Here is a 57671-nt window from a genome sequence, read left to right on the forward strand (position 1 = left end):
GCGACCGCGATGGTTCGCGGTCCAGCGCTCCGCGCGAGGGTGGCTTCCGTGGTGGTGACCGCGACGGTTCGCGCTCGGGTGGCTCCCGCGAGGGTGGTTTCCGCGGTGGTGACCGCGACGGTTCGCGTTCGGGTGCGCCTCGTGAGGGTGGCTACCGCGGCGGCGACCGCGATGGTTCGCGGTCCAGCGCTCCGCGCGAGGGTGGCTTCCGTGGTGGTGACCGCGACGGTTCGCGCTCGGGTGGCTCCCGCGAGGGTGGCTTCCGTGGTGGTGACCGCGACGGTTCGCGCTCGGGTGGCTCCCGCGAGGGTGGCTTCCGTGGTGGTGACCGGGACGGTTCGCGTTCGGGTGCGCCTCGTGAGGGTGGTTTCCGCGGTGGCGACCGCGACGGTTCGCGCTCGGGTGGCTCCCGCGAGGGCGGCTTCCGGGGTGGTGACCGTCGCGAGGGTGGTTTCCGTGGTGGTGACCGGGACGGTTCGCGTTCGGGTGCGCCCCGTGAGGGTGGCTACCGCGGCGGTGACCGCGAGGGCGGCGGCTTCCGTGGTGGCGATCGTCGTGAGGGCGGCTACCAGGGCGGCGATCGCAGCCGCTCCGGCCCGTCCCGCGAGGGTGGTTTCCGTGGCGGTGACCGCGAGGGTGGGTTCCGTGGCGGCGAGCGCCGCGAGGGCGGCGGCTTCCGTGGTGGCGACCGCGATGGTTCCCGGCCTGGTGCCCCGCGTGAGGGCGGCGGCTTCCGGGGCGGTGATCGCGACGGCGGGTTCCGTGGCGGCGAGCGCCGCGAGGGTGGCTTCCGCGGTGGTGACCGCGAGGGCGGCTTCCGCGGTGGTGACCGCGACGGTGGTTTCCGCGGTGGTGACCGTCGTGAGGGCGGTTTCCGGGGCGGTGACCGTCGCGAGGGCGGCGCGCCCCGCGAGGGCGGTTTCCGGGGCGGCGAGCGCCGTGAGGGCGGCGGCTTCCGCGGCGGTGACCGTCGCGAAGGTGGCGCGCCCCGCGAGGGCGGCTTCCGGGGCGGCGAGCGCCGTGAGGGTGGTTTCCGGGGTGGTGACCGTCGCGAGGGCGGCGCCCCGCGCGAGGGTGGTTTCCGTGGCGGCGATCGCCGTGAGGGTGGCGCGCCCCGTGAGGGCGGCTTCCGGGGCGGCGACCGTGAGGGCGGCTTCCGGGGCGGCGAGCGCCGTGAGGGTGGCTTCCGCGGTGGTGACCGTCGCGAGGGCGGCGCTCCCCGCGAGGGTGGCTTCCGCGGTGGTGACCGCCGTGAGGGCGGCGCTCCCCGCGAGGGTGGCTTCCGCGGTGGTGACCGCCGTGAAGGCGGCGGCTTCCGTGGTGGCGACCGCGATGGTTCCCGGCAGAGCGCCCCGCGTGAGGGCGGCGGCTTCCGTGGTGGCGACCGTGAGGGCGGCTTCCGCGGTGGTGACCGCCGTGAGGGTGGCTACCGTGGTGGCGACCGCGAGGGCGGCTTCCGGGCCGACGAGCGGCCGCGTCGCGAGGGTGAGTTCCGCCGCGATGACCGTGGTGCGGGCTCCGGTTCGTCCGAGGGCGGGCGCAGCCAGGCTCCGGCGTTGCCGGACGACATCCTCGCGACCGATCTTGACAAGGACGTTCGCGCCGAGCTGCTCTCGCTGAACAAGCCGGTCGCCGAGTCGGTGGCGCGGCACCTGGTCGCCACCGGCCAGTTGATCGACGAGGATCCGGCCGAGGCGCTGGCGCACGCGCTGGCCGCACGGCGGCTCGCGTCGCGCATCTCCGCCGTCCGTGAGGCGGTCGGCCTGGCCGCGTACCACGCGGGGGAGTGGCAGACGGCGATCGCCGAGCTGCGCACGTACCACCGGATGAGCGGACTGCAGAGCCACCTGGCCGTGCTCGCGGACTGTGAGCGTGCCCTGGGTCGGCCGGAGCGGGCCATCGACCTGTTCCGCGGCGCCGACCGGGACAAGCTGGACCAGGCCGTGGCGATCGAGCTGCTGATCGTCGCCGCCGGCGCCCGGGGCGACCTCGGGCAGAAGGACGCCGCCGTGGCGATGCTCCAGGTCCCGGACCTCACGAGCGAGGCCACCGTGCCGTGGACGGCGCGGCTGCGTTACGCGTACGCCGACGCGCTGCTCGCGGTGGGTCGGCGCGAGGAGGCCCGCGAGTGGTTCTCCCGCGCCGCTGACGTGGACACCGAGGGCGAGACCGACGCCGCGGAGCGGCTGCTGGAACTCGACGGCGTGCTCATCGAGGGCGACGACGAGGACGAGATGGCCGAGGAGATCGCCGCTGGTCCGGGTACTCCCGGCGCGGTGCCGGCTCGACCGGACACCGAGCTCACCGCCGGTGACGACGAAGACGACGACGAGGACGAGGACGACGACGAGGACGACGACGAGAACGACGAAGACGACCTCGACGAGGACGACGACCTCGACGACGACGACGACGACGAGGACGACGAGGACGACGAGGACGACCTCGACGACGAGGACTTCGACGACGACGAGGAGGACGGCCCTGCCGGTCGCTCCGGCGTCGACGAGGACCTTGACGGCGAGGACGAGGACCGTCACCCGGGTGAGGTCGAGGCGGACACCACCGCGGCCGATGCGGCTGGCGACGGCGACGCGGTGAACACCGACGGGAGCGCTCCGGACCGGGGTGACGAGTCGGGGTCGACGCAGCGGTGAGCGCGGATGCCGGGGAGCGGCTGATCGACGGGTACACCCTGGTCGTCTTCGACCTGGACGGGGTGATCTACCTGATCGACCGGCCGATCCCCGGTGCCGCCGAGGCGGTGGCCCGGCTGCACGCTGAGGGGCGGGCGGTGGCCTACGCCACCAACAACGCCTCCCGCCGGTCCAGCGAGGTCGCCGACCTGCTGACCGGGATGGGCGTGCCAGCCCGGCCGGAGGAGGTGCTCACCTCCGCTGCGGCCTCGGCGGAGCTGCTGCGCGACCGGCTGCCCGCCGGTGCGCCGGTACTCGTGGTCGGCGCGGAGGCGCTGCGCGCCGAGCTGCGCGCTGTCGGGCTGACCCCGGTCTCCCAGGCGGATGAGAAACCGGCAGCCGTGGTGCAGGGCTACGGTCCGCAGGTCGGCTGGGCCGAGCTGGCCGAGGCGTCGCTCGCGGTGCGGGCCGGCGCGATCTGGATCGCCACCAACACCGACCGGACGTTGCCCAGTGGCCGGGGCCCGCTGCCCGGCAACGGCTCGCTGGTCGCCGTGCTGCGTACCGCGTTGGAGCGGGACCCTGACGTGGTGGTCGGCAAGCCGGAGTCGGCGTTGTTCGAGACCGCTGCCCGGCGTAGCGACGGCGGCCGGGCGCTGGTCGTCGGCGACCGGTTGGACACCGACATCGAGGGCGCCCGGCGGGCCGGGCTGGACAGCCTGCTCGTGCTCACCGGTGTCAGCCGCGTACCCGACCTGTTGGCCGCCGAGCCAAAGCGCCGTCCCACGTACGTCGCGCAGGACCTGGCGGGGCTCTTCGACCCGGCCGCCGTGGTGCGGGTCCCGGGTCCGGCGGACGCTGGCGGCTGGTCGGTGACGGACCGCGACGGTGCGCTGGAGCTGGCCGGTTCGGGTCGGCCGTTGGACGCGTTGGCCGCGCTCTGCGCGGCGGCGTGGTCGGCCCCGGTGTTGCCGCAGATCCGCTCGGTGGGACCGGATGCGGCCCACGCGTTGGAGAGCCTCGGTCTGCCCGCGGGAGGATGACCCGGTCGCCGGCCGAACGCGCCGGCGTTCGTCAGAGCAGCTTGCGCAGCTTCATCAGGTCGAACGGGTTGGCCTTGATCGACACGCGGCGGGAGGCCACTGCCCCGGTGACGTCCAGGTCGCCGCGGACCAGGGCGAGCAGGTCGTCGCTGGACGTGCTCAGCGCGATCTTGGCCTTGGGGTCGTCGCCGTCGGTCAGCTCGACCAGCCGCCCGCCGCTGATCCGGCCGTGGAAAGCGGTCTCCAGGTCGGTGATCCGGCAGGCCAGCGTCCGGTCCAGGTCGATCCGTTCACGCACCGTCTGGGCGTTGCGATCCAGCCGGGCGGCCAGCTCCTGCAATGCCTGCCGGCACTCGTCCACGCTGGCCACATCTCCCCCTTTTTGATCGCCACGCCGTCCTCGGCACCGTACCGCACAGGACAGTCCGGGGTGCCCGGTAGCGTGGCACCTGCACACCCCGCCCCGCGGAAGGATTCAGGCATGCAGGACGCGTGGCGCGCCTACCTCGAACTGGCCATGGGCCTGGCGGAGGCGCCCCGGAAGAAGGCTCAGGACGTGGCGCGTCGCCTCGTCGGCTCCGGCGGCGCGACGGCCGCCCAACTCCAGGCACTCGGTGAGGAACTGGTCACCACCGGCGCGGCCAACCGGGAGGCGCTGACCAAGCTGGTCCGTTTCGAGGTCGATCGGGCCCTCGGCGCGGTCGGCCTGGCAACCGCGGATGAGGTGGCCGAGCTGACCCGACGGGTGCGCGACCTGGAACGGCAGTTGCGCGAGGCGCGGACCGCCGAGCCGTCCGGCGCGCCGCCGGCCGGTTCCACCGCACAGCCTGACCCGACCCGCGCCGCACAGCCCGACGCCGGTCTGGTGCCGTCGGACGGCGAGGCGGGCGCTCCGGTCTCCGCGCCGGTGGCCAAGAAGGCCGTGGCGAAGAAGGCCGTCGCCAAGAAGGCCATCGCGAAGAAGGCCGTGGCCAAGAAGGCCATCGCGAGGAAGCCACCGGCGACGATCAGCCGGACCACCGACGAGGCCCCGACTCCGGCGGACATGCCGACCAAGAAGGCGGTCGGCGAGCAGCGGCCGGACGACACCCGGTGAGCGTCGCGCCGACCGACCGGAGCCCTCGGTGACCGGTGGCGTGCGCCCGGGCCCGCCGCCCGGCGCGCGTCCAGGCCCGCAGCCGGGCATCCGGCCCGGTCCGCCCGCCAGCGGGTCGTTCGCCGCCCGACCGGGCCCGCCAGCGAGCGTCCGCCCGGGCCCGCCGCCGGAGCTGGGGGACGACGAGGCGCGGCACCCTGCCGTCGACGCCGCCGTGCAGGCCATGGCCAACGCGGCGACGCTCGCCCCGGCGGACCAGATCGCGCAGTACGAGGCGGCCTACGAGACGCTGCGGGAAACCCTCGCCACCATCGACCAGACCTGAGCGGGACGACCAGGCCTGAGCAGACCGGAGAACCACCCATGGCACGTCGTAACCGGCTGGACGCCGAACTCGTCCGCCGCGGTCTGGCCCGCTCCCGCGAGCAGGCCGCCGCGCTGGTGGAGGCCGGCCGCGTCCAGCTGCGCGGGGTGCCCGCGCGCAAGGCCGCCGCGATGGTCGACCCCGCCGACCCGCTGCTGGTCACCGGCGCCGACCCGGCCGAGGAGTACGTCTCCCGGGGCGGGCACAAGCTCGCCGGCGCGTTGGCCGTGTTCGGTCCCGCCGGGCTGACCGTCGCCGGCCGGCGCTGCCTGGACGCCGGCGCGTCGACCGGCGGCTTCACCGACGTACTGCTGCGCGCCGGTGCCGCCGAGGTGGTGGCCGTGGACGTCGGCTACGGGCAGCTCGCCTGGTCGCTGCGCACCGACGAGCGGGTCCGGGTCCTGGAGCGCACCAACGTTCGTACGCTCGACCCTGAGGTGATCGGCGGGCCGGTCGACCTCACGGTGGCGGACCTGTCGTTCATCTCGCTCCGGCTGGTGTTGCCGGCGCTGGCCGGCTGCACCCGGGAGGACGGCGACCTGGCGTTGATGGTCAAGCCGCAGTTCGAGGTGGGCAAGGACCGGGTCGGCGCCGGTGGTGTGGTCCGCGAGCCGGCGCTGCGCGCCGAGGCGGTGCTCGACGTGGCCGCCGCGGCGGCACAGCTCGGCCTCGGGCTGGCCGACGTGGCGGCCAGCCCGCTGCCGGGGCCGAGCGGCAACGTGGAGTTCTTCGTATGGTTGCGCCGGGGCGCACCGCCGGCCGACCCGCAGCGGGTGCGGGCCGTGGTGGCGGCCGGGCCGGACGGCCTGACGACGACCGGCGACGTGCCGGACGCGGCGGCGGCGGAGGAGGTCGCAGGATGAACGCGTGCAGCGAGCGTTCCGGGACGGCGCGCGGGACACGCGGTCGCACCGGGGCGGCGACGGCGACGGCTGGGCGTCGTCCCGCCGTGGACGGGCGGCCGCTGCGATGAGCCGGACCGCGCTGCTGGTGACCCACACCGGCCGTCGGCGCAGCACCGAGCACGCCCGCGCCGTCGCCGCCGATCTCATCGCCGCGGGGTTCGAGGTCCGGGTGATCGCCGAGGAGGCCGACGACCTCGACCTGCCCGGGGTGGTGCCGGTCGCCGGCCCGGAGGCCGCCGAGGGCGCCGAGATCGTCTTCGCGCTCGGCGGGGATGGCACGTTCCTGCGCGCGGCCGAGCTGGCCCGTCCGGCGAAGGCGCCTCTGCTCGGCATAAACCTTGGCAAGGTGGGCTTCCTGGCCGAGGCCGAGATCAACGACCTGGACACCGCGGTCCGTGACGTCGTCGGGCGCAACTACACGGTGGACGAGCGGCTCACCCTGGATGTCACGGCCGAGTTCGACGGTGGCCCGACCATCGAGTCCTGGGCGCTCAACGAGATCAGCGTCGAGAAGGGCGAGCGGGCGCAGATGCTCGAACTCCTCGTCGACGTGGACGGCCGGCCGCTGTCCCGTTACGGATGCGACGGCGTGGTCTGCGCCACCCCCACCGGCTCCACCGCGTACGCGTTCTCCGGCGGCGGGCCGGTGGTCTGGCCGGAGGTGGAGGCGCTGCTGCTGGTGCCGATCAGCGCGCACGCGTTGTTCAGCCGTCCGCTGGTCACCGCCCCGACGTCCACGTTCGTGATCACCGTCGACCCGTTCACCACCCTCGCCGTGCTCTGCTGCGACGGGCGACGGGTCTACGACCTGCCGCCCGGCGCCCGGGTCACGGTGCGCAGAGGCGCGCTGCCGGTGCGCATCGTCCGGTTGCGGGCCCGCCCGTTCACCGACCGGCTGGTCGCCAAGTTCGGGCTGCCCGTGCACGGCTGGCGCGGCTCTCGCCGCTGACCCGCCGCCCGGCACGGCATCGCCTCGACGGGGCGACGGGATCCCGGATGTCCGGTGGAAACCCGCCGGACATCCGACGGCCCGCCGTCCGCCGCCCGATGTCCACCTGGCGACATGTCGCTGGTGCGGCGCACCGCAGCTAGTGACCAGCCGACGCGCTGCGTCGCAGACTCCGATCGGTCGATCTCCCTGAGACCGGCCCCCCTGGAGTAGAGGAGCGCATCGCATGCAATGGCCCCCACGCTGGCTGACCGCCGGCGCGGTCGGCGCGCTGGTCGTCGGGCTCGCCGCACCGGCGTCCGCCGACCCGCCCGCCCGGCCCACCGGCCCGAACCCGGGTCCGACCGTCCCGGGTACCGCGCCCGTCCACATCACCCTCATCACCGGCGACCAGGTCGCACTGGTGCAGGCGGCGCCCGGCCGGCTGGCCGCCACCGTCCGCCCCGGCCCCGGCCGCGAGCGGATCACCTTCCACACCGTGGAGGCCGACGGCGGGCTGCGGGTGCTGCCCAGCGACGTCGTGCCGTACGTCTCCGCAGGGGTGCTCGACCCGAACCTGTTCGACGTGCAGGAGCTGGCCGCCGACGGGTACGGCGACGCCGCGCAGGGCGCGCTGCCGCTGATCGTGCGCTACCAGGAGCCGGCCGCCGGCCGGGTCCGGCCGCTCGCCGGCGCCACCGACGCCCGGCCGCTGGAGAGCATCAACGGCGCGGCGCTGCGGGTCGGCAAGGGTGACCTCGGCGGCCTGTGGACGACGCTGCGCGGCACCCCGCAGGCCCGTACCGCCGGTGCGCAGGCCCGGCTCGGCGCCGGCGTCGCCCGGATCTGGCTGGACGGGAAGGTCCGCCCGACGCTGGAGCACAGCGTGCCGCAGATCGGCGCCCCGGCGGCCTGGGCGGCCGGCCGGGACGGCAACGGCGTGAAGGTGGCGGTGCTCGACACCGGCGTCGACGCCACCCACCCCGACCTGGCCGGGCGGATCACCGAGGCGCAGGACTTCTCCGGCAGTGGCAGCGCCAACGACGGGCACGGCCACGGCACCCACGTGGCGGCCACCATCGCCGGCAGCGGCGCCGCCTCCGCCGGGCTGCGCAAGGGCGTCGCCCCCGGCGCGCGACTGCTGGTCGGCAAGGTGCTCGACGACGCCGGCTCCGGCTACGAATCGTCCATCATCGCGGGCATGGAGTGGGCCGCCCACTCCGGCGCGAAGGTCGTCAGCATGAGCCTCGGCGGCTCCGCCACCGACGGCACCGACCCGATGAGCCAGGCCGTCAACGACCTGACCGCCGAGACCGGGGCACTGTTCGTCATCGCCGCCGGCAACGAGGGCGCGGCGCGTACCGTCGGCTCGCCAGGCGCGGCCGCCGCGGCGCTCACCGTCGGCGCGGTCGACCGCGACGACAACCTCGCGGACTTCTCCAGCCGCGGCCCGCGGCTCGGCGACAACGGCCTCAAGCCGGAGATCACCGCGCCGGGCGTCGGCATCATCGCCGCCCGGGCCGCTGGCACCACCATGGGTACGCCGGTGGGGGACGCGTACACGACGGCGTCCGGCACCTCGATGGCCACCCCGCACGTCGCCGGCGCGGCCGCGATCCTCGCCCAGGAACACCCGGACTGGACGGCCGGGAAGCTCAAGGACGCGCTGGTGAGCACCACGAAGGCGAACCCGGCGCTGACCGTCTTCGAGCAGGGCGGCGGCCGGGTCGACGTGGCCCGGGCGCTCAGCCAGCGGGTGTACGGCTCGGGCACCGCCGACTTCGGTCGGGTGTCCACCGGCGGTGCGGCGGTCGAGCGGACCGTCACGTACACCAACGGCACGGCGGCCCCGCAGACCCTGCGGCTGGCCCTGGAGCTGCGCAACCTGGACAGCGGCGCGGCCGAGGCCGACGGGGTCACCGTCGGCGGCGGCGAGGTCACCGTGCCGGCGGGCGGCAGCGTGGCCGTTCCGCTGCGCGCCGACCCGGCGAAGCTGGACCGTGGCCCGCACGGCGGGTGGCTGGTGGCCACCGGCGCGGACGGCGTGGCGGTGCGTACGGCGGTCGGGCTCACCCTGAGCGGCCCGCAGCACACGGTCACCTTCCGGGTGCTGGACATGCAGGGGCAGCCGGGCATGTCGCCGGTGCTCACCCTCTTCGGCGAGCACCCCGAGTCCGACTACATCGGCTGGGCCGGCGGCGAGACGCAGGTGCAGGTCGAGGAGGGCCCCTACCTGGTCGAGGCGCTGATCGAGCACGGCGCTCCGCTGGACGAGCAGATCACCCTGGTCACCGACCCGGAGCTGATGGTCACCGGGGACGTCACCGTGGTGCTCGACCCGCGCAAGGGCACCCCGGTGCGGATCGAGACGCCGAAACCGACCGAGCAGCGGGCCGCGATCAGCTTCTACGAGCACCGGGTCTTCGGCAACGGCCGGCAGGTCGACCACGGCGTGATGACCTTCAGCACCATCCAGCAGGTCAACGTCACGCCGACCCGCGCGGTGCGCCAGGGCGAATTCGAGTTCGCCTCGCGCTGGCAGCTGGTCGCACCGATGGTGGACGCCCGGATCAGCGGATTCTCCGGTCCGCTGGACATCAACCTGATGGGTTATTCGCCGGCGCCGATCGGACGGCAGAAGCTGCCGCTGGTCTGGGCCGGCACCGGCACCCCCGCCGAGCTGGCCGGGGTGCGGGGCGCCGCGGCACTGCTCAGCGGCAGCCCGGATGTCTCCGAGGAGGAGCAGATCGCGGCGGCCGCGGCGGCCGGTGCGAAGTCGGTGCTCATCGTCCGCCCGGCGGACTTCAGCGCGTGGACCGTCTGGAACCCGGTGGGCGACCGGCTTCCCGTGCCCGCGATGGCGGTGGCGTACGACGACGGGCAGCGGTTGATCGCGACGGTCCGCAAGGGCCGCGCGACGCTGGACCTGACGCTGACCGTGGACAGCCCGTACCTGTACGACGTGTGGCAGGTCTCGAAGGGTCGGGTGCCGGAGCGGATCGTGCACACGGTCACCGCGAAGAACACCGCCGAGGTGACCGCCCGCTACGGTGACGTCGGCGGTTCGGAGTGGGCCACCGAGCAGCGGTTCGGCTGGCGTCCGTGGCAGGAGACCTCCTGGAACGACGACCAGCGGCTGGTGCGTACCGGCACCACCCGGCAGGAGTTCGTCAGCGCCGGTGACAACTGGTGGCAGCACCAGGTCCTGCACAAGCTCACCTGGTCCTGGGGTCGTCTGCTCGGCGGGCTCACCCAGCAGCCCCGGCGGTACGACGCTGACGACCGGGACACCGAGAGCTGGCACGTCCCGGTGGTCCGTCCGGCCGTCCCGGCCGGCGCTGCGGTGCCGGTGCCGTCCCGCACCGGGGACACGTTGGACCTGCGGGTGGCCGAGTATGTCGACGCCGACGGGCACTACAGTCCGGCCGGCGGCAGCGAGGAGTCGGACTCCGTCGAGGCCCGGCTCAGTCGGGACGGGAAGCAGATCGCCGACCTTTCCGGCGGGTGGGCACCGGTGCACACCACGGCGGAGTCGGCCCGCTACCGGCTCGACCTGACCACGCGGCGGTCCTCGGACGAGTGGCGCTACGCCACCCGTACCGAGACGGCCTGGCAGTTCACCTCGGCCCGCCCGGCCGAGGAGAAGGCCCGGCCGCTGCCGCTGCTTCAGGTCGACTACCAGGTCCCGGCCGACCTGCGCGGCCAGGTGGCCGGCGGTCGGACGCACCGGCTGGGGTTGAGCCTGCGCCAGCCGGCGGGCGTGCCGGCGCCGACCGGCACCAGCCTGCGGGTCGAGGTGTCCTTCGACGGCGGGAAGACCTGGCGCAAGGTGCCGGTGAAGGGCTCCGGCACCCGGTTCACCGCCACCGTCCCGGCCGGCCGGGGCACGGTGTCCCTGCGGGTGCACGGCAGCGACCGGGCCGGTAACACCGTCGACCAGACCGTGGTCGACGCGTACGGGCTGCGCTGACGCGCGCGGGGCGGGGCGGCCGTGGGCCGTCCCGCCCCTTCGCTCAGATCCAGCCCCGCCGGGCGACCTGGAAGGCCAGCCCGGGCCGGGTGTCCACGCCGGCGGCGGCCATCAGGTCGGCGAGTCGGCGCTGCACGGTCCGACGGCTCACCCCGAGTTGCGAGGCGATGGACTTGTCCGGCACCCCGGCCACGAACAGCGACAGCAGCCGCGCCTCGTCGGCGTCCGGTCGGTAGCCGTCGCCGGGGTGGTCGTCGGGGTCGTCGGGCCTGCGGCTCTCGGACGCCGGCACGGCCAGCGGGTCGTCCAGGCGCAGCCGGGTCGCCACCCGCCAGTGGCTCTCGAAGAGGGCGAGCAGCGCGTCGAGCAGTTGACTGCGGCCGATCACGGCGGCGCTCGGCTCGCCGCCGTCGCGGTCGGGCACGAGCGGGCAGATGGCGGTGCGGGCGTCCACGATGGCGAGTCGGACCGGCAGCCGGTCCAGGACGCGGGCCTGCTCGCCGGCGGCGACCCCCTTGGCCAGGTCGGCCAGCGCGCCCGGTTCCAGCAGCAGGTCCCGCTCGTAGATGGCCCGGTAGTTCACCCCGCGGGCCAGCGCGTCGAACTCCTCGACGTTCTCCGGGCCGGCCATCGCGAGGGGGTTCGTCCGGCAGAACCAGAGCACCTCGGTACGCGCCGAGTTCTGCAGATCGCGGAGCCGGTCCCGGAGCATCCGCGCCCCGGTGATCACCTCGACCAGGTGGTCACCGTGGTGACGGCGCAGCCCGGACCGGTACTCCTCGGCCAGTTGGGTGACCCGCCGCCGGGCCGCCTCCAGGTCCTCCTGTCGGCGCAGCAGCGCCGCGCCGAGGGCGACGTCCGGTGCCCTCGGGCGCAGCGGGGCGTCCGGGTCGGTGTCGGTGGGCAGCACCAGGCCCTTGATCCGTAGGGCCTCGACCTGCGCGACGACCTGCGCCCGCGGGCGTTGCAGCCGCTGGACCAGCTCGTCGATCCGGGCCGTGGTGAGCTGGAGCAGGCAGCGGTAGAGCTCCTCTTCAGCCGGGGTCAGGCCGATCACGTCCAACACGGGGCAGAACTGTACGTCGGCCCGGTGCCGGCCGTACGGCGACCTGCCCCGCGGCTCCGTCGGCTGGTCAAGTGTCGGGCCACGCGTCTACTGTCGGTTGCTGTGCTGGAAGAGCTGCGCATCACCGGACTGGGCGTCATCGAGGACACCACGCTGCCGTTGACCGGCGGGATGAACGTCATCACCGGCGAGACCGGTGCGGGCAAGACGATGGTGGTCACCGGCCTCGGCCTGCTCTTCGGGGGCCGGGCCGACGCCGGGCGGGTCCGTGCCCAGCCCGGGCGGGCCGTGGTGGAGGGGCGGCTGCGCCTGCAGGGCCGGGTCGCCGACGCGGTGTACGCCCGGATCACCGACGCCGGCGGCGACCCCGACGAGGACGGTTCGCTGCTGCTGAGCCGCACGGTGACGGTGGAGGGCCGGTCCCGTGCCCACCTCGGTGGCCGGAGCATGCCGGTGTCGATGCTCGGTGAGGTGGGTGAGCAGGCGGTGGCCGTGCACGGCCAGTCCGACCAGCTGCGGCTGCTGCGCCCGGCCGAGCAGCGGGCGGCACTGGACCGGTTCGCCGGCCCGGCGCACGAGAAGCTGCTCGACGCGCTGCGCGAGGCGTACACCGGTTGGCGGCGGATCGTCGACGACCTGGCCGACCGCCGCCGCAACGCCCGCGAGCGCAACCAGGAGGCCGACCTGCTGCGGCTCGGCCTCGACGAGATCACCCGGGTCGATCCGCAGCCCGGTGAGGATGACGAGCTGAAGGCCGAGGCGCAGCGCCTCGAGCACGCCGAGGGGCTGCGTACGGCCGCGCAGGTGGCCCAGCAGTGCCTGGCCGGCGGCGCGGAGGCGGCCGACGAGACACCGGACGCGACGGCGCTGCTGGGCACCTCCCGGCGCACCCTGGAGGCGCAGTCCGGCACCGATCCGGCGCTCGGTGAGCTGGCGGCCCGGCTGGAGGAGGCGGCCACCCTGGTCACCGACGTCTCCGCCGAGCTGTCGGCGTACCTGGCGACGCTCGACGCGGATCCGGCCCGGTTGCAGCACATCTACGAGCGGCGGGCCGCGCTGCGCGCGCTGACCCGCAAGTACGCCGACGACGTCGACGGGGTGATCGCGTGGGCCGAGCGGGCCCGCACCCGACTGTCCGACCTGGACACCTCCGACGACCTGCTCGACGAGTTGGAGCGCGAGGGGCAGCGGCTGGCGGGCGAGGTGGCCGATCTGGCCGGTCGGGTGTCGGTCTCCCGACAGGAGGCGGCCGTCCGCTTCGCCGATCAGGTCACCGTCGAGCTGGCCGGCCTGGCCATGCCGCACGCCCGGATCGAGGTCGCGGTGCTGCCCCGCCCGGCCGGACGGTCCGAGCCGTCGCTGCCGGTCAACGGCGCCGAGGTGGGCATCGCCCCGGACGGCGGCGACGAGGTGGAGCTGCGGTTGCTGGCCCACCCGGGCGCGCCGTCGCTGCCGTTGCAGCGCGGCGCCTCCGGCGGTGAGCTGTCCCGGGTGATGCTCGCCATCGAGGTGGTCTTCGCCGGTTCGGGTGGCCCGCCCACGCTGGTCTTCGACGAGGTCGACGCGGGGGTCGGCGGTCAGGCGGCGGTGGAGATCGGCCGGCGGCTGGCCCGGCTGGCCCGCAGCCACCAGGTGCTGGTCGTCACCCACCTGCCGCAGGTGGCGGCGTTCGCCGACCGGCACCTGGTGGTGGCGAAGGACACGGGCGGCGCGGTGACCACGAGCGGTGTGCGGGTGGTGGAGGACACTGAGCGGGCCCGGGAGCTGGCTCGGATGCTCGCTGGTTTGCCAGATTCAGATCTGGGTATCGCCCACGCCGAGGAGCTTCTGGCCGTGGCGGCCAAGGAACGGCGGCCGTGACGCCGCGTATTGTGGGCGCAAGCACACCGGCTTGCGCCGACGTGTGCTTCCCTGGGTAGGCGGCCCTGCTCAGGCATGTCGCGACAGAAAAGCTGCCTCACATGCCAGGATGGTCACGATGCGTCTACCCACGTTGCGCCGGAACCGGATCGCGGAGCCGGGCAGAGTCCTCGGCACCGCGCGCCTCGATCGCCGGACAAAACGCCTGGTCGGTCGGCTACGGCCCGGTGACATCGCGGTCATCGACCACGTCGACCTGGACCGGGTGGCGGCCGATTCGTTGGTCGCCGTCGGTGTCGGGGCGGTGCTCAACGCCAAGCCCTCGGTCTCCGGCCGCTACCCGAACCTCGGCCCGGAGGTGCTGATCGCCGCCGGCATCCCGCTCCTGGACGACCTGGGGGAGGGCGTCTTCGAGCGGATCCGCGAGGGCGACCAGGTGCGCATCGAGGGCAACACGGTCTTCGCCGGTGACGAGCCGGTGGCGCACGGCAGCCTGCAGGACACCGAGTCGGTCGCCAAGGCGATGGCCGACGCCCGGGAGGGGCTGTCGGTGCAGTTGGAGGCGTTCGCCGCCAACACCATGGACTACCTCCGCCAGGAGCGCGATCTGCTGCTCGACGGCGTGGGCGTGCCGGACATCGAGACCCAGATCCAGGGGCGGCACTGCCTGATCGTGGTGCGCGGCTACGACTACAAGGCCGACCTGGACGTGCTGCGCCCGTACATCCGGGAGTTCAAGCCGGTGCTGATCGGCGTCGACGGTGGCGCCGACGCGCTGGTTGAGGCCGGATACACCCCCGACATGATCATCGGGGACATGGATTCGGTGACCGACGACGTGCTGCGCTGCGGCGCCGAGGTGATCGTGCACGCCTACCCGGACGGGCGGGCGCCCGGGCTGCCCCGGGTCAGCGGCCTCGGCGTCCCGGCGGTGACCTTCCCGGCGGCGGCGACCAGCGAGGACCTGGCCATGCTGCTGGCCGACGAGAAGGGCGCCTCGCTGCTGGTCGCGGTCGGCACCCACGCCACGCTGGTCGAGTTCCTGGACAAGGGCCGCGGTGGGATGGCCTCGACGTTCCTGACCCGGCTGAAGGTCGGCGGCAAGCTGGTCGACGCCAAGGGCGTGAGTCGGCTCTACCGGCAGAGCATCTCCGGTTCGTCGCTGCTGCTGCTGGTGCTCTCGGCGGTCGCGGCGATGGCCTCCGCGGTGGCTGTTTCCACCGTCGGGAAGGCATACCTGGGCGTGGCCGCCGAGTGGTGGGACAATCTGGTGTTCCAGCTGTACCGGCTCTTCTAGTTCCCGACCGATCAAGAGGCTGCAAGCGTGATCAACTTCCGCTACCACGTGGTGTCCCTCACCGCGGTCTTCCTGGCTCTGGCGATCGGCCTGGTGGTCGGCACGGCCGCCCTCAACGGCCCGGTCGCCGACTCGCTCAAGGAGCAGGTCACCGGGCTGCGCAAGGACAACCAGCAGTGGCGTCAGCAGGTCAACAGCATGGAGAAGCAGCTCGGGCTGGAGGAGGAGTTCGCCGAGCAGGTGTCCCAGGTCGTCCTCCCGGGCACCCTCACCGGCCGTCGCGTGCTGGTGCTCAGCCTGCCCAACGGGCGCGACCACACCGAGGGCGTGCTCAAGAAGATTCAGCTCGCCGGCGCCACCATCACCGGCCGGGTCGACCTGCAGGACAAGTTCATCAACCCGGACAACAACTCCAACCTGCTGGAGTTGGCCGTCACCGCCGCCCGGCCGACCGCGCAGACCACCGGCCTGCCCGGCAACGGGCACGGCGTGGAGACCTCCAGCGCCCTGCTGGCCAGCGTCCTGCTGGACCGGGCCCAGGGCACCGCGCCGGTCAGCGACGCCGACCGGCGGGCGGTACTCGCCGCCTACAACAACGCCGGCTACCTGACCACCGACGACAACAAGGTCACCGGGTCGGCCGAGGCCGTCGTCGTGGTCAGCGGGCAACCGTACGTCGACAAGGACTCCGACAAGCGCGACGAGTCGGTCGTCAAGATCGCCGAGCAGTTCGACCGGACCGGATCGATCGTGGTGAGCGGCAACGGCTCCACGGGCGGCAACGTGGTGGCCGTGGTCCGCGGCGACCCCGTGCTCTCCCAGACCATCTCCACGGTCGACAACGCCAACACCCTGCAGGGCCAGTTCGTCAGCGGCCTCGCCCTGGCGCAGCAGCTCACCGAGAAGAAAGCCGGCCAGTACGGCGTCGGTGACAACGCCGCCTCCGGCCTGTTGCCTAGACTGCCCCAGTGAGCGAACGACGTACCCCCGTGTCCGAAACCGACGAGGCGGCGCGTGAGCGAGCGCAGCGAGCGAACCTGAGGTACAGCAAGGCGGCGTCTTCCGCCGCTGCCGAGCGAAGCGAGGTGGCGGCGTGAAGGCGCTCGGCCGGCTGCTGATCGCCGGAGCCGGCGCCGCCGCCGCCCGGTACGCGCTGCGTGAGGTGCGTACCGCCCCGATCGGGCCAGCGCTGGAGCGCACCAACTTCCGCGGCCGCCCGGTGACCCTGGCCGCCGGGCCGGCGCTTGCCGCCGGCGCGGCCGCAGCCGGCGCGTTCGGCGCCACCAGCGCCGCCTCCGGCGGAGCCGCCCTGGTCGCCGGCCTCGGCGCGGGCGGCGTCGGGCTGTACGACGACGTGGTCGGCGCCCGCCCGGAGCAGAAGGCCGCGAAGGGCTTCACCGGTCACCTCGCCGCGCTGCGCGAGGGACGGGTCACCGCCGGGCTGGTCAAGGTCGTCGGGGTGGGCGCCGCCGGGCTGGGCGCCGCCGCGCTGCTCGCCGCCGATCCCCGGGTCGCCGCGCACCCGCGCCGCCAGCGCCACGGCGCGTTCGGCCGGGGCGTCGACGTGCTGCTCGGCGCCGGGGTGATCGCCGGCACCGCCAACCTGCTCAACCTGCTCGACCTACGCCCCGGACGGGCCATCAAGTCGGGGCTGCTGCTCGGCGCGCCCCTGAGCGGTGGCCCGCACGGCGGGATCGCCGCGGGCGCGGCCGGCGCGGCCGCCGGTCTGCTCCGCGACGACCTGGCCGAGGACGTGATGCTCGGCGACAGCGGCGCGAACGCCCTCGGCGCGGTGCTCGGCGTCGCGCTCGCCGCCCGGACCGGCCCGCTCGGCCGCGCCGGGCTGCTCGCCGTTCTCGCCGGCCTCACCGCCGCCAGCGAGAAGGTCAGCTTCACCTCGGTGATCCAGGGGACCCCGGGGCTGCGGGAGCTTGACGCACTGGGCCGGCGCGCCGACTGACGTGACCAGACCGGCACCCCTCGCCGGCGCCGGCCGGCTGGCCGGGGCAGCCGCGCTCATCGCCGTCCTCACCGTGCTCAGCCGGCTCGCCGGCTTCGGCCGTACCGCCGTGTTCACCTGGAGCCTGGCGCCCACCGACCTCGGCGGCGCCTACGTGGTGGCCAACGCGGTGCCGAACTTCATCTTCGAGATTGTCGCCGGGGGAGCGCTGGCCAGCCTGGTCGTACCGCTGCTGGCCGGTGCGGTCGCCGCCGGCGACCGGACGGCGGTGGCCCGGACCACCGGGGCGTTGCTGACCTGGACGCTGGCTCTGCTGGTGCCGCTCGCGCTGCTGGTCGTGCTGTTGGCCGGGCCGGTGATCGGGGCGCTGGGCGACGGCCTGACCGCCGCCCAGCAGCAGAGCGGGACCCGGATGCTGCGGGTCTTCGCCCCGCAGTTGCCGCTGTACGGCGTCGGCATCGTGCTCACCGGGGTGCTCCAGGCGCACCGACGCTTCGCCTGGCCGGTGCTAGCCCCGCTGCTGTCCAGCCTCACCGTGATCGTCGTCTACCTGGGGTTCACCTCGACCCAGGGCCGACTGGCCACGGTCGGCGGGGTGACTCCCGGCGGCGAGCTGCTGCTCTCGGCCGGTACCACCCTCGGCGTGGTGGTGCTGTCGCTGTCGCTGCTGATTCCGATGCGGCGGCTGCGCCTGCGGTTGCGGCCCGGGTTCGGGTTCCCCTCCGACGCGCGGGCCCGGGTCGGGGGCCTGGCAGTGGCTGGCGCGGTCACCGTCACCACGCAGCAGATCGCGCTGATCGTCAGCCTTCACCAGGTCACCTACGGCGCGCAGACCAACCCTGGGGTGTACAACCTGGCGCAGACCGTCTATCTGCTGCCCTGGGCGGTGCTGACCGTGCCGCTGGCCATCGCCGCGTACCCGACCCTGGCCGCCGCCCGCGCCGCCGGGGACGAGGACACCTACCGGGCGACCCTCGCCCCGGCCGTGCGTGGGGTGCTCCTGTTCAGCTGCCTCGGCGCGGCCGCGTTGATTGGCACCGCCGGGTCGATCGGGCAGGTCTTCTTCAGCAACGCGGCCACCGCCTCGACCGCCGCCGCCGCGATCATCGGGTTCGCGCCGGGTCTGCTCGGCTACGGCCTCTTCGCGGTGCTCACCCGGGCGCTCTACGCCCGGGGGGCAACCCGGGCGGCAACCGTCGCCACGGCGGTCGGCTGGCTGGTGGTTCCCGCCGCCGTCCTGTTGCTCGGCGTGCTGCTGCCGCTGCGGGATCGGGTACTCGCGGTGACGGCAGCGAACTCGGCGGGAATGCTGGTGCTCGGGGCGCTGCTGCTCGCGGCGGTGTGGCGCGGCGCCGGCCGTACGGCGTTGGCCGGCGCGACCCGGGCCGGCGCGGCAGGCGCTCTGGCCGCAGTGCTCGCCGCGCTCGCCGGGCTCGGCCTCACCCGGTGGTTCGACACGCCGGGCGGCGGCACCCCGACGATGGTGGCGGCACTCGGTCAGGGCATGCTGTCCGGGGTTCTGGTTGGGGTCGTGTTCCTCGCCGTGGTCTGGTTCGTCGACCGGCGGGACGTACGGCCGCTGCTGGCCGGGGTGCTGCGGCGTCTGGGCCGGGCGGGACGGCGCGGGTCGCGGGACGGGGCCGGCACGCCGACGCCGGGCGCGGTCCCCCCGGAGCAGGACGACGGGAAGGAGACGGTGGTCCGGTGAGCGCGAGGAGTGAGCCGTCTCAGCCCGTCCTGCCCACCGGATGGTCGGGCAGCGTTGCGATGGTGCTCGCCTCCAGCACCGGCGGGGTCGGCCAGCACGTCCGCTCGGTGGCGCGCGGGCTCGTCGCGGCCGGTGCCACCGTGCTGGTGTGTGGGCCGGCGGCGACGCAGGAGCAGTTCGACTTCGCCGGGGTCGGCGCGCGTTTCCAGCCGGTGGAGATTCCGGCCAGCCCGACGCCGGCCGACGCTCGCGCGGTGCTCGCCCTGCGCCGGGCGCTCGCCGCCGCCCGGGTCGACGTGGTGCACGCGCACGGTCTGCGCGCCGGGCTGGTGGCCGTGCTGGCCCGTCCGGCCGCCCCGCTGGTCGTGACCTGGCACAACGCGGTGCTCGCCGGCGGGTTGCGGGGCGGGATGTCCCGGCTCGCCGAGCGGGTGGTGGCCCGGGGCGCCCGGGTGGCCCTCGGGGCCTCCGCGGACCTGGTGGAACGGGCCGCCGCGCTGGGTGCCGCTGACGCCCGGCTCGCCCCGGTCGCCGCGCCGACGCTGCCCGCGCCGCGTCGACGCCCCGCCGCCGTGCGGGCCGAGTTCGGTGTCCGCCCGGACCAGCCGCTGATCGTCTCGGTGGGCCGGCTGCACCCGCAGAAGCGGTACGACGTGCTGATCGACGCGGCGGCCCGCTGGCGTACCCGTACTCCACCGCCGGTCGTGGTGATCGCCGGCAGTGGCCCGGCCTACCTGCCGCTGGCCGCCCGGACCTCGGCGGCCCGCGCCCCGGTGACCCTGCTGGGGCACCGCACGGACGTGGCCGACCTGCTCGCCGGCGCCGACCTCGCGGTGGTGACCAGCGACTGGGAGGCCCGGCAGCTCTTCGCCCAGGAGGCGCTGCGGGCCGGCGTACCGCTGGTGGCCACCGCGGTCGGCGGGCTGCCGGAGCTGGTCGGCGATGCCGCCGCGCTGGTCCCCGCCGGCGACGTGGACGCCGTCGACGCGGCGGTGCGCGTGTTGCTCGACGACCCGGCGGCCCGGGCCGAGCTGGGCCGGCGCGGCGCCGAGCGGGCGGCGACGTGGCCCACCGAGGCGGACACCGTGGCCGCGTTGGCGGCCCTCTACGCCGAGTTGGCAGCGACGCCCACCGGCCCGGCGACCCCGGATTCCGACGCCCCGATGACGGGACACCGGTGATGCTGCGCCGACTCGCCCCCGCCCTGTTGACCGTGCTCGTGGTGGCGTTGGGCGTCACCGCGCTGTCCGCGCGTCCGCCGCAGGGCAGTCCGGAGCGCACCGCTGACTTCGTGGTGCTCGCCGGGATCGCGGGGCTGCGCTGGGAGGACGTGGATCCGCAGACCACTCCGACGCTGTGGCGGATGGCCCAGGACGGCTCGATCGGCTCGCTGTCGGTGCGCTCCGCGCACCGGCCCACCTGTCCGGTGGACGGCTGGTTGACCCTGGGCGCGGGCAGCTTCGCCGCGTGGAACGGCAGCCGGTCGGCCGGTGGCTGCCCGCCGGCCGGGGTGGTTGTGGAGCAGCCGGACGGCATCGGCGCGAACCTGCCCGATCAGGAGAGCGTGGTCCAGTACAACCAGCAGCGGCTGCCCTGGGACACCATGCCCGGGTCGCTGTCGGAGTCGGTGCGCTGCTCGGTCGCGGTCGGTCCGGGTGCGGCGGTGGCCGCCGCCCGACCGTTCGGCCGGGTCGACCGGTACGCGTCGGGGCTGCCGGCCGATCCGCGCGCGCTGCTCGGCTCGTGCGTGCTGAGCATCGTCGACCTCGGCACGGTCGACGGGACCGACCCGGCGGCGCGCGCCGCGGCGGCCCGCTCGGCGGACGCCCAGCTGGCCCGGGTGCTGGCCGCCCGGCCGCCGCGTTCACTGGTGCTGGTCGCCGGGGTCTCCGACACCGCCCAGCCGTCCCGACTGCACGTGGCGGTGGCCGACGGGCCGGGCTGGGAGCGGGGCTGGCTCACCTCGGCCAGCACCGGCCGGGACGGCTACCTGCAACTTGTCGACCTCGCGCCGACCGCGCTGGCCGCGCTGGGCCGGCCGATGCCGGAGCGGCTCTTCCTCGGCCGGCCGGCGGTCAGCACCGGCGGCCGCCCGGCCGACCTGGCCGAGGCGATCACCGTGCCGGCCGACGCGGACCAGGAGGCGGCCGCGCAGCGGACCGTCTCCGGCCGGTTCTTCACCCTGCTCGCCGGGTTGCAGGTCCTGCTGGCCCTCGCGGTGCTGCCGCTGCTGCGTCGGGCCCGCCCGCACGCCGGGCCGGCGGGGCCGACGCCGGCGCCCGCGCGGGTCGTGGCGGTGGTGGAGCTGCTGCTGGTGGCCGCGGCGTTGACCGTGCCGGCGGCGCTGCTCGCCGACGCGGTGCCGTGGTGGCGCGGCGAGCATTCAGGTTGGATCTTCGCCGGGGTCACCGCGCTGCTGGTGGCGGCCGGCACCGCGGCGGTCCGGTTCGTCCCCGGGTACGCGGGCACCCTCGGCCCGTTCGGCGCGGTGGCCGGCCTCACCACCCTCGTCGTCGGGTTGGACGTGCTCACCGGGGCCCGTCTCCAGCTCAACGGCGTGGTCGGCTACTCCGCGTTGCAGGGTGGCCGGTACTCCGGCCTGAGCACGGTCGGGTTGGGGGTGTTCCTCGCCGGCGCGCTGCTGAGCGCGGGCTGGCTCGCCCAGCGGGTGCACCGCACCTGGCGGCCGGCGGTGATGGTGGCCGTCGGTGGTCTCGCCGTCGTGGTGGTCGGCAGCCCGTACCTGGGCGCCGATCCGGTCGGCGCGATCGCGTTGACCGCCGGGCTGAGCGTGGCCGCCGCGATCAGCGCCGGCGGCTGGCTGACGATCAGCAGGCTGGCCTGGGCCACCATGGCCGCCCTGGCGGTCGGCATCGGCTTCGCCGTGGTGGACCTGCGCCGTCCGGCGGCGGAGCGGGGCAGCCTGGGTCGGTTCCTGTCCGCCGTGGGCGACGGCACCGGCGGGTTCACCGTGCACCGGTCCAGCGCCGCGAACTTCGAGACGCTGGTCAACAGCCCGCTGACCCTGCTGGCTCTGGCCGGTGGCCTGCTGGTGTGGTTCGCCCTGTTGCAGCCGTGGGGCGGGCTGACGCGACTGTTCGGCATCTACCCGGCCGTCCGGGCCGCGCTGGCCGGTACCGCGGTCGCCGCGGTGCTCGGTGGCGTGCTCGACGGCGCGGCGCTGGACATCGCGGGGGCCGCCGCCGCGGTGGTGGTGCCGGTGGCCGCGCTGGCCTCGCTGCGGGTGCTCCGGCACGCCGCGGACCGCACCCGCCCGGGCGGGGGGCGTGCCCGCGACGACGGCGCCGACGACGATTCCGGCTTCGGCGGGACCGGGCCGGCTGGTGGCGGTGACGGCCCGACCGGCGGTGGTGGGCCCCTGGGCGCGGTTCATCCCCGCCCGATCAGCGGCCCGCCCGCCGGCCCACCAGGAAAGGCCGGGCGACCCCCGGACGCGGCCACGCCGGCGGAAAGCGCGCCCGACGACCCGGACACCCCGGAGCCGGACGCCCCGGCGGCGCCGGCGCAACGACCGGCCGACCCGTCGGAGGCCGACCCCTCGGACACCGCGCCGACGGTGGCGCGGCCGCCCCGGCAGGTCACCCGATCATCGACCGAGGTTGCCGCCCCCTGAGTGCCGGGACGCCGTCGTGGTGCCCCGAGGTGTCGCACCCGGGTGCGGCCTGCGAGTACCCGTCCGGGAGGTGTTACCGTGGAATCCCGTGGATCGCGTGATCACTTTGCTGATCAAGCACGGCGGTCTGCATGACCGCGACAGACGACACGGGAGCAGGCCTTGGCCCCATCAGCACGGACGACCAGGCACATTTTCGTCACCGGGGGCGTCGCCTCCTCGCTGGGTAAGGGCCTCACCGCCTCCAGCCTCGGCAACCTGTTGACCGCGCGCGGGCTGCGCGTCGTGATGCAGAAGCTCGACCCCTACCTCAACGTCGACCCGGGAACGATGAACCCGTTCCAGCACGGCGAGGTCTTCGTCACCGAGGACGGCGCCGAGACCGACCTCGACGTCGGGCACTACGAGCGTTTCCTGGACCGGGCGCTGTCCGGCAAGGCGAACGTCACCACGGGCCAGATCTACTCCGACGTGATCGCCAAGGAGCGGCGCGGCGAGTACCTGGGCGACACCGTCCAGGTCATCCCGCACATCACCAACGAGATCAAGTCCCGGATCCTGGCGATGGGCGACCCGGACGACGACGGCCACGTCCCCGACGTGGTGATCACGGAGGTCGGCGGCACGGTCGGCGACATCGAGTCGCTGCCGTTCCTGGAGGCGATCCGCCAGGTCCGCCACGACCTTGGCCGGGACAACTGCTTCTACCTGCACGTCTCGTTGGTGCCGTATCTGGCGCCGTCGGGTGAGCTGAAGACCAAGCCGACCCAGCACTCGGTGGCTCAGCTGCGCAACATCGGCATCCAGCCGGACGCCATCGTGCTGCGCTGCGACCGGGAGATCCCGGAGAAGCTCAAGGAGAAGCTGTCGCTCTACTGCGACGTGGACGCCGAGGCGGTCGTCGCCGCGCCGGACGCGCCGAGCATCTACGACATCCCGAAGGTGCTGCACCGCGAGGGGCTGGACGCGTACGTGGTGCGCCGGCTCGGGCTCTCCTTCCGGGACGTGGACTGGACCAGCTGGGACGACCTGCTGGAGCGGGTGCACCGGCCCCGGCACACGGTCACCGTCGCGGTGGTCGGCAAGTACGTCGACCTGCCCGACGCGTACCTGTCGGTGAGCGAGGCGATCCGGGCGGCCGGGTTCGGCCACCGCGCCCGGGTGCAGCTGCGCTGGGTGCCCAGCGACGAGTGCGTCACCCCGGCCGGCGCCGCGGCGGCCCTGGCGGGCGTGGACGGCATCCTCATCCCCGGCGGTTTCGGGGTGCGCGGCATCGAGGGCAAGATCGGCACCGCCCGGTACGCCCGGGAGAACGGCATCCCGCTGCTCGGCCTCTGCCTCGGCCTGCAGTGCATGACCATCGACGTGGCCCGGCACCTGGCCGGCCTGGACGGCGCGAACTCGCTGGAGTTCGACGAGCAGGCCGCGCACCCGGTCATCGCCACGATGGCCGACCAGGAGGACATCGTCGCCGGCAAGGGCGACCTGGGCGGCACGATGAGGCTCGGCGCGTACCCGGCGACGCTGACCGAGGGCTCGATCGTCGCCGAGGCGTACGGGAGCACCGACATCAGCGAGCGGCACCGGCACCGGTACGAGGTGAACAACGCCTACCGGGACGCGCTGACCAAGGCGGGCCTGCACATCTCCGGCACCTCGCCGGACGGCCGGCTGGTCGAGTTCATCGAGCTGGACCGGGGTCTGCACCCGTTCTTCGTGGCCACCCAGGCGCACCCGGAGCTGAAGAGCCGCCCCACCCGCCCGCACCCGCTGTTCGCCTCGTTCGTCAAGGCCGCCGTGGCGTACTCGCAGGCCGACCAGCTTCCGGTCGACCTGGACGCGGCGACGGAGGCCCCGACGGCGCGTCGGGCCGCCCGCAACGGCGCCGCGACGAAGGCGTCGTCCGCGTCGTGAGCGAGGGCGGCGAGCGGGCCAACGGGCACAGCGGCGCGGCGCGAAGCGCCGTCGAGCACCGCTACCAGGTGCGCTCGCGCGAGGAGCGCTACCAGGGCCGGATCTTCGCCGTGGTCAGCGAGGAGGTGACCATGCCGGGCGGCGGGACCGCGATGCGTGACCTCGTCCGGCATGTCGGGGCGGTGGCCGTGGTGGCGCTCGACGACGCCGGCCAGGTGGTGCTGATCCGCCAGTACCGGCATCCGGTCGGCCGGCACCTGTGGGAGTTGCCGGCCGGGCTCATGGACGTGTCCGGCGAGGAGTTGCCGGCCGCCGCGCTGCGGGAGTTGGCCGAGGAGGCCGACCTCACCGCCGGGCGGATCGACGTCCTGGTCGACCTGCACAGCTCGCCCGGGTTCACCGACGAGATGGTCCGGGTCTACCTGGCCCGGGACCTGGCCGACGTGCCGGCCGGCGAGCGCCACGACCGCCGGGACGAGGAGGCCGACCTCCAGGTCGTGCGGATCGACCTGGACGAGGCCGTCGGCATGGTCCTGGCCGGCGAGATCACCAACGCCTCCGCGGTGGCCGGGCTGCTGGCCGCGGCCCGCGCCCGGGACACCGGCTGGTCGGCGCTGCGTCGCGCGGACGCACCGCTGCCGCGCTGAGAGGTCGCCGCCGGACCGCACCCGGGCGGCACCGGCGAGGGGTACGCGCGAAAGGGCCCCGCGGCACGCGTGCCGCGGGGCCCTTGTCCTGGTCCGGTCAATCAGTCGCGCAGCGGCCGGCCCTGCGCGTCCGTGCCGCCGTTGACCAGGATGAGGATGCCGTCGATGAGGCCCCAGATGCTGCCGAAGCCGAGGGTGCACACGCTCACGACGAGCTGCAGCACACCGATCTTGATGTCGCCGATGTAGAACCGACCGGCGCCGAAGAAGCCGAGCAGGATGCCGAGGACGCCCGCGACGACCTTGCTCTTGTCGGAGACGCCCTGGGGGTACCCCGGCTGGTAAGGAGGAGTGGTCATGGGCCGACACATTAGTGATCCACTCGCCCGCTGTCCGCAGCGGGACCCACCAGATGGGACGATAATGGGCGAACATTGTCCTGACGGCTGAGGTTGCCCCCCACCGCCGACCCGGTCGATGCCCTGACACTCCGTCAGGTCACCCCGGCACCGGATGCCACTGTGCTGGCCCGCGGCGGGGTCGGGCGCGCCTAGACTGCCGCCGGCGGGACCGGTGGACCGCGGTGGCAACGGGGCCGTCGCGGCACCGAGCAGTCGGGGGAGAGCAGCCCCGAAGAGAGGTGTCTGCATCGTGAAGGTCGGAATCCCGCGCGAGGTCAAGAACCACGAGTACCGCGTGGCGATCACGCCGGCGGGCGTCAACGAATTCACCCGCAGCGGTCACCAGGTCTTCGTCGAGTCCGGCGCCGGCATCGGCTCCAGCATCAGCGACGAGGAGTTCGCCACGGCGGGCGCCAAGATCCTCGCCACCGCCGACGAGGTGTGGGAGACCGCCGAGCTGGTGCTCAAGGTCAAGGAGCCGATCGCCGAGGAGTACCACCGGATGCGCGAGGGGCAGGTGCTCTTCACCTACCTGCACCTGGCCGCCTCCAAGGAGTGCACCGACGCGCTGATCGACCGGAAGGTCACCGGCATCGCGTACGAGACCGTCGAGCTGCCCGACCGGTCGTTGCCGCTGCTCGCCCCGATGTCCGAGGTGGCCGGCCGGCTCGCCCCGCAGGTGGGCGCCTTCTACATGATGCGCACCGGCGGTGGGCGCGGCGTGCTGCCCGGCGGCGTCTCCGGGGTGTACGCGGCCAAGACCGTGGTCATCGGCGCCGGCGTGTCCGGCATGAACGCCGCCGTGATCGCGCTGGGCCTGCAGTCCGAGGTGCTGCTGCTGGACAAGAACGTCGCCCGGCTGCGCCAGGCCGACGCCATCTACCGGGGCCACCTGCAGACCGTCGCCTCCAACGCGTACGAGATCGAGCGGGCCGTGCTCGACGCGGACCTGGTCATCGGCGCGGTGCTGGTGCCCGGCGCCAAGGCGCCGACCCTGATCTCCAACGAGCTGGTCTCCCGGATGAAGCCGGGCAGCGTGCTGGTCGACATCGCCATCGACCAGGGTGGCTGCTTCGAGGACTCGCGCCCCACCACGCACGCCGACCCGGTCTACAAGGTGCACGAGTCGATCTTCTACTGCGTGGCGAACATGCCCGGCGCGGTGCCGAACACCAGCACCTACGCGCTGACCAACGTCACCCTGCCGTACGCGCTGGAGCTGGCCAACCAGGGCTGGCGCGAGGCGCTGCGTCGCGACCCGGCGCTGGCGCTGGGCCTGAACACCCACGACGGCCGGGTGACCTACGGCCCGGTCGCCGAGTCGCACGGCATGGACGTGCTCCCGCTGGCCGACGTGCTGGCCTGAGCGGCGGCGGGCTGACCGGCATCGCGGACGGGGCCGGCGCGGGCGAGCAGCCCGCGCCGGCCCTGCGCCGTGCCGTCCGCGGCTACCTCGACCACCTCACCGTCGAGCGGGGCCTGTCCGCCAACACCCTCGCCTCGTACCGCCGGGACCTGGACCGCTACCTCACCACCCTGGTGGACGCCGACATCACCGACCTCGCGTCGGTCGGCGCCGGCGTCGTCGAATCGCACCTGGCCCGGCTGCGCGCCGGCGACGACGCGCACCCGCCGCTGGCGGTCTCCTCCGCCGCCCGCGCGGCCAGCGCGGTACGCGGCCTGCACCGCTTCGCGCTGCGCGAGGGGCTGGCCGGGGCCGACCCCAGCCGCGACGTCCGCCCACCCACCCCGCCGCGCCGGCTGCCCCGGGCGCTGCCGGTCGACGACGTGGTCCGGCTGCTGGAGACCGCCGGCCCGGTCACCGCGAGCGGCGAGGGCGCGCCGCTCGCGCTGCGCGACCGGGCGCTGCTGGAATTCCTGTACGGCACCGGCGCGCGGATCTCCGAGGCGGTCGGCGCCGCGGTCGACGACCTCGACGCCGACGAGGGCACCGTGCTGCTGCGCGGCAAGGGCGGCCGGGTGCGCCTGGTGCCGATCGGCGGTTACGCCGTGCAGGCGGTGCGCGCCTACCTGGTTCGGGCCCGGCCCGGGCTGGCCTCGGCCGGCCGGGGCACCCCGGCGGTCTTCCTCAACGCCCGCGGCGGCGCGTTGACCCGGCAGGGCGCCTGGGCCATCCTGCGCCGCGCGGCCGGCCGTGCCGGGCTGCCGGTCGACGGGCCCGCCGCGGTCTCCCCGCACACCCTGCGCCACTCGTACGCCACCCACCTGCTCGACGGCGGCGCCGACGTGCGGGTGGTCCAGGAACTGCTCGGGCACGCGTCGGTGACCACCACCCAGGTCTACACACTGGTGACCGTCGAGCGGCTGCGCGAGGTGTACGCCACCGCCCACCCGCGTGCCCGGGGCTGAGCCCGGTCGCGGTCGGTCCCGACACGCCGGGCCGGTGCCGAAGCCCCTGCTGGTCGGTGGCGTACAGTCGGCATCGGCGCGGACCTCCTGGGGCGACACGACCGGGGTGCGCAGCGGCGCCGCGAAGGACGTCGGACGGCTCCGACGCCGGGTGGGTCGTCGGGAGGGGGCAACGAGCACATGGCTGGCAACGGTGACCGTGCCGAGACCTGGACGTCGGAGCTCCGCGAGCAGCAGGCCACGCTCGGTGCGGACCTGGGTCCGGCAGATCCGGCGGCATACACGATGCGCAAGCCGATCCCCGAGCCGATGCCCACCGATCGGCACGGCCCGGCGCGCATCATCGCGATGGCCAACCAGAAGGGCGGCGTCGGCAAGACCACCACCACCATCAACCTGGGCGCGGCGCTGGCCGAGTACGGCCGCAAGGTGCTGCTGGTCGACTTCGACCCGCAGGGCGCGCTCTCGGTGGGGCTGGGGGTCAACCCGCACAACCTCGACCTGTCCATCTACAACCTGCTCATGCAGGACGACATCGTCGCCGAAGACGTCGTGATCAAGACCGACGTGGCGGGGCTGCACCTGCTGCCGGCCAACATCGACCTCTCCGCCGCCGAGATCCAGCTCGTCAACGAGGTCGCCCGGGAGATGGCGCTGGCCCGGGTGCTGCGAACGGTCCGCAAGGAATACGACTACATCCTGATCGACTGCCAGCCCTCGCTCGGCCTCCTGGCGATCAACGCGCTGACCGTCGCGCACGGCGTGCTCATCCCACTCGAGTGCGAGTTCTTCAGCCTGCGCGGCGTAGCGCTGCTGCTGGACACCATCGACAAGGTGCGCGAGCGGCTCAACTTCGACTTGGAGCTCGAGGGCATCCTCGCGACCATGTACGACAGCCGCACCACGCACTGCCGGCAGGTGCTGCAGAGGGTCGTCGAGGCGTTCGGCGACAAGGTCTACCAGACGGTCATCACCAAGACGGTGAAGTTCCCCGAGTCCACCGTGGCCGGTGCCCCGATCACCACACTGGACCCGGCGTCCTCCGGGGCACGCAACTACCGCCAACTGGCCCGTGAGGTGATCGCCGCCCAGTCGGAGCGGTAGCCGGAACGCCCGGTGCCCGCCTCGTGGACTACGGTCGTCCGGTGACCGCGCCACCCCTCGACCCGCCGGCCGGGCCGCACGAGGCCGCCGCCCCGGCGGTCGCCGCCGAGCTGGCCGCCGAGGTCGACGGCGTACTGCCCGCCGACCCGCCGAGCGCCCCCGGCTTCACCGTGCGGCTGGCCAACTTCACCGGCCCGTTCGACCTGCTGCTGCAACTGATCGGCAAACACAAACTCGACGTCACCGAGGTGGCCCTGCACAAGGTCACCGACGAGTTCATCGCCTACATCCGGGCCATGGGCGACAAGTGGGACCTCGACGAGGCCAGCGAGTTCCTGCTGATCGCCGCGACCCTGCTCGACCTGAAGGCGGCCCGGCTGCTGCCCGCCGCCGAGGTAGAGGACGAGGCGGACCTCGCCCTGCTGGAGGCACGGGACCTGCTCTTCGCCCGGCTGTTGCAGTACAAGGCGTACAAGGAGGCGGCGGCGCACATCGCCGAGCTGGAGGCGGTCGGCGGTCGGCGCTATCCGCGGGCGGTCAGCCTGGAGCCCCGGTACGCCGAGGCGCTGCCCGACCTGGTGCTCGGCATCGGCCCGCAGCGGCTGTTGAAGCTGGCCGTGAAGGCGATGACCCCGAAGCCGGTGCCGGAGGTCTCCATCGCCCACGTACACATGGTCCGGGTCAGCGTCCGGGAGCACGCCGGGATCCTCGCCACCCGGCTGCGCCGGGCCGGCACCGCCACCTTCTCGCTGCTCTGCGCCGACTGCGAGGCCACCCTGGAGGTGGTGGCCCGGTTCCTCGCGCTGCTGGAGCTGTACCGGGAGGGGTTGGTGGCCTTCGTGCAGGAGCAGGCTCTGGAAGAGCTGACCGTGCGCTGGACCGGCCCGACCGACGGCGACACGGACCTGCACGTCGACGAGTACGCCGGCACCCCGGCCGACCCGGAGCCGGCGGGTGCGGCCGAGTTGGATTCGGTGGGTACGGCGGAGCTGGATCCGGCGGGTGTCGCCGAGCTGGATCCGGCGGGTGTCGCCGAGCTGGAGCCGGACCCGGTGCGGGCGAGGCAAGCCGGCGGATCGGACGAGACGGGAACGACGGAGGGCGAGCGGGATGAGTGACGAGGAACGCCGGGACTCCCTGGCCGACCAGGCCGCCGCCTGGATCCCCCCGTGGGAACGCCCCCGCCCGCCTGCCTCCACCCCCGACGCCGACGCCGATGCCACTCCCGACGCCGACGCCGACCGCGACGGCGAGCCGACCCCACCCGCCACCCCCGAGCCGGCTCTGTCCCCACCCGTTGTCAGCGAGCTGATCCCGTCCCCACCCGGCACCGCCGAGCCGACCCCTGCCGGAGATCTTGGAAGCGAACCGCCCCTCCCGGGGCCGGAATCTTCCAAGATCGCGGAGGAGGCCGGCGAGGCCGGCGCGGGTGAGGCTGACGGGGCCGTGGGGGAGGGCGTGGCTGGGGACGTACCCCCTCGGTCGGTTGTGGGGCGGCGAAGGGCGCCGGCCGCGCCGGAGCCCGCGCCGGAGTTGTCCGACGCCGAGCTGCGCGGCGCGCTGGAGGCGATCCTGCTGGTGGTCGACGAGCCGGTCAGCGAGCTGGTCCTGGCCCAGGTGCTGGAACAGCCGGCCGAGCGGGTCGGGCCGATGCTCGACGAGATCGCCGCCGGTTACACCGCCGCCGGGCACGGTTTCGAGCTGCGCCGGGCGGCTGGCGGCTGGCGGCTCTACACCCGGCCGGAATACGCGACCTATGTCGAACGGTTCGTGTTGGACGGGCAGTCCGTGCGGCTGACCCAGGCGGCGCTGGAGACCCTCGCCGTGGTCGCCTACAAGCAGCCGGTGACCCGATCGCGCATCTCGGCCATCCGGGGTGTGAACTGCGACGGGGTCATCCGTACGCTGGTTACCCGCGGCCTTGTCGAGGAGTGCGGCACCGAACCGGACAGCGGGGCGTTCCTTTACCGGACCACCACGCTGTTCCTGGAGAAGCTCGGGCTGAACACCGTCGACGAGCTGCCGCCACTCGCACCCTTCCTGCCCGACGACGTAGAAGAGCTTGCCGATGCGACCCGATAACCGTTCCCCGAAACCCGACGCCCCCGTCTTCGAAGGGGCAGAGCGCCTGCAGAAGGTGCTCGCCGCCGCTGGCGTGGGTTCCCGGCGCGCCTGCGAGGACCTGATCTTCCGCCGCCGCGTCACGGTGGACGGGCGCGTCGCCAAGCTGGGCGACAAGGTCGACCCCGCCACCGCGGTGATCCACGTGGACGGCGAGCGCCTCCAGGTCGACATTCGCCTGGTCTACGTGGCGATGAACAAGCCGCGCGGGGTGGTTACCACCATGGCGGACGACAAGGGACGCAACGAGCTGGCCGAGTTCATCGGCAACCGGGTGGAGCAGCGGGTCTACCACGTTGGGCGGCTCGACGCGGACAGCGAGGGCCTGCTGCTGCTCACCAACGACGGCACTCTCGCGCACAAGCTCATGCACCCCTCGTACGAGGTGCTGAAGACCTACCTCGCCGAGGTGGTCGGGCCGATCCCGCGCAACCTGAGCAAGCGGCTGCTGGCCGGCGTCGAGCTGGAGGACGGGCCGGTCAAGGTCGACTCGTTCAAGGTGGTGGACACTCTGGGTAAGACCGCCCAGGTGGAGCTGAGCCTGCACGAGGGGCGCAAGCACATCGTCCGGCGGCTGATGGAGGAGGTCGGACACCCGGTCACCCGGCTGGTGCGTACCTCGATCGGGCCCATCCGGCTGGGTGACCTGCGTACCGGGCGGATCCGGCGGTTGACCAACGCCGAGGTCGCCGCGCTGTTCAACGCGGTGGGTGACTGACCCCCGAGTTTGGGGTACGGCTGCCGGTAGGCTCCGGAACGGCCGAGGCGTGGCCGCTCGGGTGGCGTGGGTCGCCCCCGGCGGCGTCGCGCGCGGGTCCGCCACGGGCCCCGGGCATGATTGATGACGATGGACAACCGCTTGCGGCGCCAGCACCGGGCGATCCGTGAGGTACGGGCTGAGGAGGACACGGTGGAGGAAAACGTACGGGCCGGGCGATGTGTGGTCGCTGTGGATGGGCCGTCCGGTTCGGGTAAGTCCACCGTCTCGCGGCGGCTCGCCGTTGGCATCGGTGCGCGCTACCTGGACACCGGGGCGATGTACCGGGCGATCACCTGGGCCGTGCTGCGCTCCGGCGTCGACCTCACCGACGCCGCGTCGGTGGCGAAGGTCGCCGGCGAGGTGGACCTGCGCATCGGCACCGACCCCCAGGGGTACGGCGTGACCGCCGACGGCGTGAGCGTGGACGCGGAGATCCGCGGTCCCGAGGTGACCGGGGCGGTTTCCGCCGTCGCCGCGGTGCCGGCGGTCCGCGAGCTGCTGGTCGCCCGGCAGCGCGAGATGATCGCCAACGCCGGCCGGATGGTCGTCGAGGGCCGTGACATCGGCTCGGTCGTGGCGCCGGACGCCGACCTGAAGGTCTTCCTGACCGCCTCCGAGGCGGCCCGGGCGGCCCGCCGCAGCGCCGAGGACGCCGCCGACGTGACGGCCACCGCCGCCGACCTGGCCCGCCGGGACCGGCTCGACTCGACCCGCAAGGTCAACCCGCTCGCCCAGGCGCCGGACGCGGTGGTGCTGGACACCACCGAGCTGGGCATCGACGAGGTCGTGGCCCGGCTGCGCGACCTGCTCACCGAACGGGGCGTGGCATGAGCGAGGGTGCTGGATGGGTCGAGCTGCGTGAGCCAGACGTCGCCGTCGAGGAACCGTCCGGCCCGCAGCCGGTGGTGGCCGTCGTCGGTCGCCCCAATGTGGGCAAGTCCACGCTGGTCAACCGGATCATCGGCCGCCGGCAGGCAGTCGTCGAGGACGTACCCGGGGTGACCCGGGACCGGGTGCCGTACGACGCCCAGTGGAACGGCCGGGCGTTCACCGTGGTGGACACCGGCGGTTGGGAACCGGACGCGAAGGACCGGGCCGCGGCCATCGCGGCGCAGGCCGAGACCGCCGTGGTCACCGCGGACGTGGTGCTCTTCGTGGTCGACGCGATGGTGGGCTCCACCGACGTGGACGAGGCCGCGGTGAAGATGCTGCGGCGCAGCGCCAAGCCGGTGATCCTGGTGGCGAACAAGGCCGACAACACCTCCATCGAGATGGAGGCCACCTCGCTGTGGTCGCTCGGCCTCGGCGAACCGTTCCCCATCTCCGCGCTGCACGGGCGAGGGTCCGGCGACCTGCTGGACGCCATCCTCGCCGCGCTGCCCGAGGCGCCGGCGATCGTGGAGAACCGGCCGCGCGGGCCGCGTCGGGTGGCGCTGGTCGGCCGCCCGAACGTGGGCAAGTCCAGCCTGCTCAACCGGTTCTCCGGTGAGGAGCGGGCGGTCGTCGACTCGGTCGCCGGCACCACAGTCGACCCGGTGGACAGCCTGGTCGAGATCGGCGGCCAGACCTGGCAGCTGGTCGACACCGCCGGCCTGCGCAAGCGGGTCGGTAAGGCCAGTGGCACCGAGTACTACGCCAGCCTGCGTACCGCCGCCGCCATCGAGGCCGCCGAGGTGGCCGTGGTGCTGCTGGACTCCAGCGAACCGATCAGCGAGCAGGACCAGCGGATCCTGTCGATGGTGACCGAGAGTGGCCGTGCGCTGGTCATCGCGTTCAACAAGTGGGACCTGGTCGACGCCGACCGCCGGTACTACCTCGACAAGGAAATCGACCGGGAGCTGCGCCGCATCCCCTGGGCGATCCGGTTGAACCTGTCGGCGATGACCGGCCGGGCCGTCGACAAGCTCGCCCCGGCGCTGAACAAGGCGCTGGCCAGCTGGGAGACCCGGGTGCCGACCGCGCACCTCAACCAGTGGCTGACCGCGCTGGTGCAGGCCACCCCGCACCCGGTGCGCGGTGGGCGCGCGCCGCGGATCCTGTTCGCCACCCAGGCCGGGGTGGCGCCGCCGCGGTTCGTGCTCTTCACCACGGGCCCGCTGGACGCCGGCTACCAGCGCTTCGTCGAGCGCAAGCTCCGCGAGGAGTTCGGGTACGAGGGCAGCCCGATCGAGATCTCGGTCCGCCCGCGCAAGAAGCTCGGCCCCGGCGGGCGGGGCAAGGCGCACGGCTGATCTGTTCTTTAGAAAATGCCGGATGGGTTTTTGCCCATCCGGCATTTTCCTGCCCAGCCACCCCTATCTTCCTAGGACGCCGTAGGGGTTGTGGGGTGGTTAGGTGGTACCGCCACCGGGGTGGGGCCTGCGCGGAAGGGCGCCGGCTGCTGCGCTAAGCTGTACCGGCTGCCGCGGGGGAAACCACGCGGGGGCGGGACGTGGCGCAGCTTGGTAGCGCACTTGACTGGGGGTCAAGGGGTCGTCGGTTCGAATCCGGCCGTCCCGACGCAGGTCAGAGGCCATTCGGATTCTTCCGGGTGGCCATTTCTGATCTTGTACAGCAGCGAAGTACAGCAACGGCTCATTGATCGAGGCTTTCCCCGAGCCTCCGCAGAGCTTCACGGGTCGTCTTCGACGAGACCTGGCTGTAGATCTCCATCGTGATCGAGAAGTCCGCGTGCCGCAGGATCGCCATCGCGACCCGGGGGTGCACGTCCAGGTCGACCAGCAGCGAACCGCAGGTGCGTCGGGCGTCGTGAACGGTGATCTTTCGAATGCCGGCACGGGCGATGCGGCTGTCGTAGGAGCGGTTGAAGTTGCGTGGTTCGACCGGCAGTCCGTAGCGGGTCGTGAAGATCATGCCGGTGTCGTGCCAGGCGTCGCCGGCTCTCTCTCGTGCGGCCTCCTGTTGTTGGCAGCGGTGCCGCAGCGCGGTAACGCAGATGGCCGGCAGCGGAAGGGGAGCGTCGGACTCCTCCGTCTTGGTGGCCCGGTGCAGCAGCCGGCCGCGTACCCGCTGGAGCTGCTTGTCGATGACGAGGCTGATGTCGTGGTTGTCGCGGCAGTGCTCGCAGAACCTTTCGCCATGGGTGGCGCACGGCTTATCCCAGCTGTCCCATTCGATGTGGTCCCAGGTGAGGCCGAGGACTTCTCCCTTGCGCAGACCGAGCACGAGCACCAGGACGTAGGCGGCGTACAGGTAATCGTCGTCATCGCGGGAGGCTTCCAGGAACGCGCGTGCTTCCTCACTGCTCCACGATTTGCCCTTGCGGTTGCGGATCGGTGGGAGCTTCACAAGGGCTGCGACGTTCTTTGCGACCAGCTCCTCCACGACAGCCTGCGAGAGCGCCGAGCGGAGGACGGCGCGGATTCCCTTGACGGTGCGAGCCGCGGGAAGGTCCTGGCAGCAGCGGCCAACCGCACAGCACTTGCGGCTCTTCGCTGACCGGCGTTCGTCCTTCCCCTGCGCGCAGCACTGGCAGGTCTTCGCGACCTTGTTGAGCCAGGTCTGGACGTCTCGTACCGACAGCCGCCCGTCGAGTCGCTTGGTGCCGACGCCGGGAACGATGTACAGGCGGCTCAGCGTCTCGTACGTGGCGTAGGTCAGCGGGGCGAGATTTGGCTCCACGATCTCGGCGAGCCAGTACGTCATATAGCTCGCCACCGTGGGGACATTGGTGGCAACCGGACCGGCCCTGGCTTGCTGGTGCAGCCTCACCCACTTGTCGTGAACCTCGTCGCGGGTCTTCCCGTAGACGTACTTGCGGTCCCGTTTGCCATCGGGCTTGGTGACCCAGACGTAGGCGCCGAACCCGTTGCGGTACGGGAAGATGGACCCTTCGCCGTTGGCGCGTTTGCCAGGCATCAGGCCGCATCCTGTCGCTCGATCTGGATCTGGATGTACTCATCGATCCATTCCGGCAGGATGCGGCGGTACTTGCCGTCCTTGATCGAGCGCAGTTCCCCGGTGGCAATCTTCATCTTCACCTTGGACAAGCCGTAGCCGAGGATCGCGGCGACCTCGGCCGGGGAATGCCACTTCGGAACGATCGGGACCAGGCTCCTATCGATGTGGTGCCTCCTTCGGAGTGAGGGTGATGTAGGTGCGGCTTTCGCCGCTGTAGCCGGCGGGGTTGCGGGTGCCGGTGCGGCAGGTGACCCGTTCGCGGCCGTAGTAAGCGGTGAGTTGGGCCGCGATCGTCGCGGCGTGAGCTTTGACGGTGGCGGTCGAGCCGATGAGACGGACCGCGACCAGGGGGCAGGGACGTGTGGGCATGGCTCTCCTTCCGGGTCGGTCGGTGTTGCTTGCGCTGTGGAGTTGTCAAGGAACGGCTTCACAGGCGTTGACACGTACGTGTCAAGCGGCCAGGGATCGGGCGGTGGCGCGGTGGGTGGTCATCTCGTCGGCCAGGGCGTCGACGCCGGCGAGGTGTTGCGCGCGGGCCATGGCGGCGGCGGTGTTGGCGAGCAGGGCGTCGCCGGTGGTGATCCAGCCGGTTGCCTGGTAGCCGAGTTCGTAGATGACGCGTTCGGTTTGCTCGTCGTCCCAGGTGTGCGGGTGGCCCTCGGTACGTCGCCAGATGGTGCGTTGGAGGCGGAGGAAGCCGAGGGTGACGGAGAAGGCGCGGCTCTTGGTGGCGATGTGTCCGCCGTAGCCGAACTGGTGCGCCCAGCGGCGAAGCCTCGCGTAGTCGGGGTGCTCTCCGATGTCCCAGCAGGCGCGGATGAGCCGCCCGAGGTGCGTTGCCGGGTCGCCGTGGATCTGAACGGAGAGTTCGTCGACGCGGCGCAGGCTTAGGCCGGTTACCTCGGTGCTCTTGGTGACGTACTTGGCGATGTAGCCAGTGATTTGGGCGAGGTTGACTTCGTGGCCGGGGGCGTTGACGTGCTTGAGGTCCAGGCCCTTGTCGCCCCAGGCGATGTGCCAGCCCTGCCGGCCGTTGGCGGGGTGCGGGGCGGAGGTGTAGGCCGTCTTGACGAACGCCGTCTGGACCGCCTCTTCGAACATGTCCCGGGTGACTACGCGGGGCGGGGGCACGATCGCCTCAGGGCAGTCGGGGTTGTAGCCGTCGAGGCGGATGAGGGCGTGGTAGTGGATGACGCCGCGTACCTGGAATTCGTAGACCTTGATGTAGCGGCGGCGCAGGTCCACGCCATGTGCCCGGCCGAGGCGGCGTAGCTCCCGGTCGGCTTGTTGGATGGTGCGGCGCCACAGCTCGGGTGCCTCGTGGTTCCAGACGACTTGGCCGGTGTGGTCGTAGCAGTCCAGGCACAGCGGCTGTCCGAGGTGGGTGTCAGCGGCCTTGTGGCGTTGGCCGCAGCGCAGCTCGACACCGTGGGGGCAGGTCCGACCGAACGGGTGGCACACCGAGGCCCGGCAGGTGCAGCCGTCTTTCTTGCGGCAGTCCGCCGCGTGGACTTTCACCACCCGGTGGTGCACCGGCCCGAACGACGGGGCGGTCGCGGTCAGAAAGATCGCGATGTGCTCGTGCAGCGGCGGTAGTCCCCACCGGTCGCCTTGGAGGCCGGCTTTGATGAGGTGGTAGGTGTCGCGGCGGTACAGCTCAGCACATGACGGGCAGACGTTGGCGCGGCGGTTGCCGCAGGGGGTGTAGATCGCGCCGTCGGGCATGTCCTCGGTGTCGACGGTGGCCATGCGGTTGCCGTCGGCGTCGTTGACGTGGATCTGCCCGGCTAGCCGGATCGGGTGCTTGCACGCGGAGGCGGCGCGGACGTGGCCGAGCCATTCGGGGTAGTCCGGGTCCTGGGCGCGGGCGCGACCGGTGGCGACGGTGCGGGGATCGTGGCCTCGTACCCACCCGTCAGCGGCGGGGTTGCGGGTGCCGGTGGTGGGTGCAGCCCAGGGCCAGTAGCCGGCGGACTCAGCGGAGGCTCCCGTGCCCGAAACCGTGGTGGTTTCGGGCGCGAGAGGCAACGTCGAGGACGTCACGCGGTGGCTCCAACAGCGGTGCCGTTGTGGGCCTTGTCGTTGATGGTCGGTTGGGTGTTCAGGGCCGTGAGGATGTCGGCGGCCGTGTGGGTGGGGAGGCGCAGTCGCACGGCGAGTTGGCCGGGGGTGATGGGTTCACCGTGGGCTTTCTCGTGGGCGCTGGCGACGATCCGGGCTCCGGAGAGCAGTGCGGGCGCGGGGCCGGCGGTAACTACCGCAGGCGCGGCGGGTGCCGGGGTCGGGTCCTTCTCGGTGGTGTCCGGGGTGGGCTCGACCGTCGTCGGGGTGTCGGTGTCCTCGCCAGAGGTGGGCAGGGTTATGGGTTCGTGGACAGGTGCGGTGATCTCGGGTGTGGGGTTGGTGGCAGGGGTCGCGGCGGCCGGGCGGACCGTCGGCGAGGCGGTGATGTCGGGTGACGACGCCTCGGCGAGGGTGGCCGGCGAAGGTGCCGGGACGAGTTCAGTGGGCCGGGTGTTGGTGTGCTTCGCGGCGAGTAGGGCGGCGGTGGCCATGAGCATCAGGCCATCGACGGCGACGGGACCGAACCAGATGACGAGGGTTCCTTCGTCGTAGTGACGCAGGAGTCCGGACAGGTGTTGGTAGGACACGAACGCGGCGACCAGGGCGACGGGCGGCATCCCGACCCAGCGCAGCACGTCCCAACCCCAGCCCGAAGGCCACGGGGTGCGGGCAAGGATCTCGATGGCGATGAACAGGAACAGCGGCCAGACGATCGCGGAGACAACCGCACCGGGCTCCGGGTTCCAGTTCTGCGGTGCGCCCTTCGGGGCGATGAAGGAGTGGGCGATGTTCGCGGCGACGGACACGAGTCCGCCGAGGACCAGGCCGAGGTAGGCCCAGCGGGTGGGACGGAGGTTCGTCGTGGTCATGAGGTCACCTCAGGGGTGCAGTCGAGGCACGCGTTCGTGCGACGGGGGATGTAGTAGGGCTTGACCTGCTGGCAGTCGGGGCAGGTACGCCGCGCGGTGAGCGCCTTGTCGATGGCCGCCTTCTGGGCGGGAGTGGCGGTGCGCTTGGGCATCGCCAGGTCGAGGCGGAACAGGTAGGCGACGCGCTTGCCGCGACGCCAGAGGATCTGCGCGGCGGGTTCCTGATCGCCGGGGCGCAGGTTGCGGGTACGCAGTTGCCGGCGGGTCAGCAGCCCGTCGGGGGCGAACTTGAACGGGTAGGTCGGCAGGCCGTAGCGCTCGCCGGTCGGGTCGTAGAACACCATCGGGTCCTCCGCGTCGTCGGCGTCGTCCTGGTCCTGGTCGTCGTCGCCGGTGGGGGTGCCGGTGGCGAAGGTGGGGTGTTCGTAGGTGTCGCGGTCGATGTCCTCGGGCAGGAACGCCGCCGAGCAGACCGCGCAGACGATCGGGCCCTCGTCGAAGGCAGCTGTGGAGATGCGCAGCTTGCGGGGGCATTCGCACTCGCACGAGACGCCGTTGTTGTTGTTCGTGCGGGTTTTGCCTTCCCCGGTCGGTTCGGGGTGGCGGTAGAAGCGCAGCGCGACGGAGAGGCCGGCGATGGTGGCCTTGTAGCGGGCGCGGGTGAGGTCGGTCAGGGTGCAGGGCGAGTAGCCGAGCTTGTCGTCCTTGGTGGTGGACAGGCCGAGTTCGGCGGCGAGGGTGGCGAATTTCTTGTTGTGCCAGCGGCCCTGCCGGGAGGTGTCCTGGATGCCTCGCGCGTCGGCGAGGGCGTGGGTGGCTTCGTGCAGGAGGGTGGTGAAGACGGCTTCTGGTTCGCGGGACAGTCCCTCGCCGGAGATGAGGATTTCGGGTAGCTGGTTGTCGCCGGCTTGCCAGCGAAGGGCGGCGAAGTGGCCCCACTTCATGCCCTGGCTGGGCTTGGTGGGTGAGCCGGAGCCGACCACGAGGACGGCGGCCGGGACTTCGGAGTGCTGGTCGCGGATCGCGGCCCAGGCGGACTCAAGCGCGCCGACAAGTGCGGCGGTGGAGATGTCGTTTTGACACGTACGTGTCACGTCGGGGGTGTGGGCGGCGGTGCTCATGCGGCCCTCCGGATGGTGTGTCTGCGGTAGGCGATGGCGGCGGCGCACAGCGCCTCGATGACGTCGGCCGGGGTGCGGCCGGGCAGGGTCTCCCAGGCGAAGACCGGGGCGTGTACGACGGCGATGAGGTAGGTGTTGAACCACTCGACGGCGGCGCTGTAGGTGCGCTGGTCGGCGTCGGTGATGCCGGTCAGGTACCAGCGGGGTCGGCCGAACACGGCGGCCCGAATCGCGCCGAGGATCGACGCCGGGTAGGTGCCGGTGCGATGACAAGCGCACTTAGCCGGGCAGGCGTCGTGCGCGTCGTAGAGGCCGGTCGAGGTCCAGCCGTAGCGGCCCAGGTAGAGGGCGGCGCGGTCGAGGATGGCGTGGACGTTGCCGGTCGGCAGGGCGGCGACGGTGCTCATCGAGCGGCCCGCCAGACGAGGAAGCCGACCCGGGTGGGCAGCCGCTCTTGGCTGTACTCGTTCTCGGCGTAGGTTTCGAGGTCGTCCTCGGTGGCGTGGGTCCAGTCGTAGTCGTCGGCGGCGTCGCGCAGGGTGGAGATGACCTGCTCGGCGGTTTGACCGGGGCGGTCGTTCCAGGTCAGTGGGCAGGTGGGGTCGTCGTCCTCGGTGGCCCGTGGCTGGGGCTGGTTGAAGTCGAGGTAGTTGGCCAGGGCGTCGATGGCGTGGGTGTAGTCGCGGGCTCCGCCGCGCATCTTGCAGTGGTGCGGGATCGACATGCGGTGGCCGTGCGCGGCCATCCCGATTGCGCCGGACACGCAGGCCGGCGGGTAGGGGTTGTCCTCGGTCGAGGCGTAGTAGGTGCCCTGGGTCCAGCCTCGAATTTCGAGGTAGCGGGCGGCGCAGCGCAGGGTGTCGGCCGGGGTCAGGTCGGCCAGCGCGGCGGGGGTGGTGGGCTGTTCTTGGGTAGGGTTCATGGCGGCCACGTCCTTTCGTGGGCGGTGGTTGGGCCGGCGAGCCGGGGTTGCTTTCTCAGGGCTGGTCCCGGTTCGTCGGCCGTCTTCTATCGGTGGTGCAGGTGGAGCCTCAGAAACACCCGCTGCCGGTCGTCGTTCTCACCGGCGGGGGTGGGTGCGGTGCGGAAGACCAGGACGCCCGCGTGCCGGGCGATGGTGGTCAGTGCGGCGATGTCTTCGCCGTCACCGATGAGCACCAGGTCCAGGACCCGAGTCGGGGTAGCGGTCGTGGTGCTCATGCCGCTGTCCGCAGGTCGGCGGGGGCGGCGAGGCCGCTACGGCGGCGGGTCCAGGTGGCGTAGTCGGCGACGCGGATGATGTCGGCGTCGGTCATGTAGGCGGCTTTCACCCGGTTGGGGATGCCGCCTTCGGCGATGAGGTAGCCCTCGCCCTGGTTGTTCGGGTCGATGCTGTTGGAGGAGAAGCCGCGGGCGTACCAGCCGTGTCCGAGCACGATGTCGGAGGACACGTCGTTGGTGCAGCGGCCAGCGAACCGCCACGCGAACAGGTCCCGCAGGGACGGCGGGATGATGTCCGAGGACGGGCGTTGAGTCGCGGCGGCGACGATGATGCCGACGGCGCGGCCCCGGGCGACGATGTCGCGTAGCAGCGCGGCGAACAGGTCCTGGTCCTTCTTGTCACCGGCGGTGGCGGAGAAGTAGGCGATCTCGTCGCAGGCCACGAGGATCTGACCGAACAGGTCGTTGGGGCCGATCTTGCGGCGGCGGTGCGACAGCAGGAACGAGTACCGGTTGTCCATCACGGTCTGCACCCGGCGAAGCGTGCGGATGGCGTAGTCCATGTCGGGGCCGACGAACACGTCGGCGGCGTCCTTCCACAACCCGAGTTCGACCTGCTTGCCATCGAGCAGGCACAGCCGCACATCCGGGCACAGGGCCGCGTGCCCAACGATGGTGTTCAGCAGCGACGATTTGCCCGCGCCGGGTTCACCACCGATCAGGATGTTGCGGTAGATCATCGGCAGGTAGGCCGGTTGGCCGAACTCGTCGATGCCGAGGAAGACCGGGTCGAAGATGGACAGGCCCGCGCCGACCGGCACCGTCTGCGGCGCGTCTGGCCGGGTGGGCAGTTCGATGGTGTCCGTGAGGTCCATTGCAGGGCTCCCGGGGTCGGTTGACACGTACGTGTCAAAGCGGGTGGGGGAGGGAAGGGCGCGGACGCTTGACCCGTCAGGGGTGCTTGGTCCGCGCCGTCCCGGTGGTTAGGCGTAGTCGGAGGGGTCGAACCCGTTCGGGCTCGCAGTGGTGGTGTTGCGCGGCTTGCGCTGGCGGGGAGTGTCGGCCGGTGCGGTGACCGGCTGGTCGGGCACGTCGGGCAGGTCCAGGCCGACAGGCGGCATGCCCGGTGAGGTAGGAGCGTTGGACGGAATGTCCGTGGGGACGTAGTCCGGCAGCGGCGACACCACCGTGTGCGCCAAGGGTTCGCGGCGGGTGATGTCGATGCGGATCAGCGCCGCGTACTTGCGACCGGCGCGCATGACGCGGACCTCGTTGGCCCAGCACGCCACAGCGAGTTTCTGCATCTGGCCGTCCTGCTCCAGATCCCGCAGAGACAGACCCGGGCGCAGCCACACCCAGACCCGCTCACCGGCCGGGGTCGACTTGGCGGGCAGGATCAGCGGCAGCGAACCGTGCCGGTTCGTGGCGATGAACGCCGCGAAGCACAGCCGCAGCCGATGCCGGACGATCAGGCACCAGATCCAGGCCATGACCCGGCGGCGGACCGGACCGATCGCGGCGGGGACGCCGACGGCCAGGGCGACGATGAGCAGCGAGCCCCACAGCGGGGTCGACTGCATCACCGTGGTCCAGCCGTAGACGACGGCCAGGCCGAGCCCGATCTCCGGCAGCCAGTGCCAGAAGACGCGCAGGACCGGCCACGCCACGATCAGCGCGAACAGCACCGCCCCGAGCAGAGCGCCGATGATGACACCGAGCAGCGCGCCCAGGATCGGGTGCAGGTAGTGCGAGGCCACCGTGGCGGCCAGGAGGCCGACCACGCCGAGGGTGACCCAGAACGCGATGGTGGCCCGACGACGATACGAGCGGGCAACCGGCGCTTCGATGACAGTGACGTTGTTGCCCCCACGGTTCGACCAGCCGAACAGGGACCTCTGGCTAGACTTGGACACGACAAGTCCTCCCTAGTAGGGACCTTGTTGGACAGGACGCGGGGTCGCAGACGACGCCAATCAACGGCGACCCCGTGTCCACCTCTTCGCTTCTGTGGAGCCGATCGAGAACGACCGCCGCTAGGCGGCGGCGGTGTCCAGTGCGGTCAGGGCCGAGGCCCGGAACGCGACACCCGAGCGGACCTTGCCGTCCCGGTCGTTGACCCAGGGCAGCGCCTCCAGGTTCACCGGAACGACCGGCTGACGAACCGCGACCGCCGGCATCACCGGGCTGACCACGGTCACGTTGATGACCTCAGCGCTACCGTCCGCGAGGGCGTAGAGCTGCACCGCCCACATCGGGGCCTTCGTCTCCCGGTCGAACTTCTGCTGACCCGTCTGGTCCAGCTTCGGCACCGGGTTCACCGCGACCTCGTACGACACCTTCGAGGTGTCCAGCAGCAGACGTCCCATGACTGACTCCCTTCAACTAGAGCTCGCTCACCTTGAGCGATTGCCCGTGTTCGATGGGATCAGCGTAGACCGTACAAAAGTACGTGTCTAGTACTTCAGTACGGATCATCGATAGGAATCTTGGTGCGAAGAAGGGCGCCCCGCTGTGGGACGCCCTTCGGTGCAGCTCGGGAGGTGTGGCGGTGGCTAGGCCACTCCTACGCGGCGGGCTAAGGCTGCCAGCCGGTCGGAGGGGGCGGGTTCCATCCGTACAAGGTCGGAAACCGTCGTCTCCACCACCGGGTGTCCCTTGACCTGCTCCGGGGTTAGCGCCTCGGCCTGCTCAAGCGCGTCGATTGCCTCAGATACCCTGCGGCGCTGAGTCCAGGCGCGTGCCACGTCGATGAGGAGCCGAGCCTGCCGCTCGGACGATAGGCCGGACGAGTCGATCCGCTCCGCCGCGCGGAGGGCAGAACCGGCGTCGCCGAGTTCGACTGCCACCGCGACCTCGTGCAGATGGACATTCGTGGGGCCGAACTCGGTCTCGTAATCGTTACGGTCGACTCCCAGGAGCTGGGCAGCGTTTCGCGCTACTCCGAGATACTCGTGAGCCCTCTGGTCGTCTCCCATCCGCGCAGAGGCCACAGCCAGTTGCAGATTTAGCGCGCCGAACAGCGACACGGCCGCCGGCTTGTCCGCCGATACCTCGGACTCCAGCGCTGCCGCAGACGACGATGCAGCGCTTATGACTTGATCGAATTGCCGCCCGCCCTGAAAAACCAGCGCAAGGCGGAATGTTCCAGCGGCTACCAATAGCGGGTCTCCGACCTGCTCCGCAACGAGCAACGCCCGATCGGTTGCGACCCAGGCTGCTTCATGCTGACCAAGCTTCGACAGTGCGGCCGAAAGGGCGTGATACACCGACGCTAGCTCGGTGAGGTACGTCTTTCGCGCCTCGTCTTTGGCGGATCGTGTTGCTCTCTCCAGATCCGGCAGTAGGCTCCGCAGCAGCTCGGCCAGGTCCTCGTAACGGGCAGCGTGTGCGTACGTCCAGCACAGATCGGCTCGCTCGGCTGTCTCCGGCAGGGGAAGCTCTCGGTCCTTGCCCAGGATCGCCGCCATGAGGTAGCTGGTACTTAGCACCGAACGTAGGGCGGCAGCCGCCGAGGGAACCTCAGCGCTCTCCGTATCCGCAGTGCCCGGGGCCAGTTCGGCCATCGGGATGCCGAGCGCACCCGCGATCCGCTCCAAGATGGAGACCCGGTCGATCGAACGCACCCCACGCTCGACCTGCGAAAGCCAAGCCTCAGACCGCCCGATCATCTCGGCAAACTCACGCTGAGAAAGCCCACGCTTTTGCCGCCGCATAGCTATAAGTCGACCTTGCTCATTGCTGTCAGGCATCAAGTGAACCAAGGCCCTTGCTAGGTCCGACCGTTAGAAACTCAACCCGCGCGTCCTGCGTGTACGGCTCGCGTTCCTTGTGAAAGCGGATCACGTGAGGCTGCACTTCGTGCGCGTCAAATGCCTTTCGGTCCGCGTAGCACTCGTAGAAGACTCGGGCGAGCGGTGCTCCCTCTACGGAGTGGGTAGCGTAAATCAGCGTCCCTGGTTCGCGGGCACGAATCTCAGCCCCTGTCACCGCGACAAGCGCGTCAAACGCTTTCGCGCTCTCGTCGTCTTTCAGATCGAAGCGCACCACCAATGCGAACATGCAGCCATCCTCCTTGTTAAACCGAGAGTCACGGCTTGCGTACGCAACTCTAGCCGTACTCTTGTTCGGCCACCCGTATTCTATTACGGATCTACTTGCCGGGGTAGTCGGCGAACGGGTGGGGCTCCTGAGCCAGTAGTGCTGTCGGATGAGCCTGGTAGTGCTGTCAGGCTCCAGTTGATGCGTTACGCATCTATTCCAGTTGATGGGTGACAGCTCGCCGGCCGGTAGTGCCTGGTCGTCACACCGCGTGACTGATCCGTCGCCTGCTGCCGGGACGCGCGATGGATGGTGCCCACCAGCAAGGCGCGGTCAGCGGCATGAGCGGATACTCGGCGTACCTAGTACGGCAGCCGCCATTGGCGGTCTGACCTGGCGGGATGCGGTGGGGGTGTGCGAAGTGGACGCAGCCGCCTGTCGATCCTGTGTTTGTGAGGACTACAAGATCGAAGGCGGCTGCTGCTGCCAGGGTTAGCAGATCGCCGATCCGCAGGCCTCGGCCGGTATGGGACTGCCACCGGAGCTGGAGTTCCGCACCAAGGGCCAGTTGGCGATCGACCTGTGCGCGGACGCGTACGCCGACGGGCTGGTGTTCGACGTCGCCTGCGGCGACGAGGTGTACGGCAACTGCACACAACTGCGGGAGTTCTTCGAGACTCACCGGCAGGCGTACGTGCTGCGGGTCGCCTCCACCTTCATGATCGACCTGCCCTCGGGTGACAGGCTGACCTGCGCCCAGGCCGCCACCCTGCTGACCGGGGACAACCGCGGGTGGGAGATCCGCTCGGCAGGGGCGGGGTCGAAGGGACAACGCTGGTACGCCTGGGCGTGGCTCGCCACCACCTCACCCCGCCACCATCTGCTGGTCCGCCGCCATCTAAACAGCGGTGAGCTGGCCTTTCACTACTGCCACGTGCCCGAGGGACAGATCCTGACCAAGACCAGGCTGATCCGCGCCGCCGGACTGCGCTGGCCCGTCGAGGAGTGCTTCGAGTTCGGCAAGGACCACTTCGGCCTGGACCAGTGCCAAGCCCGCCTCTACACCGCGATCGCCCGACACACCGTGCTGGTCATGGCCGCCCTCGCCGTCTGCGCGGTCACCGCCGCCCACCTCAATGACCGCACCGACACCCAGGCCCCGCCACCGAGCACACCCGACCAGCCGCCACCGCCCGAGCCCGGACTCATCCCACTGACCGTGCACGAGGTCAAACGGCTACTCGCCGACGCCCTTCACCATCCGACACCTCCCGGCCACGCCACCCGCTGGCTCACCTGGCGACGCCGTCACCAGGCCCGCGCCCGCTGGTTCCACCAACGCACCCGACTGAATCGCGACTACGCCCTGGTCAGCTAGCAATTGGCGGCTGCCGTACTAGAGCGGTGCCGTGAAAACAGATCTTCAGATCTGACCCGTGGCACTCGCCGTCGTCCGGCGTGGCGACGCGATCCTTGTTCCTCCACTCAGCCGAGATGGCGGATGGGCCATCTAAGCCGCAGGCCATAGGTATCTCATCGATGAGGGCGGCCCCGTCAAGCGGCAACCGTTGAGCCGTTTCGACGCACAGGGAAAGCCGTCCCGTCTGACATGATCTCCTTCCGGCGGGCCGTGCGGCTCAGGTTGGTATGGCTTTTGTGGCGCGGGTGGCCCCCGCCTGTCGGCCGATGGCGACCACGGCGGCGATGGTGATCGGGACGAGTGTCAGGTGGCAGAGGGCCAGTGTCGCCTTGCTCGCGGTGTCGAAGTCGGTGGGCAGGGTCATTAGGGCGATCGTGCCGACCGCCAGCACCGGGCCGACGACCAAGGCGGCCCGGATGACCCAGGCAGCAAGCGGTGCCAGCAGAGCGACGACGGCAAGGCCGATCAGCAGTGGTATTGCGCTGAAACCAGCGACGGTGACCGCGTCGACCTCGGCCGGTCCGCTGGAGGAGGTGAATTGAAACGTGCCGCCGGCTGCTCGCCCGACGCTGTAGAAGACGAGATTGACCACCACGGCGGTGACGCCGCCGAGAGCGACGACCGCCACCCGAGAGAGCCTAGACATCAGCAGGCTCCGTTCCGCGCTGACGGGCCAGGAACGCCTCGATGCGGGCGAATGCACCGGCCCACACCTCGCTGACGAAGAAGTCACGGACCTCGGGAACCGGGAAGCCGCTCTGGACGACGGTCATCAGGGTACCGCCGTCCTTCTCTTCGAAAGTGACCTCGATACGGGTCGTCATGGTCATGCCATCCGGGCTGGCGCCGCTGGACTCGGTGACGAGCCGGTGCGGGCGGTCGATCTCGACGAACGTCTGCGTCTCCCGGAACAGCATGTCGGGGCTGGGCCCCCACACCGCAGTCTGCTGTCCGCCGACCCGCAGATCGACCTCGATCTCGACGATGCCGGGCTGCTCGTCGAGGATGGTGAACCAGATCTTCTGCTTCTCGGCGTCCGTGTACGCGTCGAAGACCTCCTCCGGTGTCGCGGGCAGTTGCCGCGTCATCTGCATGTCAAGCGTCATGAATCCTGTCCCTTCGGGCCGGGTTGGAGGGTGAAGTAGGCGTCGAGACCGTCGAGGCGGCGGGCCCAGAGCCGTTGGTAGAAGCCGATCCAGGCCATCGCCTCATCCAGCGGCGCAACGCCGAGGCGGCACTGACGTGACCGGCCGACCTTCTCCGTAACGACGAGTCCGGCATCTTCGAGCACCTGGACGTGCTTTTTCATACCGGTCAGGCTCATCCCGGTGGGCTCGGCGAGCTCGCCGATGGTGGCCGGGCCGTCGCCGAGCCGGATCAGAATGCCTCGGCGGGTCGGATCGGCCAGCGAGGCGAACACCCGGTCCAGGACATGTTGGTGAACCATGTAGTTCACCTTACGACACTGAACCTTCAAGCTCAATGTCGTCTTGGTGCTGCGCGCGGCGACGCGCTCAATTCGGCAGAAGCGGATGTTGCCGCATCCGCGTCCTAGACCACCGGGGTTCACAGTCGGTAGCCGGCGAGCCGGGGGATCGCGTAACCCATCAAGCGGAGTCAACGTGTTACGTATCAACCGGAGTACGACATGAGCCCGGTAGTTCCCCCTGTGAGAACTTTCTGTACGAGATCAAGGCGGCCCGCTTCGCAGGCCGCTCGCGCCGCCGACCAGGGGCCGACCCGAACGGGTCGCCGATCGGGGACCCCGCGCCCTTAGCGCAAGCGCACGGGCGCACCCCGAACGGTTGCAGCCCCGCCGGCGGCGCGACATACGAAGGAGGCCCCGGGCCGCCATGATGAGATGAGTGGCAGTTCCGGGGCTTCGGTGTTGAGGATGACGACCAGGGCGTGCCTCCGGCGGGGCGCTCGGGCACTCCGGGATGGTTGGCGCCATCCCGACAACCTTCGCCCGGGCCGAGCCGAGCGGGGGGGGGGGGGGCCCCGGGGGGGCGCCCCCGCCGGGGGGGGGGGCTACAACCAAACCCACACCCCCCCCCCCCCCCCCGCCACCCGAGGGACGGCCGGCAAGGGGGGGGGGGGCCCCCCCCCGGGGGGGCCCGGGGGGGGGGCCCCCCCGCCCCCGGGCCCCCCCCCCCCCGCTCCAGGGTGTGTGGACGAAGGCCGACGGGATGGCTAGGGGGCGCAGCCGGCGGCAAACGGCGGGGTGAACCGGGAGGAACGGTCGCGGAGGCCCGCGCAGTGAAGGTCTAGTTTTAAATCCCGCCGTCCGACCGGGTTAGGGGCATATTCGGTCGGTGATCATATACGCCTGGCTATTGACGGCAGCCATTTAGTCTCGTATGTCTAGGGCCGGCCGAAACGCCGGGTGCACTACGAACGCTGCGACTTTACGCAGGTTACTGACATGGTCGGGGAAGCTGGGCTGGGCGTTGTTGTAGATGGCGGGCTCGTCGACCCGCCGACGTTCAGAACCGACAACTTCATCGACGGTAGTAATGCAGCCAATGAAGCCGATATTGTGAAGGAGTCGGATTAGCGCCTGGTATACCTCTGCCGGGTCATCCGAGCTCGAGGCCGACCAAAGAGGTTCAGCAAATCCGGTCAACCAAACGGTCCCCGCAAAATCAGGCTCCGCAGTCAACAGGGCGCACTCGACCAATCGCTTCGCCATCTCCTCCCAATCTAGAGTGTTTGGCGCGCGAGTGAAAGCTGCGAGGACGCGCTCGATTCCCGGGTATGTGGGCTTCCATTCATCGCGGAGAGCAAGTAGACGGTTCTTGGAGTATGCGGACTCGGCTGATTGGATTGCCGGCCAGGTTAGCTTCTCCTTCCCATTTGAGAGGGTGAAGCATTCGTTCAAGAAGGCGATGGCGTCCCGCGGTCGGAGCAGGGTTCGGTTGAGAATGTAATCTAGGGGGTTGCCTCGAGTTGGATTCGAGCGTGGAAGCAACTCATCCATTGATTCCACGTTGTCCAAGCCGTGGCGCTGGGCTGCCACGCTCACGCGGCTGTCCAGAAGATCACGCAGCTCGCTCTTTGACCATTTCAGCGTATGGCTGAGGCCGCGGAACTTCTCCTCCTGCCCGCCGGTTCTGCCGAAGTCGAGCGCCTCGAAGATGTTAGTCCGTAGTGCGACCAGGACCTTTAGGTTCTCAACCCGTTTCAGATCCATCACAGCACGGAAAAGGCACCGAATTAGATCGTTGGTGACTTTCTCGTCTGCCCAATCGCGATCTAGGTCGTCGATGACGATGTAAGTATAGTGCTGGGCGGAATCGAGGATATCCTCGTTCAAGACGCGTTCCATCTTGTTTAGACGAGGTAGTTGTGTCTCGTTTACGAGCCTTTGAAACCGGTTAACGAGTTCGCTGCGATTCTCCAGCGATTCCACCAAGGCGTCCGCACCGTTGACACTAAGGCTCCCGATGCCGGCGCTTATCTTGCCGCCCGCCTCAGCCTTCACCTGGGTCTCGAACTTCTCAATGATTTCTCGGACGCGTTCGTCTGTCTCTTGCCAGAACTTCCCCTCGAAGTCCTCTAGGTACTTAAGCGCTTCTTGTTTGCTCTTGTCTCGCCTGATCTTATCCATTAACCCGGAGAGGAATCGTTGCTTCGCTTCAGGTGAGTCAACCTGGTAGCGGTGCTTGATGATCTCGATGATCAGAACGTGCTTCCAGAGGGCGATGAATAGCGGGTCGAGGTGAACGTCTAGCGACTTTAGGAACCGAACGGCTTGCAGCTCTGAGATGTACGTCAGCGACAAATCCTCGGGGCTCAGGCGGATTAAATGGTCGCCGTGCTTATACTCGATCTGACGGAATAGCGCCGACTTGCCACTACCGGTGCGTCCAATAAGGAAGCACCGTTGATCATCACGAGATACTACTGACCGGTAAAGCCATGTCTCGTAAAACGCATCCCGCAGCAGGCCGTCGTACTCGGCGGCTCCCTCGCCTAACGTGAACTCATTCCGAATCCGCCGTTTGGGCTGCCGTGCCGCCACTGGCCACCTCCGAAGTCTTCGGGCTAGAAGTGGAGGCCACCTTATCGAAGATCGCAAGGGCGCGGGACCCCTCACGGGGTCATCCCCGGGTCTACTCGCATGCACTGTCAAACGACTGTCCCCCTAGGACGTTGCTGGATCATCGCCCAGATGCCCGGGTGCGGTAGGCCGAAGGGGCGGCCAGCAGTGGCGAGCGGACGCAGGCGAGTGCTGATGCAAGATCATCAAATATAGATCCACTGCACGGAGAGTGAGCATCGGTGGTAAGTGTTGACCAAGGTTGGAAGCTTTGCCCTCCTCATGGTATCGACCGGTTCGATTGGCGATGTCCTCTCGCTACCGTCGGTTTAAGGGGTTCAAATCCCGCAGTTCCGCCGGACGAGTCGGGCAAGTGCGGCAGGGGAAGTGGGTTGGGACCGGGTGGTGGTGGTAGCTCGTGAGGATGCGGCGGTACAGCACCGAAGTACAGCAACCGACGGAGCCCTACCGGATCGCGACGAACCCGATCAGGCCGTTGAACAGCCGTGCCGGCCCCGTCCAACCACCTTGCCGAGGTCTGGGGGTCAAGGGGTCGTCGGTTCGAATCCGGCCGTCCCGACAGACAAAAAGCCCTGACCAGCGGAAACGCTGGTCAGGGCTTTAAGTTTGTCTATGGGGTTTTGAACCGCCCCCCCCGAAAACCCCCCATTTACCGGGGTCGGCAACCAGGTTCGTCATCCCTGCGCATCGTTGGGGACTGCGGGTGTGGGACGTCGCCCGCGGTCGGCGCCGAGTCGCTCGAGGATGTCCGAGACGTCCGGGGCTTGAGCGGGCTTGGCGATGTAGTAGGTGGCGGTGACCTCCTCGCTGGAGTGCCCCAGCTGGGCTGCGGCGCTCTTCGTGTCGGTTTCTTCCTTGATGAGGGTGGCGACTGTCTTGCGGAAGGTGTGGGGGGTTGACCCAGGCGAGGTCGGTGTCGGCGCGAGCCTCACGCCACTGACGGCGGACGTTGTTGGGTGACAGCCAGGTGCCGCGTCGGGAGGTGAAGATCGCGTCGTGGGGGTTGTCGGCGGCGACGAGCTTGCGGGCCATGATCATGCCGACGGCGAATCGGGGTAGGACGACGATCCGCCAGCCGGCGTCGCTTTTGGTCCAGGGTTGGCGGAAGAAGCCCCGGCCTTTGACGAAGACGAGCGTGCCGCAGATCGTCAGGGTGAGGCGTTCGGCGGCGAGGTCGAGGTCCTCCCAGCGCAGGGCGAGGATCTCGCCGATGCGGGCGCCGGTGGCGAGCATGAGGTCGACGATGTCGGCCAGATCGCCGCTGTGCCGTGGTCCGGGCTTGCCGGGGATGGGTCGCTGCCAGTCGCGGATCGCCGTACGGACGGCCTGGAGATTCTCGTCGGTGAGGGCGACGACGGTGCGGCGAGGTTTACGTAGCCGGCCGGTGTCGCGTACGGGGTTGGTGGGGATCGCGCCGTGGCGTACGGCCAGGGCGAACATCTGGCTCAGGACGACTTTCGCGCCTTTGGCTGCCGAGGGACGGTCCTTGGCGATGTCGCGCAGGAACCGATCCAGGCGCCCGACGCTGGCTTCTCTGATCCGGAGGTTGCCCAGGGCGGGCAGGATCGCGTTGCGCGCGCTGGTCTCGTATCGCTGGATGGTCTGTGGTGCGATCCGTTCCTCGGTGGTGATCTCTTCGATCCATTGTCCGTCGACACCACGCCGCCACCCCGCCCGGTCGTGATCATGTCCCGCGACCGCGACTACTACCAACTCGTCAACGACCGCGTCCGCGTCCTCCACACCAAGATGCACCCCGGCAAGCGCTACATCGGCCCCGCCGACGTCTTCGCCCGCCACCAGGTCACCCCCGCTCAGTGGGCAGACTTCCGCGCGCTCACCGGCGATCCCGCCGACAACATCCCGGGCATCCACGGCATCGGTGCCAAGACCGCCGCCACCCTCCTCGCCGACGGCCTCACTCTTGACGACCTGGCGACCTCCGACCGTCTGGACACCGGACGTGGCCGCCTCGTCCGGGAACAGCTCGGCTTGGCCCGCAAATGGCGGGACATGATCCGCCTCAACCACGAGCTGGACGTTCCCGTCATCCCCACCGGCCAGCGGAGTCAACTCCTGCCCACACCGGCGGAGGTCGTTGAGGAACTGGGCCTGTGGTGACGTCCGCCCCCGTCCTGCTCACCGTCATGGCGCATCCAGACGACGCCGAACTCTGGGCAGGCGGCACCATCGCCCGCCACGTCCGTAACGGAGGCACAGCTGTCATCGCCGTTCCCCACCACGATGCAGTCCGCGACGCCGAGGCCACAGTCGGCGCGCACCTCCTCGGGGCTGACCTCTACTTCATGGACCAGCTCTCGGTCTCGACCGTCGCCACCGTGCTCAGGGAAGTCCGCCCCGACGTACTGATCACCCACCCGACAAACGACATCCACCCCGAACACCGCCGCTGCGCCGAAGCGGTCCTCAGCGCCCTACCCAACGTCGTCATCACCACTGGCCACCCGAAGCGGGCCTACCACAGCGACGGCTACAACAACCTCGACCAGCACGGCCGCCCACTCGAACTGCCAACCATCATCGACGTCAGCGCCCACTGGCGCACCAAGCTCGACGCCCTCCGATCCCACACATCCCAGCCGATCCTCGACCACTTCGGGCCGATGGCCGACGCGCTCGGGAAGCTGCATGGCCGCCGGATCAACGCCGCGTACGCGGAGGCGTTCCGAGCGATGCCGATCCTCGGCCGCCTACCAGCAGCACCCGGCCTCTGACGCCTGAGCCTCGGGTGTGTTGACCCGGCAGGACATACCCGGCTAGGGAACTAAAGCGAGTCGTGGTCGGCGGACAACCGCTTGAGCAATCTTGCGGTCGCGGTGATCAGCGTCGCGCGGTCCTCCCGGGTGTACTCGAACTCCTTCGTCACGTCGTCCTTGTGGCAGGCGCCGCTCATGGTCGAAAACAAGTCCTCGGCCATGCAGGGCTCACCGCTCGGCGAGGGTGCGCTGCCGTGGCGTCTTCTTCACCGCATCGGCAAACACCTTTTGCGTCCCGTATGACTCGCGGACCTGCTCCAGCGCCTTGCGTGCCTGCCCGATCGCGGAGGGCAGGTTGCCCTCGCGTAGCAGCCCACGAGCGTCGCGCAGCAGTTCCACCGCGTCCGCATAATCCGCGCCGTCAGCCAGAGGCACTAGCAGCTCGACGTAGGTCCCGGCCTCGATGTCCTCCAGGTTGTCGGCCCACTCGCCAGCGCCGACATCGAAGGACAGCTCCCCGGTCAGCTGAGTGAACCTGTCAGCTACCCCTGGAATAGATCGTCTAGACGAAGGATTGAACCAGCCCTTCCAGCGCGGAAGACCTGTATGGCCCCCGCTCCCAGTTGAGACTGCCGCGGACGACGCGTCACCGTAAGAGCGAGCGCGTCTCATGGCTGCTCAAGCTCAGATGCACTACGCTCGACCGACCTGCATCATCGCGACGTTCTTGTGGGCCGGTGGCCGGTAGGGCGCGAACAGTGATGCGAAAGGAGTAGCCAAATGCCGGCGATCTTCATCGATCATCAGCCGAGAGGCCGCATCGCCTTCAACGACACGCTCGTACGCGATAGCTACACCGACAGCGCCCCGATCGACAATGACCTGCCGAGGTATGCCGTCGCGGTCATCTGCTCGCGGTCCTCATCAGAGCCGTCATCCGTTGAAGCGATCGCGATCGGATCGTTTCGCCGTAGCGTGCGAGTAACCAGCTTCGCCCGACGGTACGAAGTCTCCGGCATCTCGTTACTCCGGCGCCCGGTTCCGCTTGAAGCTGTGCTGGATCGTGTGTCGCCCCAGATCAAGCCACATGTGGCCCCGGCGCACACCGCGAGGAGCGCTCTGCCCGAGGGAAGCTCTACCGCCGTTGTTCGTGTATTGAGCGAGCTGACGAGTGACGCGGCCGGCCTGATCGAACAAGCGAGCGGCTACCCCATCGGTACCAGGCGGATCACCGAGGCACGGCGAACCTTACTCGCCGAAGAAAAGGACACCCTCGGGCTCATCGCCGAGATATCCGGTCTCGGTCGTCGCCTTGGCCAGCCAGGCCGCGCGCTAATGACTCCGCCCGACGAACTGGACACGCGCCGCACCTTGCTGGAGACAGCGCGGCTCAGCTACAACGACGAGGACACACTTATCGATCGCGACATGGAACGCTTCGATGGCATTCTAGGACGGCGCGCACGCAGGAACGCCCGGGGCATGCTGATCCGCCTTCGTGGCGGCGAAAGGCTCACTGTCCTCAACACGAACAAGCGCGACCTGGAAACCACCAGAGGCAGTGACCTCATCTACTACCATGCCGAGCGACATTGCGGCATCCTTGTGCAGTACAAACGTATGAAGCAGGATCCCGATGGCGGATGGACCTACCGCGGCGATCCCCAACTGGCGACTCAACTTCGCAGCATGCGCGCACTTGATCCAGGGAAACAACCCGGCACGGTCGGGCAATACCGGCTCAGCGCTCAACCGCACTACCTCAAGATCGTCCGCCCCAGTGACTACGACGGCCAGTCGACAGAGCTAATGAAGGGCCTCTATCTTCCACTGGATCTCGTCGACCTCATGCACGAATCTGCGGCCGACACGACCAAAGGTGGCGACAATCTGCGCGTCACGTGGGACGACGACCGATGGCCAACTCAACGGCACCTGAACAACACCGACTTCACGCAACTCTTCCGGGACGGCTGGATCGGCTCGTGCGGCACCACAAGCGACGAGATCCGAAGCTGGCTGGAGCCTCTATTCGACGCAGACGAACTGATCACGGTCGCCATCGCCGAAGGGGCATCGAATAAAGCCAGAACGCTACGGCACGCTGCGCCATCGGCGCAGCCGTCTACGCGGGTCCGATGATCTACCCATCACAGTCCGGCGCCGACCTGCGTGAGCCCCCGGGCGGCGGGCGATGCGCCGTCCGAGATCCTTCCCCCATTTACCCTCGAAAACCCGTGTCAATGGTTGACCAGCGGTGACAACTGGTGATCACCTTGTTGCTGCGTCCCCGGTTCGTGACCGCGCCGGAGTCTCTGAAAGGCTGGTCGTCACGTCTTGTGCGACCGGCGCGCCAGAGCCTAGCCAGAGGGGTGACCACGGCGAGGACGCCGACTGCGACGGATTCGCTGAGCCGGGACTGCCCCCGGTTCGGTTGACTCCTGACCTGTGGGGATGCGTTCCTCGCTGGAAGGATGTCTGTCATGCCGAAAGCGTTCCCGCCGGAGTTCCGCCGTGACGTGGTCGCGGTCGCCCGTAAGGGCGAGGCGCCCCTGTCGCAGATCGCGAAGGACTTCGGGATCTCCGAGTCGTGTCTGCACCGCTGGCTCAAGCTCGCCGACATTGATGAAGGGGTCCGTCCCGGGACCACCGGCAGTGAGTCCGCTGAGCTGCGGGAGCTGCGCAGGCGTAACAAGCTGCTGGAGCAGGAGAACGAGATCCTGCGTCGAGCGGCGGCGTTCTTCGCCAAGGAGATCGCCCCAAAATGATGTACCCGCTGGTCGGTGACCTGGCCGCGGACGGGATTCCCGTCGCGGTGACCTGTCGGGTGCTGGGCTTCAGCAAGCAGGCCTACTACACGTGGCGCGCCAACCCGGTCACCCGACGGGACCTCAACGACGCGTATCTGATCAACGCCGCCCTTCACATCCACCACGACGACCCGGCGTTCGGGTACCGGTTCATCGCCGATGAACTACCCGCCCACGGCATCACCGCCGGCGCCAATCGGGTGGCTAGGCTCGGCAAGGTGCAGCGCATCTGGTCGGTGTTCGCCAAGAAGAAGGGGCTGACCCGGCGGGCCGGGCCGCCGGTGCACGACGACCTGGTGCAACGCCGCTTCACCGCCGATGCCCCGGACCGGGTGTGGCTAACCGACATCACCGAGCACCCCACCGCCGAGGGCAAGCTGTACCTGTGCGCGATCAAGGACGTGTACTCCGGCCGGATCGTCGGCTACTCCATCGACTCGCGGATGAAGGCATCCCTGGCCGTCGCGGCGTTGTCCAACGCGGCCCGACTCCGGGACCCGACCGGCACGATCGTGCACTCGGACAGGGGCAGCCAATATACGTCGTTCCGGTTCACCACCCACCTCGTCGCCGCCGGCGTCGACGCCTCCATCGGCATCGTCGGTGACGCCCTCGACAACGCCCTCATGGAATCCACGATCGGCCTGTACAAGACCGAACTGATCAAACCGCGGCGGCCGCGGCGCAGCCTCGCCCAGGTCGAGCTGGCCACCGCGGAATGGGTCGACTGGTACAACCACCACCGCCTGCACTCCGCGATCGGACACCGCCCACCCGCCGAACACGAATCGATGTTCTACGCTCACCAACAGCCCGACCAGCCGGAGCTGGTCACAGTCTGAGGACTCCACCAGACTCGGGGCGGTTCAGCGATGATCACCTGTGCTGTCTCGTCGGTCCGTAGCCCGCGCATCGGTCTCAATCGGTGTTTGAGCTGGCTGTGATCAGCCTCGATCGGATTGTTGGCGTACTGCTCGACGTGGTGCCACGCGGACGGGATCAGCTCGTCGAGCACGCTGGGGTAGACCGGCGCGGCGTCGGTGACCACCTCGCTGGGTGTCACCTTCAACGTCGACAGCGCCTGGCGGAAGAACCGCCGGGCCGCGTCGGCGTCCCGGCGGGCCGAGACCAGCACGTCGATGACCTGCCCGTTCTCGTCGACCGCCCGGTACACGTACCGCCACACCCCGTTGACTTTGACGTACGTCTCATCAACGTGCCACCTGTCGCCTGGTGAGTGGCGGCAGAAGCGGGCGGCGTCGGCCAGCAGTGGGGTGAACCGCTGCACCCAGCGGTACACGGTGACGTGATCGACCTCCACGCCACTTTCGACCAGCAGTTCTTCAACATCCCGGTAGGACAAGCAGTAGCGCAGATACCAGCGTGCCGCGACCACGATCACCTCCGGCGGGAACCGGAACCCGGCGAACGCCGACTTCGGAGGCAGCCACGGGTCGGGTCGGGTCGATGACGTCACTGCTCCAGCCTGCCTCGATCTTGCCAACGCTCAACGCAACGGAGCCGCTCTACCCCCGTAGCACGCCGTTGACGCGTTCCAGCAGGGCTGTCAGGTCGGCTTGTGCCGAACTGCGGGTGAGCGTGCGGGCGGACGGCTGAGGGCGGGGGCTGCAGTCGAACGTCGGGCCGGTGGAGCACCGGGCTCACCCTGGCGGTGTTTGACCTGC

54 protein-coding genes, 1 tRNA gene and 1 pseudogene (1 of these 56 only partly in view) are annotated in these 57671 nt (G+C 70.8%); 31 read left to right on the top strand and 25 right to left on the bottom strand.

Annotation, left to right across the window (positions count from 1 at the left end; translation table 11 throughout):
* The first annotated feature begins 1640 nt into the window (after positions 1-1640).
* A complete protein-coding gene (locus ACFYPS_RS29845; protein WP_387328714.1) occupies positions 1641-2657 on the top strand; it encodes a hypothetical protein in 1017 nt (338 codons plus the stop codon).
* A complete protein-coding gene (locus ACFYPS_RS29850) occupies positions 2654-3679 on the top strand; it encodes an HAD-IIA family hydrolase (protein ID WP_354968507.1) in 1026 nt (341 codons plus the stop codon). Before ACFYPS_RS29845 ends, ACFYPS_RS29850 begins: the two co-directional genes overlap by 4 nt.
* A gap of 31 nt (positions 3680-3710) precedes the next feature.
* Here ACFYPS_RS29850 and ACFYPS_RS29855 read toward each other — a convergent pair whose 3' ends face one another.
* Positions 3711-4049 (bottom strand): SCP2 sterol-binding domain-containing protein, encoded by a 339-nt coding sequence (locus tag ACFYPS_RS29855; RefSeq protein WP_354968506.1) that lies wholly within the window; start codon positions 4047-4049, stop codon positions 3711-3713.
* 111 nt (positions 4050-4160) lie between these two features.
* On the opposite strand from ACFYPS_RS29855, the gene ACFYPS_RS29860 reads away from it, so the two are divergent.
* The 5 genes from ACFYPS_RS29860 (at position 4161) to ACFYPS_RS29880 (ending at position 10942) form a co-directional block, all read left to right on the top strand.
* The gene (locus ACFYPS_RS29860) at positions 4161-4775 is read left to right on the top strand and encodes a hypothetical protein (RefSeq protein ID WP_387328718.1); all 615 of its coding nucleotides are present in this window, start codon (positions 4161-4163) and stop codon (positions 4773-4775) included.
* Between the two features lie 28 nt (positions 4776-4803).
* Complete coding sequence (locus ACFYPS_RS29865; protein ID WP_354968504.1) at positions 4804-5100, top strand: hypothetical protein; 297 nt, start codon at positions 4804-4806, stop codon at positions 5098-5100.
* Positions 5101-5138: 38 nt separating this feature from the next.
* On the top strand, positions 5139-6002 hold the full coding sequence (locus ACFYPS_RS29870; RefSeq protein WP_387328721.1) for a TlyA family RNA methyltransferase: 864 nt from the start codon (positions 5139-5141) through the stop codon (positions 6000-6002).
* A gap of 106 nt (positions 6003-6108) precedes the next feature.
* Positions 6109-6993, top strand: coding sequence for an NAD kinase (locus tag ACFYPS_RS29875; protein WP_121656375.1), 885 nt, complete (start codon positions 6109-6111; stop codon positions 6991-6993).
* A 226-nt stretch (positions 6994-7219) separates the two neighbouring features.
* The gene (locus ACFYPS_RS29880) at positions 7220-10942 is read left to right on the top strand and encodes a S8 family serine peptidase (RefSeq protein ID WP_387328724.1); all 3723 of its coding nucleotides are present in this window, start codon (positions 7220-7222) and stop codon (positions 10940-10942) included.
* A gap of 43 nt (positions 10943-10985) precedes the next feature.
* Here the strand turns inward: ACFYPS_RS29880 and ACFYPS_RS29885 are convergent, their stop codons facing one another.
* Positions 10986-12008, bottom strand: a complete 1023-nt coding sequence (locus ACFYPS_RS29885; RefSeq protein ID WP_354968501.1) for a helix-turn-helix domain-containing protein — start codon at positions 12006-12008, stop codon at positions 10986-10988.
* Between the two features lie 102 nt (positions 12009-12110).
* On the opposite strand from ACFYPS_RS29885, the gene recN reads away from it, so the two are divergent.
* The 9 genes from recN (at position 12111) to ACFYPS_RS29930 (ending at position 25028) form a co-directional block, all read left to right on the top strand.
* On the top strand, positions 12111-13868 hold the full coding sequence (gene recN / locus ACFYPS_RS29890; protein ID WP_354968500.1) for a DNA repair protein RecN: 1758 nt from the start codon (positions 12111-12113) through the stop codon (positions 13866-13868).
* A 118-nt stretch (positions 13869-13986) separates the two neighbouring features.
* The gene (gene steA, locus ACFYPS_RS29895; RefSeq protein ID WP_354968499.1) at positions 13987-15165 is read left to right on the top strand and encodes a putative cytokinetic ring protein SteA; all 1179 of its coding nucleotides are present in this window, start codon (positions 13987-13989) and stop codon (positions 15163-15165) included.
* Positions 15166-15192: 27 nt separating this feature from the next.
* On the top strand, positions 15193-16137 hold the full coding sequence (locus ACFYPS_RS29900; protein WP_354968497.1) for a copper transporter: 945 nt from the start codon (positions 15193-15195) through the stop codon (positions 16135-16137).
* Between the two features lie 121 nt (positions 16138-16258).
* Positions 16259-17125: a hypothetical protein gene (locus ACFYPS_RS29905; protein ID WP_354968496.1), complete on the top strand. Its 867-nt coding sequence runs from the start codon at positions 16259-16261 to the stop codon at positions 17123-17125.
* A 1-nt stretch (position 17126) separates the two neighbouring features.
* On the top strand, positions 17127-18833 hold the full coding sequence (gene murJ / locus ACFYPS_RS29910; protein ID WP_387328730.1) for a murein biosynthesis integral membrane protein MurJ: 1707 nt from the start codon (positions 17127-17129) through the stop codon (positions 18831-18833).
* Positions 18834-18892: 59 nt separating this feature from the next.
* Positions 18893-20014, top strand: coding sequence for a glycosyltransferase family 4 protein (locus ACFYPS_RS29915; protein WP_354968511.1), 1122 nt, complete (start codon positions 18893-18895; stop codon positions 20012-20014).
* Positions 20014-22467: a hypothetical protein gene (locus tag ACFYPS_RS29920; RefSeq protein WP_354968495.1), complete on the top strand. Its 2454-nt coding sequence runs from the start codon at positions 20014-20016 to the stop codon at positions 22465-22467. Before ACFYPS_RS29915 ends, ACFYPS_RS29920 begins: the two co-directional genes overlap by 1 nt.
* 162 nt (positions 22468-22629) lie before the next feature.
* The gene (locus ACFYPS_RS29925) at positions 22630-24381 is read left to right on the top strand and encodes a CTP synthase (RefSeq protein ID WP_074318649.1); all 1752 of its coding nucleotides are present in this window, start codon (positions 22630-22632) and stop codon (positions 24379-24381) included.
* On the top strand, positions 24378-25028 hold the full coding sequence (locus ACFYPS_RS29930; protein WP_354968494.1) for an NUDIX hydrolase: 651 nt from the start codon (positions 24378-24380) through the stop codon (positions 25026-25028). Before ACFYPS_RS29925 ends, ACFYPS_RS29930 begins: the two co-directional genes overlap by 4 nt.
* Positions 25029-25129: 101 nt before the next feature.
* On the opposite strand, the gene ACFYPS_RS29935 is transcribed toward ACFYPS_RS29930, so the two are convergent.
* Entirely contained in the window at positions 25130-25453 is a 324-nt protein-coding gene (locus tag ACFYPS_RS29935) for a TM2 domain-containing protein (RefSeq protein ID WP_387328814.1), read from the bottom strand.
* Positions 25454-25679: 226 nt separating this feature from the next.
* Here ACFYPS_RS29935 and ald point away from each other — a divergent pair, with 226 nt between their 5' ends.
* The 9 genes from ald to ACFYPS_RS29980 all read left to right on the top strand — a co-directional run bounded on the left by ald (position 25680) and on the right by ACFYPS_RS29980 (position 34283).
* Positions 25680-26795: an alanine dehydrogenase gene (ald, locus tag ACFYPS_RS29940; RefSeq protein WP_074318651.1), complete on the top strand. Its 1116-nt coding sequence runs from the start codon at positions 25680-25682 to the stop codon at positions 26793-26795.
* A gap of 11 nt (positions 26796-26806) precedes the next feature.
* Positions 26807-27799, top strand: a complete 993-nt coding sequence (locus ACFYPS_RS29945; protein ID WP_387328817.1) for a site-specific tyrosine recombinase XerD — start codon at positions 26807-26809, stop codon at positions 27797-27799.
* Between the two features lie 180 nt (positions 27800-27979).
* Entirely contained in the window at positions 27980-28903 is a 924-nt protein-coding gene (locus ACFYPS_RS29950) for an AAA family ATPase (protein ID WP_354968493.1), read from the top strand.
* 41 nt (positions 28904-28944) lie between these two features.
* Positions 28945-30021, top strand: a complete 1077-nt coding sequence (locus ACFYPS_RS29955; protein WP_354968492.1) for a segregation/condensation protein A — start codon at positions 28945-28947, stop codon at positions 30019-30021.
* On the top strand, positions 30014-30985 hold the full coding sequence (gene scpB / locus ACFYPS_RS29960) for an SMC-Scp complex subunit ScpB (protein ID WP_354968491.1): 972 nt from the start codon (positions 30014-30016) through the stop codon (positions 30983-30985). The genes ACFYPS_RS29955 and scpB overlap by 8 nt, the downstream gene beginning before the upstream one ends.
* Positions 30972-31742 carry a pseudouridine synthase gene (locus ACFYPS_RS29965; RefSeq protein WP_387328737.1) on the top strand — a complete coding sequence of 257 codons (771 nt, stop codon included), beginning with the start codon at positions 30972-30974 and terminating at the stop codon, positions 31740-31742. Before scpB ends, ACFYPS_RS29965 begins: the two co-directional genes overlap by 14 nt.
* A 192-nt stretch (positions 31743-31934) precedes the next feature.
* Entirely contained in the window at positions 31935-32615 is a 681-nt protein-coding gene (cmk, locus tag ACFYPS_RS29970) for a (d)CMP kinase (protein ID WP_354968509.1), read from the top strand.
* Complete coding sequence (der, locus tag ACFYPS_RS29975; RefSeq protein ID WP_354968489.1) at positions 32612-34015, top strand: ribosome biogenesis GTPase Der; 1404 nt, start codon at positions 32612-32614, stop codon at positions 34013-34015. The genes cmk and der overlap by 4 nt, the downstream gene beginning before the upstream one ends.
* Positions 34016-34209: 194 nt before the next feature.
* Positions 34210-34283: transfer RNA gene (locus ACFYPS_RS29980), tRNA-Pro, on the top strand.
* 75 nt (positions 34284-34358) lie between these two features.
* Here ACFYPS_RS29980 and ACFYPS_RS29985 read toward each other — a convergent pair.
* From ACFYPS_RS29985 to ACFYPS_RS30050, 14 genes are all read right to left on the bottom strand, one after another.
* Positions 34359-35642, bottom strand: a complete 1284-nt coding sequence (locus ACFYPS_RS29985) for a tyrosine-type recombinase/integrase (protein WP_387328740.1) — start codon at positions 35640-35642, stop codon at positions 34359-34361.
* On the bottom strand, positions 35642-35836 hold the full coding sequence (locus ACFYPS_RS29990) for an excisionase family DNA-binding protein (RefSeq protein ID WP_387328822.1): 195 nt from the start codon (positions 35834-35836) through the stop codon (positions 35642-35644). The genes ACFYPS_RS29985 and ACFYPS_RS29990 overlap by 1 nt, the downstream gene beginning before the upstream one ends.
* Positions 35837-35840: 4 nt before the next feature.
* Positions 35841-36053 carry a hypothetical protein gene (locus ACFYPS_RS29995; RefSeq protein WP_387328743.1) on the bottom strand — a complete coding sequence of 71 codons (213 nt, stop codon included), beginning with the start codon at positions 36051-36053 and terminating at the stop codon, positions 35841-35843.
* 81 nt (positions 36054-36134) lie between these two features.
* A complete protein-coding gene (locus tag ACFYPS_RS30000) occupies positions 36135-37727 on the bottom strand; it encodes a replication initiator (RefSeq protein WP_387328745.1) in 1593 nt (530 codons plus the stop codon).
* Positions 37724-38617, bottom strand: a complete 894-nt coding sequence (locus tag ACFYPS_RS30005; RefSeq protein WP_387328748.1) for a DUF2637 domain-containing protein — start codon at positions 38615-38617, stop codon at positions 37724-37726. Before ACFYPS_RS30005 ends, ACFYPS_RS30000 begins: the two co-directional genes overlap by 4 nt.
* Positions 38614-38961, bottom strand: a complete 348-nt coding sequence (locus tag ACFYPS_RS30010; RefSeq protein ID WP_387328824.1) for an RRQRL motif-containing zinc-binding protein — start codon at positions 38959-38961, stop codon at positions 38614-38616. Before ACFYPS_RS30010 ends, ACFYPS_RS30005 begins: the two co-directional genes overlap by 4 nt.
* Positions 38962-39734: 773 nt before the next feature.
* The gene (locus ACFYPS_RS30015; protein WP_387328751.1) at positions 39735-40145 is read right to left on the bottom strand and encodes a hypothetical protein; all 411 of its coding nucleotides are present in this window, start codon (positions 40143-40145) and stop codon (positions 39735-39737) included.
* Entirely contained in the window at positions 40142-40660 is a 519-nt protein-coding gene (locus tag ACFYPS_RS30020; protein ID WP_387328754.1) for a hypothetical protein, read from the bottom strand. Before ACFYPS_RS30020 ends, ACFYPS_RS30015 begins: the two co-directional genes overlap by 4 nt.
* Before the next feature lie 86 nt (positions 40661-40746).
* Positions 40747-40938: a hypothetical protein gene (locus ACFYPS_RS30025; RefSeq protein WP_355610090.1), complete on the bottom strand. Its 192-nt coding sequence runs from the start codon at positions 40936-40938 to the stop codon at positions 40747-40749.
* A complete protein-coding gene (locus ACFYPS_RS30030) occupies positions 40935-41813 on the bottom strand; it encodes an FtsK/SpoIIIE domain-containing protein (protein ID WP_387328757.1) in 879 nt (292 codons plus the stop codon). Before ACFYPS_RS30030 ends, ACFYPS_RS30025 begins: the two co-directional genes overlap by 4 nt.
* A gap of 108 nt (positions 41814-41921) precedes the next feature.
* A complete protein-coding gene (locus ACFYPS_RS30035; RefSeq protein ID WP_387328760.1) occupies positions 41922-42851 on the bottom strand; it encodes a hypothetical protein in 930 nt (309 codons plus the stop codon).
* Positions 42852-42971: 120 nt separating this feature from the next.
* Complete coding sequence (locus ACFYPS_RS30040; protein WP_366636922.1) at positions 42972-43304, bottom strand: hypothetical protein; 333 nt, start codon at positions 43302-43304, stop codon at positions 42972-42974.
* A gap of 186 nt (positions 43305-43490) precedes the next feature.
* On the bottom strand, positions 43491-44687 hold the full coding sequence (locus tag ACFYPS_RS30045; protein ID WP_387328762.1) for a helix-turn-helix domain-containing protein: 1197 nt from the start codon (positions 44685-44687) through the stop codon (positions 43491-43493).
* The gene (locus ACFYPS_RS30050) at positions 44680-44997 is read right to left on the bottom strand and encodes a putative quinol monooxygenase (RefSeq protein ID WP_387328765.1); all 318 of its coding nucleotides are present in this window, start codon (positions 44995-44997) and stop codon (positions 44680-44682) included. Before ACFYPS_RS30050 ends, ACFYPS_RS30045 begins: the two co-directional genes overlap by 8 nt.
* Positions 44998-45502: 505 nt before the next feature.
* Between ACFYPS_RS30050 and ACFYPS_RS30055 the strand changes: the two genes are divergently transcribed.
* Positions 45503-46354, top strand: coding sequence for a hypothetical protein (locus ACFYPS_RS30055; protein WP_387328768.1), 852 nt, complete (start codon positions 45503-45505; stop codon positions 46352-46354).
* A 259-nt stretch (positions 46355-46613) separates the two neighbouring features.
* Here ACFYPS_RS30055 and ACFYPS_RS30060 read toward each other — a convergent pair whose 3' ends face one another.
* The 5 genes and pseudogenes from ACFYPS_RS30060 to ACFYPS_RS30080 all read right to left on the bottom strand — a co-directional run.
* The gene (locus tag ACFYPS_RS30060) at positions 46614-47024 is read right to left on the bottom strand and encodes a DUF6069 family protein (RefSeq protein WP_387328771.1); all 411 of its coding nucleotides are present in this window, start codon (positions 47022-47024) and stop codon (positions 46614-46616) included.
* A gap of 10 nt (positions 47025-47034) precedes the next feature.
* On the bottom strand, positions 47035-47502 hold the full coding sequence (locus ACFYPS_RS30065; RefSeq protein WP_387328774.1) for an SRPBCC domain-containing protein: 468 nt from the start codon (positions 47500-47502) through the stop codon (positions 47035-47037).
* On the bottom strand, positions 47499-47843 hold the full coding sequence (locus ACFYPS_RS30070; RefSeq protein ID WP_387328827.1) for an ArsR/SmtB family transcription factor: 345 nt from the start codon (positions 47841-47843) through the stop codon (positions 47499-47501). The genes ACFYPS_RS30065 and ACFYPS_RS30070 overlap by 4 nt, the downstream gene beginning before the upstream one ends.
* 903 nt (positions 47844-48746) lie before the next feature.
* Positions 48747-50420 carry a P-loop ATPase, Sll1717 family gene (locus ACFYPS_RS30075; protein WP_387328776.1) on the bottom strand — a complete coding sequence of 558 codons (1674 nt, stop codon included), beginning with the start codon at positions 50418-50420 and terminating at the stop codon, positions 48747-48749.
* Positions 50421-51133: 713 nt separating this feature from the next.
* A pseudogene (locus ACFYPS_RS30080) lies at positions 51134-52103 on the bottom strand (tyrosine-type recombinase/integrase); the annotation flags it as partial.
* A 42-nt stretch (positions 52104-52145) separates the two neighbouring features.
* Here ACFYPS_RS30080 and ACFYPS_RS30085 point away from each other — a divergent pair.
* Positions 52146-52580 carry a 5'-3' exonuclease H3TH domain-containing protein gene (locus tag ACFYPS_RS30085; protein ID WP_354968488.1) on the top strand — a complete coding sequence of 145 codons (435 nt, stop codon included), beginning with the start codon at positions 52146-52148 and terminating at the stop codon, positions 52578-52580.
* Complete coding sequence (locus ACFYPS_RS30090) at positions 52577-53194, top strand: PIG-L deacetylase family protein (protein WP_354968487.1); 618 nt, start codon at positions 52577-52579, stop codon at positions 53192-53194. The genes ACFYPS_RS30085 and ACFYPS_RS30090 overlap by 4 nt, the downstream gene beginning before the upstream one ends.
* A 50-nt stretch (positions 53195-53244) precedes the next feature.
* On the opposite strand, the gene ACFYPS_RS30095 is transcribed toward ACFYPS_RS30090, so the two are convergent.
* The gene (locus tag ACFYPS_RS30095) at positions 53245-53397 is read right to left on the bottom strand and encodes a hypothetical protein (RefSeq protein WP_354968486.1); all 153 of its coding nucleotides are present in this window, start codon (positions 53395-53397) and stop codon (positions 53245-53247) included.
* Positions 53398-53404: 7 nt separating this feature from the next.
* A complete protein-coding gene (locus tag ACFYPS_RS30100; RefSeq protein WP_387328781.1) occupies positions 53405-53575 on the bottom strand; it encodes a hypothetical protein in 171 nt (56 codons plus the stop codon).
* Between the two features lie 381 nt (positions 53576-53956).
* Here ACFYPS_RS30100 and ACFYPS_RS30105 point away from each other — a divergent pair, with 381 nt between their 5' ends.
* Positions 53957-55318: a hypothetical protein gene (locus ACFYPS_RS30105; protein ID WP_354967803.1), complete on the top strand. Its 1362-nt coding sequence runs from the start codon at positions 53957-53959 to the stop codon at positions 55316-55318.
* Between the two features lie 341 nt (positions 55319-55659).
* Positions 55660-56828 (top strand): IS3 family transposase gene (locus ACFYPS_RS30110; RefSeq protein WP_354967802.1). Its coding sequence is split into 2 segments (ribosomal slippage): positions 55660-55933 and positions 55933-56828, totalling 1170 coding nucleotides; the frame shifts between segments, so codons are not numbered across the junction.
* Here the strand turns inward: ACFYPS_RS30110 and ACFYPS_RS30115 are convergent.
* Positions 56789-57433, bottom strand: a complete 645-nt coding sequence (locus tag ACFYPS_RS30115) for an IS6 family transposase (RefSeq protein WP_354967812.1) — start codon at positions 57431-57433, stop codon at positions 56789-56791. The two genes, ACFYPS_RS30110 and ACFYPS_RS30115, sit on opposite strands and share 40 nt — an antisense overlap.
* A 225-nt stretch (positions 57434-57658) precedes the next feature.
* Between ACFYPS_RS30115 and ACFYPS_RS30120 the strand changes: the two genes are divergently transcribed.
* Positions 57659-57671, top strand: partial view of a hypothetical protein gene (locus ACFYPS_RS30120; RefSeq protein ID WP_354967801.1) — the 5' end (the start) only. It continues 128 nt past the right edge of the window; 13 of the gene's 141 nt are visible here — the first part of the coding sequence; it begins with the start codon at positions 57659-57661; its stop codon lies beyond the right edge, outside the window.

Origin of the sequence: Micromonospora sp. NPDC005087, assembly GCF_042872965.1 — a bacterium.
Classification (GTDB): domain Bacteria; phylum Actinomycetota; class Actinomycetes; order Mycobacteriales; family Micromonosporaceae; genus Micromonospora.

Coding starts and splice junctions, on each gene's coding strand:
- ACFYPS_RS29860 (WP_387328718.1), top strand. CDS start 4,161: ATGCAGGACGCGTGGCGCGCCTACCTCGAACTGGCCATGGGCCTGGCG.
- ACFYPS_RS29870 (WP_387328721.1), top strand. CDS start 5,139: ATGGCACGTCGTAACCGGCTGGACGCCGAACTCGTCCGCCGCGGTCTG.
- ACFYPS_RS29875 (WP_121656375.1), top strand. CDS start 6,109: ATGAGCCGGACCGCGCTGCTGGTGACCCACACCGGCCGTCGGCGCAGC.
- ACFYPS_RS29880 (WP_387328724.1), top strand. CDS start 7,220: ATGCAATGGCCCCCACGCTGGCTGACCGCCGGCGCGGTCGGCGCGCTG.
- steA (WP_354968499.1), top strand. CDS start 13,987: ATGCGTCTACCCACGTTGCGCCGGAACCGGATCGCGGAGCCGGGCAGA.
- ACFYPS_RS29915 (WP_354968511.1), top strand. CDS start 18,893: ATGGTGCTCGCCTCCAGCACCGGCGGGGTCGGCCAGCACGTCCGCTCG.
- ACFYPS_RS29920 (WP_354968495.1), top strand. CDS start 20,014: ATGCTGCGCCGACTCGCCCCCGCCCTGTTGACCGTGCTCGTGGTGGCG.
- ACFYPS_RS29950 (WP_354968493.1), top strand. CDS start 27,980: ATGGCTGGCAACGGTGACCGTGCCGAGACCTGGACGTCGGAGCTCCGC.
- scpB (WP_354968491.1), top strand. CDS start 30,014: ATGAGTGACGAGGAACGCCGGGACTCCCTGGCCGACCAGGCCGCCGCC.
- ACFYPS_RS29965 (WP_387328737.1), top strand. CDS start 30,972: ATGCGACCCGATAACCGTTCCCCGAAACCCGACGCCCCCGTCTTCGAA.
- der (WP_354968489.1), top strand. CDS start 32,612: ATGAGCGAGGGTGCTGGATGGGTCGAGCTGCGTGAGCCAGACGTCGCC.
- ACFYPS_RS29985 (WP_387328740.1), bottom strand. CDS start 35,642: ATGCCTGGCAAACGCGCCAACGGCGAAGGGTCCATCTTCCCGTACCGC.
- ACFYPS_RS29995 (WP_387328743.1), bottom strand. CDS start 36,053: ATGCCCACACGTCCCTGCCCCCTGGTCGCGGTCCGTCTCATCGGCTCG.
- ACFYPS_RS30005 (WP_387328748.1), bottom strand. CDS start 38,617: ATGACCACGACGAACCTCCGTCCCACCCGCTGGGCCTACCTCGGCCTG.
- ACFYPS_RS30010 (WP_387328824.1), bottom strand. CDS start 38,961: ATGGTGTTCTACGACCCGACCGGCGAGCGCTACGGCCTGCCGACCTAC.
- ACFYPS_RS30015 (WP_387328751.1), bottom strand. CDS start 40,145: ATGAGCACCGTCGCCGCCCTGCCGACCGGCAACGTCCACGCCATCCTC.
- ACFYPS_RS30020 (WP_387328754.1), bottom strand. CDS start 40,660: ATGAACCCTACCCAAGAACAGCCCACCACCCCCGCCGCGCTGGCCGAC.
- ACFYPS_RS30025 (WP_355610090.1), bottom strand. CDS start 40,938: ATGAGCACCACGACCGCTACCCCGACTCGGGTCCTGGACCTGGTGCTC.
- ACFYPS_RS30030 (WP_387328757.1), bottom strand. CDS start 41,813: ATGGACCTCACGGACACCATCGAACTGCCCACCCGGCCAGACGCGCCG.
- ACFYPS_RS30040 (WP_366636922.1), bottom strand. CDS start 43,304: ATGGGACGTCTGCTGCTGGACACCTCGAAGGTGTCGTACGAGGTCGCG.
- ACFYPS_RS30045 (WP_387328762.1), bottom strand. CDS start 44,687: ATGCCTGACAGCAATGAGCAAGGTCGACTTATAGCTATGCGGCGGCAA.
- ACFYPS_RS30050 (WP_387328765.1), bottom strand. CDS start 44,997: ATGTTCGCATTGGTGGTGCGCTTCGATCTGAAAGACGACGAGAGCGCG.
- ACFYPS_RS30055 (WP_387328768.1), top strand. CDS start 45,503: ATGGGACTGCCACCGGAGCTGGAGTTCCGCACCAAGGGCCAGTTGGCG.
- ACFYPS_RS30065 (WP_387328774.1), bottom strand. CDS start 47,502: ATGACGCTTGACATGCAGATGACGCGGCAACTGCCCGCGACACCGGAG.
- ACFYPS_RS30070 (WP_387328827.1), bottom strand. CDS start 47,843: ATGGTTCACCAACATGTCCTGGACCGGGTGTTCGCCTCGCTGGCCGAT.
- ACFYPS_RS30085 (WP_354968488.1), top strand. CDS start 52,146: ATGTCCCGCGACCGCGACTACTACCAACTCGTCAACGACCGCGTCCGC.
- ACFYPS_RS30095 (WP_354968486.1), bottom strand. CDS start 53,397: ATGGCCGAGGACTTGTTTTCGACCATGAGCGGCGCCTGCCACAAGGAC.
- ACFYPS_RS30105 (WP_354967803.1), top strand. CDS start 53,957: ATGCCGGCGATCTTCATCGATCATCAGCCGAGAGGCCGCATCGCCTTC.